The organism is Streptomyces sp. NPDC029216 (assembly GCF_040648015.1).
Taxonomy (GTDB): Bacteria; Actinomycetota; Actinomycetes; order Streptomycetales; family Streptomycetaceae; genus Streptomyces.
Window position 1 is genome coordinate 1 of the sequence record NZ_JBEZWL010000053.1, and the last position, 48,288, is coordinate 48,288.

General features: G+C 74.2%; 38 protein-coding genes and 1 pseudogene. 23 read left to right on the forward strand and 16 right to left on the reverse strand.

Features of this window, described 5'->3' with window-relative positions:
• Both AB0F18_RS20015 and AB0F18_RS20020 read left to right on the forward strand, forming a co-directional pair.
• The coding region (locus AB0F18_RS20015) for a hypothetical protein (protein ID WP_362062427.1) at positions 1–2,807 on the forward strand (2,807 nt) is incomplete at its 5' end.
• Between the two features lie 26 nt (positions 2,808–2,833).
• Entirely contained in the window at positions 2,834–3,757 is a 924-nt protein-coding gene (locus AB0F18_RS20020; protein ID WP_362062523.1) for an ABC transporter ATP-binding protein, read from the forward strand.
• Positions 3,758–3,879: 122 nt separating this feature from the next.
• On the opposite strand, the gene AB0F18_RS20025 is transcribed toward AB0F18_RS20020, so the two are convergent.
• Positions 3,880–4,581, reverse strand: a complete 702-nt coding sequence (locus tag AB0F18_RS20025) for a helix-turn-helix domain-containing protein (RefSeq protein ID WP_362062430.1) — start codon at positions 4,579–4,581, stop codon at positions 3,880–3,882.
• 458 nt (positions 4,582–5,039) lie between these two features.
• Between AB0F18_RS20025 and AB0F18_RS20030 the strand changes: the two genes are divergently transcribed.
• Both AB0F18_RS20030 and AB0F18_RS20035 read left to right on the forward strand, forming a co-directional pair.
• Entirely contained in the window at positions 5,040–6,452 is a 1,413-nt protein-coding gene (locus AB0F18_RS20030; RefSeq protein ID WP_362062433.1) for an AMP-binding protein, read from the forward strand.
• The gene (locus AB0F18_RS20035) at positions 6,449–7,369 is read left to right on the forward strand and encodes a hypothetical protein (protein ID WP_362062435.1); all 921 of its coding nucleotides are present in this window, start codon (positions 6,449–6,451) and stop codon (positions 7,367–7,369) included. Before AB0F18_RS20030 ends, AB0F18_RS20035 begins: the two co-directional genes overlap by 4 nt.
• Before the next feature lie 34 nt (positions 7,370–7,403).
• On the opposite strand, the gene AB0F18_RS20040 is transcribed toward AB0F18_RS20035, so the two are convergent.
• Positions 7,404–8,993, reverse strand: a complete 1,590-nt coding sequence (locus AB0F18_RS20040; RefSeq protein WP_362062438.1) for a protein kinase — start codon at positions 8,991–8,993, stop codon at positions 7,404–7,406.
• A gap of 210 nt (positions 8,994–9,203) precedes the next feature.
• Between AB0F18_RS20040 and AB0F18_RS20045 the strand changes: the two genes are divergently transcribed.
• Together AB0F18_RS20045 and AB0F18_RS20050 are read left to right on the forward strand one after the other, a co-directional pair.
• Positions 9,204–11,036, forward strand: a complete 1,833-nt coding sequence (locus AB0F18_RS20045; RefSeq protein ID WP_362062441.1) for a glycoside hydrolase family 15 protein — start codon at positions 9,204–9,206, stop codon at positions 11,034–11,036.
• Positions 11,037–11,262: 226 nt separating this feature from the next.
• A complete protein-coding gene (locus AB0F18_RS20050; RefSeq protein ID WP_362062443.1) occupies positions 11,263–13,074 on the forward strand; it encodes an ABC transporter ATP-binding protein in 1,812 nt (603 codons plus the stop codon).
• Here the strand turns inward: AB0F18_RS20050 and AB0F18_RS20055 are convergent.
• Both AB0F18_RS20055 and AB0F18_RS20060 read right to left on the reverse strand, forming a co-directional pair.
• The gene (locus tag AB0F18_RS20055) at positions 13,071–14,216 is read right to left on the reverse strand and encodes a permease (protein WP_362062526.1); all 1,146 of its coding nucleotides are present in this window, start codon (positions 14,214–14,216) and stop codon (positions 13,071–13,073) included. The genes AB0F18_RS20050 and AB0F18_RS20055 overlap by 4 nt on opposite strands.
• 132 nt (positions 14,217–14,348) lie before the next feature.
• Positions 14,349–14,942, reverse strand: a complete 594-nt coding sequence (locus AB0F18_RS20060; protein WP_362062446.1) for a TetR/AcrR family transcriptional regulator — start codon at positions 14,940–14,942, stop codon at positions 14,349–14,351.
• A gap of 138 nt (positions 14,943–15,080) precedes the next feature.
• On the opposite strand from AB0F18_RS20060, the gene AB0F18_RS20065 reads away from it, so the two are divergent.
• The 3 genes from AB0F18_RS20065 (at position 15,081) to AB0F18_RS20075 (ending at position 16,984) form a co-directional block, all read left to right on the forward strand.
• Positions 15,081–15,941, forward strand: coding sequence for a methyltransferase domain-containing protein (locus AB0F18_RS20065; protein ID WP_362062530.1), 861 nt, complete (start codon positions 15,081–15,083; stop codon positions 15,939–15,941).
• Positions 15,942–16,012: 71 nt separating this feature from the next.
• On the forward strand, positions 16,013–16,381 hold the full coding sequence (locus tag AB0F18_RS20070; RefSeq protein WP_362062449.1) for an STAS domain-containing protein: 369 nt from the start codon (positions 16,013–16,015) through the stop codon (positions 16,379–16,381).
• Between the two features lie 18 nt (positions 16,382–16,399).
• The gene (locus tag AB0F18_RS20075; RefSeq protein WP_362062452.1) at positions 16,400–16,984 is read left to right on the forward strand and encodes an ATP-binding protein; all 585 of its coding nucleotides are present in this window, start codon (positions 16,400–16,402) and stop codon (positions 16,982–16,984) included.
• Here the strand turns inward: AB0F18_RS20075 and AB0F18_RS20080 are convergent.
• Positions 16,956–17,537, reverse strand: a complete 582-nt coding sequence (locus AB0F18_RS20080; RefSeq protein ID WP_362062455.1) for a hydrolase — start codon at positions 17,535–17,537, stop codon at positions 16,956–16,958. The two genes, AB0F18_RS20075 and AB0F18_RS20080, sit on opposite strands and share 29 nt — an antisense overlap.
• Before the next feature lie 125 nt (positions 17,538–17,662).
• On the opposite strand from AB0F18_RS20080, the pseudogene AB0F18_RS20085 reads away from it, so the two are divergent.
• A pseudogene (locus AB0F18_RS20085) lies at positions 17,663–17,753 on the forward strand (dienelactone hydrolase family protein); the annotation flags it as partial.
• A gap of 185 nt (positions 17,754–17,938) precedes the next feature.
• Positions 17,939–18,988 (forward strand): enoyl-CoA hydratase/isomerase family protein, encoded by a 1,050-nt coding sequence (locus tag AB0F18_RS20090; RefSeq protein ID WP_362062458.1) that lies wholly within the window; start codon positions 17,939–17,941, stop codon positions 18,986–18,988.
• 7 nt (positions 18,989–18,995) lie between these two features.
• Here the strand turns inward: AB0F18_RS20090 and AB0F18_RS20095 are convergent, their stop codons facing one another.
• Positions 18,996–19,739, reverse strand: coding sequence for a TetR/AcrR family transcriptional regulator (locus AB0F18_RS20095; protein WP_362062460.1), 744 nt, complete (start codon positions 19,737–19,739; stop codon positions 18,996–18,998).
• A 282-nt stretch (positions 19,740–20,021) separates the two neighbouring features.
• Here AB0F18_RS20095 and AB0F18_RS20100 point away from each other — a divergent pair, with 282 nt between their 5' ends.
• The 3 genes from AB0F18_RS20100 to AB0F18_RS20110 all read left to right on the forward strand — a co-directional run bounded on the left by AB0F18_RS20100 (position 20,022) and on the right by AB0F18_RS20110 (position 23,028).
• Complete coding sequence (locus AB0F18_RS20100) at positions 20,022–20,765, forward strand: class I SAM-dependent methyltransferase (RefSeq protein WP_362062463.1); 744 nt, start codon at positions 20,022–20,024, stop codon at positions 20,763–20,765.
• A 107-nt stretch (positions 20,766–20,872) separates the two neighbouring features.
• Complete coding sequence (locus AB0F18_RS20105) at positions 20,873–21,673, forward strand: hypothetical protein (protein ID WP_362062466.1); 801 nt, start codon at positions 20,873–20,875, stop codon at positions 21,671–21,673.
• A 104-nt stretch (positions 21,674–21,777) separates the two neighbouring features.
• Positions 21,778–23,028, forward strand: coding sequence for a cytochrome P450 (locus AB0F18_RS20110; RefSeq protein ID WP_362062469.1), 1,251 nt, complete (start codon positions 21,778–21,780; stop codon positions 23,026–23,028).
• A gap of 27 nt (positions 23,029–23,055) precedes the next feature.
• Here the strand turns inward: AB0F18_RS20110 and AB0F18_RS20115 are convergent, their stop codons facing one another.
• The 4 genes from AB0F18_RS20115 to AB0F18_RS20130 form a co-directional block, all read right to left on the reverse strand.
• The gene (locus AB0F18_RS20115; protein WP_362062471.1) at positions 23,056–24,126 is read right to left on the reverse strand and encodes an alpha/beta hydrolase-fold protein; all 1,071 of its coding nucleotides are present in this window, start codon (positions 24,124–24,126) and stop codon (positions 23,056–23,058) included.
• Positions 24,127–24,184: 58 nt separating this feature from the next.
• Positions 24,185–25,768, reverse strand: a complete 1,584-nt coding sequence (locus AB0F18_RS20120) for a molybdopterin-dependent oxidoreductase (protein ID WP_362062474.1) — start codon at positions 25,766–25,768, stop codon at positions 24,185–24,187.
• 117 nt (positions 25,769–25,885) lie between these two features.
• Positions 25,886–26,068 carry a hypothetical protein gene (locus tag AB0F18_RS20125; protein ID WP_362062476.1) on the reverse strand — a complete coding sequence of 61 codons (183 nt, stop codon included), beginning with the start codon at positions 26,066–26,068 and terminating at the stop codon, positions 25,886–25,888.
• Positions 26,069–26,254: 186 nt separating this feature from the next.
• The gene (locus AB0F18_RS20130) at positions 26,255–27,940 is read right to left on the reverse strand and encodes a ricin-type beta-trefoil lectin domain protein (RefSeq protein WP_362062479.1); all 1,686 of its coding nucleotides are present in this window, start codon (positions 27,938–27,940) and stop codon (positions 26,255–26,257) included.
• A 157-nt stretch (positions 27,941–28,097) separates the two neighbouring features.
• On the opposite strand from AB0F18_RS20130, the gene AB0F18_RS20135 reads away from it, so the two are divergent.
• The gene (locus AB0F18_RS20135; RefSeq protein ID WP_362062482.1) at positions 28,098–28,739 is read left to right on the forward strand and encodes a TetR/AcrR family transcriptional regulator; all 642 of its coding nucleotides are present in this window, start codon (positions 28,098–28,100) and stop codon (positions 28,737–28,739) included.
• 46 nt (positions 28,740–28,785) lie between these two features.
• Positions 28,786–29,706: a serine/threonine dehydratase gene (locus AB0F18_RS20140; RefSeq protein WP_362062484.1), complete on the forward strand. Its 921-nt coding sequence runs from the start codon at positions 28,786–28,788 to the stop codon at positions 29,704–29,706.
• A 22-nt stretch (positions 29,707–29,728) separates the two neighbouring features.
• On the opposite strand, the gene AB0F18_RS20145 is transcribed toward AB0F18_RS20140, so the two are convergent.
• From AB0F18_RS20145 to mdlC, 6 genes are read right to left on the reverse strand one after another with little or no spacing between them, the layout of a single operon-like run.
• Complete coding sequence (locus AB0F18_RS20145) at positions 29,729–29,971, reverse strand: hypothetical protein (protein WP_362062487.1); 243 nt, start codon at positions 29,969–29,971, stop codon at positions 29,729–29,731.
• The gene (locus AB0F18_RS20150; RefSeq protein ID WP_362062490.1) at positions 29,968–31,878 is read right to left on the reverse strand and encodes a peroxidase family protein; all 1,911 of its coding nucleotides are present in this window, start codon (positions 31,876–31,878) and stop codon (positions 29,968–29,970) included. Before AB0F18_RS20150 ends, AB0F18_RS20145 begins: the two co-directional genes overlap by 4 nt.
• A 9-nt stretch (positions 31,879–31,887) precedes the next feature.
• Positions 31,888–33,264: a hypothetical protein gene (locus AB0F18_RS20155; RefSeq protein ID WP_362062493.1), complete on the reverse strand. Its 1,377-nt coding sequence runs from the start codon at positions 33,262–33,264 to the stop codon at positions 31,888–31,890.
• Between the two features lie 33 nt (positions 33,265–33,297).
• Complete coding sequence (locus tag AB0F18_RS20160) at positions 33,298–34,650, reverse strand: cytochrome P450 (protein WP_362062495.1); 1,353 nt, start codon at positions 34,648–34,650, stop codon at positions 33,298–33,300.
• Positions 34,647–36,059: an FAD-linked oxidase C-terminal domain-containing protein gene (locus tag AB0F18_RS20165; protein WP_362062497.1), complete on the reverse strand. Its 1,413-nt coding sequence runs from the start codon at positions 36,057–36,059 to the stop codon at positions 34,647–34,649. Before AB0F18_RS20165 ends, AB0F18_RS20160 begins: the two co-directional genes overlap by 4 nt.
• A gap of 45 nt (positions 36,060–36,104) precedes the next feature.
• Positions 36,105–37,715 (reverse strand): benzoylformate decarboxylase, encoded by a 1,611-nt coding sequence (mdlC, locus tag AB0F18_RS20170; RefSeq protein ID WP_362062500.1) that lies wholly within the window; start codon positions 37,713–37,715, stop codon positions 36,105–36,107.
• A 498-nt stretch (positions 37,716–38,213) separates the two neighbouring features.
• Between mdlC and AB0F18_RS20175 the strand changes: the two genes are divergently transcribed.
• From AB0F18_RS20175 to AB0F18_RS20205, 7 genes are all read left to right on the forward strand, one after another.
• On the forward strand, positions 38,214–39,551 hold the full coding sequence (locus tag AB0F18_RS20175) for a sugar ABC transporter substrate-binding protein (RefSeq protein WP_362062503.1): 1,338 nt from the start codon (positions 38,214–38,216) through the stop codon (positions 39,549–39,551).
• The gene (locus tag AB0F18_RS20180; RefSeq protein ID WP_362062506.1) at positions 39,548–40,450 is read left to right on the forward strand and encodes a sugar ABC transporter permease; all 903 of its coding nucleotides are present in this window, start codon (positions 39,548–39,550) and stop codon (positions 40,448–40,450) included. The genes AB0F18_RS20175 and AB0F18_RS20180 overlap by 4 nt, the downstream gene beginning before the upstream one ends.
• Positions 40,447–41,268: a carbohydrate ABC transporter permease gene (locus AB0F18_RS20185; RefSeq protein ID WP_362062508.1), complete on the forward strand. Its 822-nt coding sequence runs from the start codon at positions 40,447–40,449 to the stop codon at positions 41,266–41,268. The genes AB0F18_RS20180 and AB0F18_RS20185 overlap by 4 nt, the downstream gene beginning before the upstream one ends.
• Before the next feature lie 52 nt (positions 41,269–41,320).
• Positions 41,321–44,344 (forward strand): glycoside hydrolase family 38 C-terminal domain-containing protein, encoded by a 3,024-nt coding sequence (locus tag AB0F18_RS20190; protein WP_362062511.1) that lies wholly within the window; start codon positions 41,321–41,323, stop codon positions 44,342–44,344.
• Between the two features lie 165 nt (positions 44,345–44,509).
• Positions 44,510–46,525 carry an NADPH-dependent 2,4-dienoyl-CoA reductase gene (locus AB0F18_RS20195; protein WP_362062514.1) on the forward strand — a complete coding sequence of 672 codons (2,016 nt, stop codon included), beginning with the start codon at positions 44,510–44,512 and terminating at the stop codon, positions 46,523–46,525.
• A 64-nt stretch (positions 46,526–46,589) separates the two neighbouring features.
• Entirely contained in the window at positions 46,590–47,003 is a 414-nt protein-coding gene (locus AB0F18_RS20200) for a PaaI family thioesterase (RefSeq protein WP_362062517.1), read from the forward strand.
• A 4-nt stretch (positions 47,004–47,007) separates the two neighbouring features.
• A partial coding sequence (locus AB0F18_RS20205; protein WP_362062520.1) for an MFS transporter occupies positions 47,008–48,288 on the forward strand: 1,281 nt, incomplete at its 3' end.

Genomic DNA, 48,288 nt, shown 5'->3' on the forward strand with positions numbered 1-48,288 from the left:
CCCGGCTGCGGGCGGCCAGGCTCGGCAGCGTGCTCGCCGCCGTGCTGGCGTTCGTCGCCGTCCTGCTGGCCGCCGCGCTGCCGCGGGCCCAGGACCGGGGCGCCGACCAGGCCCTGCGGTCCTTCCTCCAGCGCGGCGGGCCGGGCTACACCAGCCTGCTGACGACCGCGCCGCCCGCCGGGCCGGGCCAGGGCACCGACCGGCTCGACGCGACGCGCGCAACCCTCCTCGCCCACACCGGAGGCAGCTTCCGCGTCGACCCCGAAGCGGTGGTGTACGGAGACCGGACCGTCAAGGGACGGGCGCTGCTGAACCCCGAACTGTCCGCCCCGTCCGGCCTGCCGCCCGTGATGCGCCTGCTGTACGTACGGCACGCACAGGAGCACGTGCGGCTGGTGGAGGGGCAGTGGCCGAGCGACGCGCCCCCCGCCCCCGACGCCTCCGCCGCCTCCGCCGAAAGCGGGCCTCCGCTGCGGATCGCGCTCTCGCAGCGCGCCGCCCGGACCATCGGCGCCCGCCTCGGATCGGTCCTGACGTCCTCGCCCGTGCCCGGTGGCGGGCCCCGCGTGGAAGTCGTCGGCCTCTACGCGGTCCGGGAGGAGACCGAGGACTTCTGGGTGGACCTGGGATGCCTCGCCTTCGCCTGCGAGTACCACGAGGGGGACAACACCTACTGGGCCGCCGACGCCCTCGTCGGAGCCTCCGACCTGCCCCGCCTGCCCGGCTGGAGCCCCACCGCCGAGGACTTCTGGCGGCTTCCGGTGGACACCGGCCGGCTGCGGGCGGCCCGGCTCGGCGCCACCGAGCAGGACATCGCCTCGTACCTCACCGGGCCCGTCGCCGCCGAGCTCCTCGCGCAGACCGGGCGCGACCTGCTCCGGACCAACTCGCGGCTGCCCGAGCTGTTCACCCAGGCCCGGGCCCGCAGCCAGGCCGCGGCCCCGCTCGCCGCGATCGGACCCGCCGGTGTCGCCGGTGTCGCCCTCGTCGTCCTGTGCCTGGCCGGAGCGCTCGCCGCGGACCGCCGGGAGGCCGAGCTGAGGCTGCTGCTGGCACGGGGCGGCTCGCGCGCCGGCATCGTCGGCCGGCTCCTCGGCGAGGGCGCCGTCACCGTGCTCCCGGCGGCCGCGGCGGCCACCGCCCTCGCCGTCCTGCTGCTGCCCACGCCCCGGCTCGCGGCCTCGCTGCTCTCCGCCGCGGCCGTCGCCCTGCTCGCGCTGCTGGCCTTCCCGCTCCGCGCGGCCGTCCTGCTGTCCCCGCCGCGCCCGGCCGCGCGGTGGCGCAGGCCCGTGGCCGAGCTGCTGGTCCTCGCCGCCACCGGCGCCGCCGTGTCGGAGGTGCGCCGCCGCGGGGTCGCCCCCGCCGGCAGCGACCCGGACCCGCTGCTGATCGCCGCCCCGCTGCTGCTCGCGCTGTGCGGGGGACTGCTGCTGGCCCGGCTCCTGCCGCTGGTGACCGGGTGGCTCGCCCGGGCGGCCGGCCGCCGCCCCGGGCTGGTCGGCTTCCTCGGGCTGGTACGGGCCGCACGGGGCCCGGGGGGCCGGAGCGCCGGTACGCCGGCCCGCGGCCGGACCGGCCCCTCCGTCCTGCCGCTGGTCGCCCTGCTCCTCGCCGTCACGACCGGGGGGTTCGGGGCCGCCGTCCTGGAGTCCGTGGACGCGGCCCGCCTCGACGCGGCGCACCGGACGATCGGCGGTGACGCGGGGATCTCCGCGGTGGGGGCCGGATCGCTGCCCGACGGGCTCGTGAAGGCCGCGGGCGAACTGCCGGGCGTACGGACGTCCGTGCCGCTGTGGACGGACGACGACACCTTCGTGCTCGGCACCGCCCCGGGCCGCACCCGGGTCACCCTGGTCGTCGCCGAGCCCGCCGCCTACGCGGCGCTCTCCCGCGGCCTGGGCTGCGGCGCCTTCGACCCCGCCCTGCTGGCCGGAGGCGGTACGGGTTCCGCCGACGCCCCGGTGCCGGTGCTGTTCACCGCCGGCCTGGCACGGCAGGCCGGCCCGGGCACGTACACGCTGCGGCCGGGACCGGGCGGGGAGCTGCGGGTACGGGCCGCCGGCGTCATCGGATGCACCCCCGCCCCGCCGGGCCCGGCCGGGGAGACCGTCATCCTGCCGGCGGGACCCGCCACGGACCTGATCCGCGGCGGAGTCCACCCCAACCGGTGGCTCGCCCTGGGCTCCGTCGACGCGGAGCGGCTGCGCGCCCTGACCCGGGCCGCCCGCCCGGCGCCGTCGGCGACGCCCCCGGCCGCTCCCGCACCGGCACCCGCCGCCGGACAGGACGCGGACTCCGCGGCGCAGCCGGCCGACGAGCGGTACCTGGTGCGCACCGCCGCCGAGGACGCCGCCGAGCTGGGCGCCGACCCGCTGCAGGGCTCGGCCGAGCGCCTGTTCTGGTCCTGCGTGGCCGCGGCGGCCGGCTTCGCGCTGCTGGCCGTCCTGCTGACGCTGCTGCAGACCGTCCCCGAACGCGCGGCCCTGCTGGCCCGGCTGCGCACCATGGGGCTGCGCCGCCGGCAGGGCGTGGCGCTGATCCTCGCCGAAGCCCTGCCGCAGACGCTGGCGGCGGCCCTGGGCGGCGCCCTGATCGCGGCCGTCGCGGTGGCGGCGCTGGGTCCGGCGATGGACCTGTCCACGCTGGTCGGGGCGAGCGCCCCGACCGGCGTACGGCTCACCGCGGGGGCCGTACTGACCCCGGCCCTGGGCCTGGCCGCCCTGGTCGCCGTGGCCGTGCTCGTCGAGGCGGCGACATCAGGGCGACGGCAGATCACCACCGAGTTGAGAGCGGGAGACCAGCGTTGAACAGCGACCAGCCGACGTACGAGGAGCTGCGCCGCAGGGCGACGGCCGCCGCCCGGCCCCGCACCCGGGCGGCGGACGCGGCGATCGCCTGCGACCGCCTGGTCCGGATCTTCAGCGCGGACGGCATCGAGGTGCAGGCCCTCCAGGGGCTGGAGCTGACGGTCTCCCAGGGCGACCTGGTGGCCCTCGTCGGAGCCTCGGGCAGCGGCAAGTCCACCCTCCTGAACATCCTGGCGGGCCTGGACGTCCCGACGGCGGGCAGCGCGGCCGTCGCCGGGTACGACCTGCTGGAGCTGTCGGCGCGGGACCGGTTGCGCTACCGGCGCGAGGCGGTCGGCTTCGTCTTCCAGCAGACCGCCCGCAACCTGCTGCCGTTCCTGACGGCCGCCCAGAACGTGGCCCTGCCCATGCAGTTGAAGGGCGGCCCGCGCCGCGGTGCGGGCGCCCGCCGCGCCGCCCGGGTCGGGGAGGTCCTGGACGCCCTCGGGATCGGCGACCTGGCGCACCGGCGCCCGGCGGAGCTCTCCGGCGGCCAGCAGCAGCGTGTGGCGATCGCCGTGGCCATGGCGAACGACCCCAAGGTGCTGCTGGCCGACGAGCCCACGGGCGAGCTGGACTCGGAGACGGCCGCGGCGGTCTTCGAGACCTTCCGCACCGTGAACAAGGAGCTCGGCGTGACGGTGGTCATCGTGACGCACGACCCCATGGTGGCGGGCGAGGTCCGGCGCACGGTGGCGATCCGCGACGGCCGCACCAGCAGCGAGGTCCTGCGCCGGCTGGTCACCGACGAGCACGGCGAGGAATCGGTCAGCGAGCGCGAGTACGTGGTCCTCGACCGTTCCGGACGCGTCCAGCTCCCCCCGAAGTTCCTGGAGGCCCTGGGCATGGAGCACCGCCTGGCGGTCGACCTGGCCCCGGACCACATCGAACTCCGCCCGGACCACGGCTAGACGGTCCCCCACGGCGGGGGCCGAGCCCCGCGCCGCGCTGCCGAGGGCCGGGCCTCAGCCCCGTTCGGGGGCCGGGGGCCCGGTTCCCCCTGCGCGCGTACCTCAGGCGCCCTGCGGGGCGCTCACCGGGCGGCGGCCGGCTCCAGCCGGGCCGGTCTGTCCGGCGCGGCCGGCAGGCGGGACAGGTTGGCGCCGATCACCGCCGCCGTGCGGGCCACCGCCCCGCCCAGCGAAGCGATCAGCTCGCGGTCCAAGGCGATCGCCGCCACCGCCGCGACCACACGGCCCGCCGCGGAGAACACCGGTGCCGCCACCCCCGAGAGCGCGCTCACGCACTGCCCGTACTCGAAGACGAAGCCCCGTTCCCGGACCCGCGCGGCCTCCCGGGCCCACGCGGCCCGCGCCCACCCCTCGGGCGCCCCCGCCTCCGGCTCGTACGCCGTGAGGACCAGCTGGGCCGCGCTCCCGGACGGCAGCACCACCCCGGGATGCAGGGGGAACACCTGGTCCGCCTCGCCCCGCACGCCCGCCACGACGATCGTGTGCCCTCCCTCGGGCACCGCCAGACTCAGACTCAACTTCCCGTTGTTCGCCGAGAGTTCACGCAACGGCCGGGCCGCCGCCGCGCGCAGGGCCCGGGCCGGGTGCCAGGCTTGTCCCAGCCGGAACGTGCGCGGGCCGAGCCGGTAGCGGCCCGAACAGCTCTGCACCGCGCCGAGGGCGACCAGCTGCCCCAGCAGCCGGTGCGCGGTGGCCTTCGGCAGCGCCGCGTCCGCCGCCAGACGGGTCAGACCGACCTCGTCCCCGTGTGCGAGCACCTCCATGAGTGCGAACGCACCTTCCAGTACTCCCCGCCCTTCAGTGCCGGATCTGGCCATGAGCGGTTCCCCCTCTCATGCGGGCCCACCGGTCGGATGAGACCGCAAATTCCCCGTTCGTACCGGCCCATCAGCAGAAAAGGTGTTGCCATCCTCCGCTTTTACCGGTCCGTTGAACGGACCCGATCATTGCTCGCCCGGCGCGATAGCGCCACTGTGTTCTCACTCAAGCGGCGAAACGATTCGGTGCCCCAGTGGCCCGGGTCCGGACGCCGGCTCGGTACGACACAAGGAGGATGAAATGAGCGCCATCAAGACCAGCGCCAAGCAGTTCAAGTACGTCATGAGCGCCATGACGGCCGTCTTCTTCAGCTCCTGCTCCGCCAGCTGACGTAGATACCGGGGGGTGGGGGCGGCAAGTCGCCCCCACCCCCTTTCTTTTCATGACGTGCGAGGGAGGCACAGTGCTGGAGACCGGTGTCCGGCAGGTCCGGGTGGCGATGGCCATGGTGTTCGGACGACGGCTGAACGTACGGGCCGTGGAGCGGCTCGTCGCCGACGCCCTCCGCACCCTGGAGGAGTTCGGCTCGCTCGGCGACGACGTCGACGAACTGGCCGAGGGGCCCTTCGCGGACCCGGACGAGCGCCGGGAACTGCAGAACCGCGCGCTCCAGCGGACCGTGCGCCGGCTCGCCGACCGCTCGCCCTTCTACCGGGAGCGCCTCGCCGGAACGGACCTCGACGCGCTGACCACCGAGACGCTCACCGCGATCCCGGTGACCCGCAAGGCCGACCTGATCGAGCGCCCCACCGACTTCCTGTGCAGCTCCCCGTACCTGGTGACCCAGACCACCGGCACCACCGGCCGCCCCGTCCAGATCTGGCTCTCCCGCTACGAGATGGAGCTCTGGCCGGCGCTGATCGCCCTCTCGGTCGTGCTGCGCGGCGACATCCGCCCCGGCGACCGGATGCAGATCAACCTCAGCTCCCGGGCGACGGCGGCCGTCCAGGAGGACGTCGAGGTGTGCCGTCTCGTCAACGCCTCCTGCCACGTCGTGGGCCAGATCCCTCCGGAGGAGTCCGTCGAGCAACTGTTCGGCCGCAACGGCGACAAGCCGACCATCCTCACCGGCAACCCCAGCTACCTCGCCCGCATGGTCACCGCCGCCCGGCGGCTCGGCTGCAAGCCGGACGAGTTCGGGCTGCGGGCGGTCTACGCCGGCGGCGAGGTCATGTCCGGCGCCCTCACCGCGGCCCTGCGCGAGACCTTCGGCGCGCAGACCGTCGGCGACAACTTCGGCATGACCGAGCTGCTGCCGGTCGGCGGCCGCACCTGCGGCCGGCGGCACCTGCACATCGACCCCAACCAGGGCTACGCCGAGGTGCTCGACCTCGACACCGGCGAGCCCGCCGCCCCCGGCCGGCTCGGCGAGCTGACCGTCACCCCGTACTACCCCTACCGCGAGTGCATGCCCGTCCTGCGGTACAACACCGGCGACGTGGTCCGCACCCTGGACGGAGAGCCGGACTGCGAACTCGCGGCCGTGCCCGCCATCTCCCAGATCCTCGGCAAGGCCAGCCAGATCCACCGCACCGCCGACGGGGTCGTCACCCCGCGCGACATCGTCGAGGCCCTCGACGGCACCCCCGGCCTGCCGTTCCCGCTTCGCCACCGGGCCGGCGTCGCCGACGACGGCCGGCTCCACGTGGAGCTCGTCTCCCGGGAGCTCACCACGGCCGAGGTGACCGGGCTGCTGCGCGCCCGGGACATCGACGCGCGCGTCACCGTCCTGCCGCTCGACGACGAGGAGGCGGCGCGCCGCTTCCCCCTCCGCTGTGACCTGTTGGAGCACACCTTCACCCGGAGCCACGCATGACGGTCTTCTTCCAGCTCGCGGTCAGCACCGCCCTGGCGCTCGCCGTGGTGGCCGGCGCGATCACGTACTTCCGCAAGGTGCGCACGCCCAGGCCGCCGCTCGGCGTCTTCAACGGCCGTGACATCTTCATGATGATGGGCTTCGTCCTGGCGCTGCCCTACGTCTACCTCGCCCTGCCCGGCGGCGTCCTCCCGGTCGTGCTCGCCCTGGTCTTCGCGGGCGGGCTCTCCGTCGGCTACACGCCGATCATCGCCAACGGCCGGGTGCGCTGGGCGCTGATCACCGCACTGATCGCCAGCGTCCTCGTCTTCCACCTGGCCTTCGGCGAGACCGCGCCGCCGTACTGGGTGGCGAACAGCATCGTCGTCGGCCTGGTCGTGGTCTCCGCCACCAACCTCAACGTGCAGGGCGGCATGCGGCTGGCGAACGTCGCCTGGTTCCTGGTGGCGCTCGCCGTGTACGACGCCTTCTTCGCCTGGGTCGTCCCGCTGACCGAGGAACTGTCCGACGCCGTCCAGGGCTACCCGTACGCGCCCGCCGCCGGACTGCGCATCGGCGAGGACCTGGGCGCCGTCCTCGGCATGGGCGACCTGCTGGCCTACGCCCTGTTCACCACCGCCGCGTACAAGGCGTACGGGAAGGCCGGCCTGCGCACCGGAGTCGCCCTCGTCGCCCTCTTCGGCGCCCTGGCCCCCGTGGCCGCCCTGCACCTGGCCGCCGCGGTCACCGGACACACCCCGGCCCTGATCCCCGCCCAGGTGTTCTTCGGCCCGGCGGCCTTCATCGGCTACCGGGTACTGCGCCGGCGCGGCCCGGAGCGCCGGATGGCCGACGTGCCGTTCGGCCCGGACCGCGCCGACCGGCCGGAGCGGCAGCCGGCCCCGCTCGGCACCGCACCCACCCGCTCCGCGGCCTGATCCGGCGGCCCGGAGCCGTCCGCCGCCCGACGGCTCACGTCGTACAGGTCCCCACGGACCCCCAGCGCAGGAAGCGGGGGTCGGCGTCGTCGTCGCGATCGACGACGCCGACCGCGTACCGGGCGTAGGGCCACCCCTCGCGGGCGAGGGCTTCGCCACGGAGCGCGTCGCAGGCCACGGCGGCGGCGGTCTGCGCCCACTCCTCCTGCTCGGCCCGGCTCCACTCGGGCTTCGTCGCCCACACGTACATCACACGCTCCCGCGGGGCGAACCCGATGCTGGTGTTCGCGTCGCTGATGTAGCGGGGGTCGTACACGAGGCGGGAGTTGCCGTTCCATTCGCGGAAGAGCCGGTGCACCGTTTCCGTGGCCATCCGGACCTCCTCCCGGTCCGTGCTCGGGATCCGCGCCGCCGCCAGGCCCGTCACGGTGGGCAGCCGGCCGTCCGGAGCCTCGGCGTCTCCTTCGGTACGGCGAGGCGCGGGCCGAGGGGCGGTCGTCTGCCGGCCGGTGTCCACGGACGCCGGCGGCCGGTCGTCCGCACTCGCGGTGGCCGGCGGCGGGGAGACGGAAGCGGCCGGGCGCGCCTTGTCCTCGGCCGGTAACGCGAGCGCCCCGCCCACCAGGCCGCCGACGACGGCCCCCGCTGCCAGGGTGATGCCGATACGGACGCCCGGCCGGCCACCCGGCCGCCAGGGCGGGTCGTACGGGGCGGGCACGTTCCACTCGGCTCCGACGAGACCGCCGACGACGGTCGGCGCCCCGCCGGGCCGGATGACCTGGGTGGCCTGGGCGGCGAGGAGGCCGACGCACATCCGGGCGGTCTCGTGCGCGGCGGGGCGGGCGGCCGGATCCTTGGCGAGGGCGTTCTCCACGATGCCGCGCAGTTCCGCGGGCAGGCCGGTCAGGTCGGGGTCGGCGGACATGACGCGGTAGGCGACCGCGTCCGGTGCGCCCGTGCCGAAGGGGGCGCGGCCGGTGGCGGCGTAGGCGACGAGCGTCCCCCAGGCGAACATGTCGCCAGCCGGCCCGACGGTGCCGGTGCGGTAGTGCTCGGGGCTGATCCAGCCGGGGGTGCCGGTCATGGCGCCGGTCCGGGTCACGGAGGTGCCGTCGGCGGCGTGGGCGATGCCGAAGTCCAGCACCCGGGGGCCGGTGGCGGTGAGGATGACGTTCTGCGGCTTCACGTCCCGGTGGACGACGCCCGCCGCGTGGACGGCCGCGAGGGCCTGGGCGGTACCGGCCGCGAAGGCGTACAACGTGCCCCCGGTGAGGGGGCCGTGGGCGGCGAGGTGCCGGTCGAGGGTGTCGCCCGAGGCGTACGCGGTGGCCAGCCACGGGGTGGCGGCATCGGGGTCGGCCGCGACGAGCGGTATGAGGCACGGGCCCTGGACGCGGGCGGAGAGCTGGACCTCGCGCCGGAAACGGGCCCGGAACTCGGGGTCCTCGGCCAGCGCGGTGTGGACGACCTTGACGGCGACGCGCTGCCCCGCCGGATCGAGGGCGGCGTGGACGGTGCCCATGCCGCCCGAGCCGAGACGGCCGATGACACGGTAGGGGCCGACCCGCTTGGGGTCGCCGGGGCGGGCCGGCCGAACCGGCCCACCGGAGCGGGCAGTGCTCACGGAGCGTCCGTTCCCCTTCCGCGGCCGAGGTGTGCCGGGGCTGGAGGCACCCCACCCGTCGGAAGGGTCCGGCAAGGCCCGGAGGGAGGATCGTACCGGTGGGCCGAGGGGCCCGTGCGCACCTCGTGCCAGGGCGCCCGTACGGCGTGCCCGGTGACGTTCGTGACCGTAGCGTGAGAGGGGGGCGGCCGCGGCTGTGGAGGGAGCGCCATGCGTCGACGCCGATATCCGCCGATCGGGGACCACGGGCTGATCGGGGACCTGCGGACGGCCGCGCTGGTCTCCTCCGAAGGGGTGCTCGACTGGTTCTGCGCCCCGCGCTTCGACTCTCCCAGCCTGTTCGCCTCCCTGCTCGACCACGACCGCGGCGGGTACTTCGCCATCGCGGCCGAGGGGCCGGACCCCGTCACCCGGCAGCTGTACCTGGCCGACACCGCCGTCCTCGTCACCCGGTTCATGACCGAGGACGGCGTCGGGGAGGTCGTCGACTTCATGCCCCTGGGGGAGGCCGAGGCGCCCGCCGACCGGCACCGGATCATCCGGATCATGCGCGTCACCCGGGGCGCGGTCCGGTTCGGGATCGAGTGCCGGCCCGCCTTCGACTACGGCCGCGCCGGACACGGCCTGGAGGTGGACGCGGACACCGCCCGCTTCACCGGGCCGGAGGTCTCGGCGTACCTCCAGGTCAGCGGCCCGGTACGGATCGCGGCAGACGGCGCGGCGGTACGGGGGGAGGCGGAGCTGGGGCAGGGCGGGCTCGCCGCGGCCGTGCTGACGGTATGCCACGACCCCGCCGCCGCACCGCCGGAGCCGATGACCGCGCCGGAACTGCGCCGCGCGTTCCTGGCCACGTACGACCACTGGCACCGCTGGCTGAGCCGCAGCCGCTACCGGGGCCGCTGGCAGCAGATGGTCAACCGGTCGGCGATCACCCTCAAGCTCATGACGTACGCACCCACCGGCGCCCCCGTGGCCGCCGTCACCATGGGCCTGCCCGAGCGGGTCGGCGGGGAGCGCAACTGGGACTACCGCTACACCTGGGTGCGCGACGCGTCGCTGTCGGTGAAGGCCCTGCTCGACCTGGGGCTGGAGGACGAGGCGGAGGCGTTCCGGCGCTGGCTGGGGGCCCGCGTCCACAAGGGCGGCACGGTGACCGGTGAACCGCTGCAGATCATGTACCGGGTCGACGGGGACCCGCACCTGGGCGAGGAGGTGCTGGACCACCTGGAGGGGTACCGGGGATCGGCACCCGTACGGCTCGGCAACGGCGCGGCCGGGCAGCTGCAGCTCGACATCTACGGCGAGGCCGTCTTCGCCCTCAGCCACGCCGCCGACCTGGCCCAGCTGGCCGGGTACGACGGCTGGCAGAACCTGAGCGGCCTCCTCGACTGGCTCGCCGGCTCCTGGGACCGCCCCGACGAGGGCATCTGGGAGACCCGCGGCGGCCGCCGGGACTTCACGTACAGCCGGCTGATGTGCTGGACCGCCTTCGACCGGGGCATCCGGCTGGCCGCCGAACTGGCCCGGCCCGCCGACGTGGCCGGCTGGACCGCCGCGCGGGACGCCGTCTTCCACCAGATCATGGAGCGCGGCTACAGCGACCGCCGCAAGGCGTTCGTCCAGCACTTCGACGGCGACGTGCTCGACGCCTCCCTGCTGCTGATGCCCACCGTCGGCTTCGTCTCCCCGAAGGACCGCCGCTGGCTGTCGACCCTCGACGCGATCGAGTCGGAGCTGGTCTCGGACAGCCTGGTGCACCGCTACGACCCGGGGGAGTCCCCGGACGGCCTGCGCGGCGACGAGGGCACGTTCTCCCTGTGCACCTTCCTGTACGTCGGCGCCCTCGCCCGCGCCGGCCGCCTCGACATGGCCCGCTACGCCTTCGACAAGATGCTCACGTACGCCAACCACGTCGGCCTGTTCGCCGAGGAGATCGGGCCGACCGGGGAGCAACTGGGCAACTTCCCCCAGGCGTTCACGCACCTGGCGCTGATCGCGGCGGCGCTCGCGCTGGACGAGGAACTGGACCGGAGCGGACGCTGAGCCGCATCCGCGCTCCGATCCGCTCACCGCCGGCCCGACTGGACCGACGGCGCCGCGGCGCCGCTGCTCCTGCCGCACGCCTGAGGCACCCTGTCGCGCAGTGCACCCGTTCCCCTACAGTGCGTGATGCCCGTACCGGTCGAAAAATACGTGGACCGGGCGGGCGCCCTTGCGGAACACTGCGGAACCTTGTCTGACGGTCCGACACAGCAGGGTTGGTACGGGAATGCCAGAATCATCCAAGAGTTCGCCGAGCAGGGGCTCGGTGTTCCTCGCCCTTCGTTACTACGGACGGGAGTTGGCCCGGCTGCGGCGGTGGACCGCCCCCGCGATGCTGCTCCCCGCGGTCGGCAACATCGGCATCAACTACGTGGCGCCGCTGGTCGTCGCGAAACTCGTCGGCCGGATCTCCGAGGGCGCCGTCACCCGGACGGGTGCGATGCTCCCGTACGTCGTCGGCTTCGCCTCGGTCCTGCTCCTCTCGGAGGCGATGTGGCGCCTCGGGCTGCACTGCCTCAACCGCGTCGACGCCCTCGGCGTCGAGCGGCTGTACGTCATCGGGCTGGACGAACTCTTCGCCAAGGACGCCGCGTTCTTCCACGACAACTTCGCCGGCTCGCTCACCAAACGCGTCCTGAGCTTCGCCTCCCGCTTCGAGGAGTTCGTCGACGCGCTGACCTTCAACATCGTGGGGCGGCTCGGACCGCTGCTGTTCGGGTCGGTGGTCCTCTGGCACTACGACCCGCTGCTCGTCGTCGGGCTCCTGACGATGATCGTGGTGACCGCGGTGATCGTGGTGCCCCTGATCCGCCGCCGCCAGGCGCTCGTCGACCAGCGGGAGGAGGCGATCGCCCGGGTGTCGGGCCACGTCGCCGACAGCCTGATGAACATGGACACGGTGAGGGCGTTCGCCGCCGAGGGGCGCGAGGCCGCCGAACACCGGTCACGGGTCGCGGAGTCCAGGCGGCTCATGCTCCGCTCCTGGGACTACGGCAACCTGCGCATCGACACCGTGGTCGCGCCCATGTCCGTACTGACCAACGCGCTCGGCCTGCTCCTCGCCGTCGCGCTCGCCGGGAACGGACACGGGGTGGAGGCGGTCGTCGTCGCCTTCACCTACTACGGCAACGCCACCCGCATCATGTTCGAGTTCAACCAGATCTACCGCCGCCTCGAAAGCTCGATGACGGAGGCCGCGCAGTTCACCGAACTGCTCCTCACCCCGCCGAAGGTACTCGACCCGGCCTCCCCGGAACCGCTCAGGAAACAGACCGCCGACGTGTGCTTCGAAGGGGTGCGCTTCACCCACGCGGGCGGATCGGAGCCGCTCTTCGAAGGCCTCGACCTGGCCGTCGCCGGCGGCTCGAAGATCGGACTCGTCGGCCGGTCCGGCGGCGGCAAGACCACACTCACCCGGCTGCTGCTGCGGATGACGGACATCGACGCCGGCCGGATCCTGATCGGCGGCCAGGACATCAGCCGCATGACCCAGGCCGACCTGCGGAGCCTGATCGCCTACGTGCCGCAGGACCCGGCCATGTTCCACCGCACCCTGCGCGAGAACATCGCCTTCGCCCGGCCGGACGCCACCGACGCCCAGATCCGCCGCGCGGCCGAGGCGGCACACGTCACGGAGTTCGCCGACGCCCTCCCGGACGGCTTCGACACCATGGTCGGCGAGCGCGGGGTGAAGCTCTCCGGCGGACAGCGCCAGCGGGTCGCCCTCGCCCGCGCCATCCTGCGCGACGCGCCCGTCCTGCTGCTCGACGAGGCCACCAGCGCCCTGGACTCGGAGAGCGAGATCCTCGTCCAGGACGCGCTGTGGCGGCTCATGGACGGCCGGACGGCCCTCGTGGTGGCGCACCGGCTGAGCACGGTCGCCACCATGGACCGGCTCGTCGTCCTCGACCGCGGACGGATCGTCGAGCAGGGCACGCACCGGGAGCTGCTCGCCGCCGAAGGCGCCTACGCGAAGCTGTGGCAGCACCAGTCGGGCGGATTCCTCGACGACGCCCCGGCGCGGGCGGACCTGCTCTAACGGGGGGAGGACGAGGGGGAGCCGCCCATCATGCGGAGCATGTCCCGACCGCCCGTCCGCAGGAAGCGGACCACGAAGGCGGCCGCCAGGCCCAGGAAGGCGATGTTGAGGAAGGTGGTGTAGTCCCAGCGGACGCCCTCCTCCGGGAGGCGGGCGCCGGCCTGGTCCGGGACCAGCCCGAGCCCGCCGAAGACGAACTCGACGGCGTACCCGGCCACCACCACGGCGACGTAGAAGGTCCCGAGCAGGAACAGGGTCATCCGGGGGCCGTAGTACTTCCGGTAGATGTTCAGGATCGGCAGGATCAGCAGGTCGGCGAAGACGAACGACACGACGCCGCCGAAGCTGATCCCGCCCTTCCACAGCACGACGGCCAGCGGCACGTTGCCGATCGAGCAGACGAACGAGGCGACCGCCACCAACGGGCCGATCACCGGCCCCCACAGCCGGGCGGCCAGCGGGTGCCCCTCGAAGAAGAAGGCCCGCCAGAAGGACTCCGGCACCCAGGCGGCGATGGCGCCGGCGATCAGCAGTCCGACGACCAGGTCCCGCAGGATCGCCGCCCACTCCATGACGAAGACGTGGCTCGTCGCGGTGAACCCCCGCCCCGACAGCAGCCGCCGGGCGAACGAACCCCCGCCGTCCACCGACATGTCCATCGCGGCATGGCCCTCCATGGCCCCCGCCACACCCCGCTCGGCCTGCGCCCGGGCCCGGGCCAGCAGTCCGTCGCGCAGGAACAGCCGGAAGAGCAGGGCCAGTACGAGGATCATGACCGGCCCGCCCGCGAACTCCGCGGCGGTGAACTGCCAGCCCATCAGCAGCGCCAGGATGATCCCCAGCTCGACGACGAGATTGGTCGACGCGATCTCGAAGGCCATGGCGGCGGTGAAGTGCGCGCCCTTCACGAACAGGGAGCGGGCCAGGGCCACGGCGGCGTACGAGCACGAGGACGAGGCCGCGCCCAGACCGGCGGCCACGGCCAGGGTGCGGGCGCGGTCGTCGCCCAGCAGGCTGACCACGGTGGACGTGCGGACCACCGCCTGCACCATCGCCGACAGGGCGAAGCCCAGGATCAGCGCCCAGGTGATCTCCCAGGTCATGGAACCGGCGATCGACAGCGCGTGCGCCACGGCGTGGATCATTCCCGAAGCTTCCCCCGGCCGTGCCGTCACCGGGGGCGCGACACGGCAGGCCGAAGGGGTGGGGGCGCCCCGGATCCGCCGGCCGGTCCGCGGATGCCGCGGGCCCGACCCCCGGCTCCGGCCCGCCGGTCAGGCCGGGGGCGCGGGGACCAGGGCGGCGACCAGGCGGGCGGTGGTCTCGCGGGGGTCCGGGCCCTCGGGGCCGCGTGTCATCAGCAGGTGGTGGACCGTACCGACGAGGGCCAGGGCCACCGCGCCGGAGTCCAGCCCGGCCGGGACCCGGCCCCGCGCGCGTTCCGCGTCCAGGTAGGCCCGTACCGAGTCCTCGATCGCAGTGAACCCAGGTGCCCCCGACCGCAGTGCCTCCCGCGTGTGCAGGGCGGAGGCCGGCCGGGTGAGGGCGAGGCCGACGACGCCCGGGTCCAGGGAGTCCAGCAGGGCGAGCGCCACCCCGGCGAGGTTGCCGGCCACCTCGCCCTGCCCGGCCCGCCCGGGGAGGGCCTGCGCCAGCCGCGCCGTCCGTGCGAACCGGTCCAGCACCAGCTCCGCCACGAACTCGTCCAGCCCGGCGAAATGCGTGTGCAGCACACCCTTGGCACAGTCGGCCTCGGCGGTGACCGCCCGGCTGGTGAGGGCGGCCGCGCCGTCACGGGCCACCACGCGTTCGGCGGCCGCGAACAGGCGCTCGCGCAGGTCCGGGATGGCTACTCCACGGGGTGACATCGGGGCGCTCCGGTTCAAGAGGTGATTGCGGGTATGGGCGTCTGCCCATACTGTAGCGCCAAGGTTTGGGCGTGCGCCCATTCCTGTGCCGAGACACCGGAGGAGACCGACATGCACGAGGACGGCCTGCACGACGACCTGCCCGAGACCGGTATCGCCAACACCGCCCAGGCGGAGGCGTGGAACGGCTACGACGGCACCCACTGGGCCACCCACCAGCAGCGCTGGGACGCCGTGAACGACGGGTTCAACGAGCCCCTGCTCGACGGGGCCGGGATCCGCCCCGGCGACCGCGTCCTCGACATCGGCTGCGGCGCGGGCCGGACGACCCGGCTCGCGGCGCGGCGGGCCGCCGGCGCGGGTACGGGCGGCATGGCGCAGGGGCTGGACCTGTCCGCCCCCCTGCTGGCCAGGGCCCGTGCCTCCGCCCTGGCCGAGGGCGTCGGCAACGTGGTCTTCACCCGGGGGGACGCCCAGGTGCACCCCTTCGAGCCGGCCTCCTTCACCCAGGCCATCAGCCGGTTCGGCGTGATGTTCTTCGCCGACCCCGAGGCCGCCTTCACCAACGTCGCCGGTGCCCTGCGCCCCGGCGGCCGTCTGGCCTTCGTCGCCCCGGCCGAGGCGGGGTCCAACGACTGGATGGGGGCCATCCGGGCCCTGGACGGGATCCTGCCCGTGGGGGAGTTCGCCGCCCCCGGCAGCCCGGGCATGTTCTCCCTGGCCGACCCCGGCCGCACCGGGGAGCTGCTCCGCACGGCCGGCTTCACCGCCGTCGCGGCCGAGCGGACCGAGGCGTACGGGGTGTGGGGGAGCGGCGCCGAGGACGCGGCCGACTTCCTGCTGGGCTCCGGGCCCGGCCACCACCTCCTCGCCCAGGTCGGCCCCGCGGCGCGGGCCGAGGCGCGCCGGGTGCTGACGGAGCACCTGCGTCCGTACGAGCGCGACGGCGCGGTCCGTCTGCTCGGCACGGCATGGCTCGTCACCGCGAACCGGGAGTAGGCGGGGTATGCATGCATAGGGCCCCGCGAGCGGGGCAGGTGCAGGGAAGCGCGCGGGAAGGGTGATGCCCGATGGTGATGCCGGGAACGGAAGACGAACGGTTCAGCGTCGCGGTACGGGCGGTGGACGGGACGGTCCTCCTCACGCTCGGCGGAGAGCTGGACCACGACACGGCCGAACCCCTGCGGCAGGCCCTCGCCGCCGCGGCCGCCGACGGCGGGCGGCTGGTGGTGGACATGGCCGGGCTGCGGTTCTGCGACTCCACCGGGCTGAACGCGCTGCTGCACGGAAGGATCGCCATCGAGGAGGCCGGCGGCTCCCTGGAGCTGGCCGGCCTGGGCGGGCCGGTCGCCCGCATGTTCCGCATCACCGGAGCCGACGCGGTCTTCCCCGTGTACGAGGACGTCACGCAGGCGCTGGGAGTCACACCCGGACGGTGAGGAGAGGGGCGCAGGACCATGGAACGGCGCAGGCCGGTCAACCGGAACTGGCTGCTGGTCCTCGACGGGCTCCCGGATCCCGTCTCGCGCAGCCGCGACTTCACCCGCCGGGCCCTCACGGCCTGGCACTGGCTGCCCGGCGGGACCCCGTCGGAGCGGCAGTCCGCGGAGGACGTCCTGCTGCTGGTGTCGGAGGTGGTGGCCAACGCCTGTCTGCACGGGGGAGGGCCCGGGGCGCTGGTCCTGGACTGTACGGAGGACCGGCTCCGCATCGAGGTGACGGACACCAACCCGGCCCCGCCCGTACCGGCGGGCTCCGCCGGTACCGGCCCGCGTTCCGGCCTTCGCTCCGGTTCCGGTTCCGGTTCCGGTGTGCGGCGAGGGGCGGGCCGGTCGGGGGATCCCGGGTGGCCGGGCGGGTTCGGGCTGCTGATCGTGGACCGGCTGGCCCGGAACTGGGGCTCACGCCCCGGAGCGGCCGGCAAGTGCGTCTGGCTGGAGGTGCCGTGCCCGCCCGAGGTCCGGTGCCCGCCCGAGGTCCGGTGCCCGCCCGCGACGCGGGCCCGGGCGGGGCTCAGCGGGGAGAGTTCAGCGCAGCGATGATCTCGGCGGTGGAGCTGACCCGGCCGAGGCGCGGGAAGATCTTGCCGAAGGTGTGGGCGTGCGAGTCGGCGTCCAGGTCGGCGGTGGCGTCCTCGGCGAACACCAGCCCGTAGCTGTGCTCCCAGGCCGTGCGGGCGGTGGACTCGACCCCGATGCTGGTCGAGATGCCGGCCAGCACGATGCGGTGGACCCCGCGCCGGCGCAGCTGGAGGTCCAGCTCGGTGCCGGTGAACGCACCCCAGTGGCGCTTGGTGACGGTGACGTCCCCGAGGGCCGCGAGTTCGGCCGGGATCTCGGAGAACGCCGCCGGCGGGGCGGTGGCGGGGCCGGGCCGGTCGACATCGGTGGTGGGGAGGTCCCCGCCGTCGGGCGACCAGGCGACGTTGACCAGGACGACCGGGAGCTTGTGGGCCCGGAAGGCCTCGGCGAGCGCGATGCCGTTGGCGAGGACCTCGCCGGAGGGGCGGGCGGTGGGCAGGGCGAGGATGCCCTGCTGGAGGTCGATCAGCACGAGGGCGGTGCCGGGGTCGAGGGTGAGGGGGGAGGACGTCATACCGGTCTCCTCTTGCGGTTGCTGCGGCGGTTGGTGACGAGCCCTCAGTCTGCCGCTCCCCGGCCGCCGACGGGCGGGGCGGGGCCTCGCGCCACACACGGATCGGTGACCCGGGGCTCTTCTGAGCCTTCGTCGCCTTCCCCGACCACAGCGAGCGGCACCCAGGGGTGCTGATGTACGCGGACGGCTTCGGCATCCGGCGTGCTGCGGGAGATGCCCGGAAGGCGAGCTGCTGGGCGTGCTGCTCGACCAGCCGCGGGTCTCCCGGCTCCAGCCGCTGCACCTGCCCGCGCCCGCCGCCCCCCGGCCGGCCGCAAGCCTTTCGGCCCGAAGCCGTCCAGACTTGACGAGATCGTCAGAAACGATCTTCATATGGCGACGGACGCGACATACTGACGCCTGTGAAGACCGAAGACGAAACCGTTCAGATCGGCACCGAAGGCTGTACGGGCCTGATCACCCTCAATCGTCCCGAGGCCCTCAACGCCCTCACCCGTCCCATGGTGCTGAGGATCGGAGAGGCGCTCACGGCCTGGGAGTACGACCCCGCCGTCCGGCAGGTCCTGATCCGCGGGGCCGGCGAGCGGGGCCTGTGTGCGGGCGGTGACATCCGGGCCATCCACGCCGACGCCAAGGCCGGCACCACCGCGTCCCTCGCCTTCTGGCGGGACGAGTACCGGCTGAACGCGCGCATCGCCCGCTACCCCAAGCCGTACGTGGCCCTCATGGACGGGATCGTCATGGGCGGCGGGGTCGGGCTGTCGGCCCACGGCGGCGTGCGGATCGTCACCGAACGCTCCCGGGTCGCCATGCCCGAGACCGGCATCGGCTTCGTCCCCGACGTCGGCGGCACCTACCTGCTCTCGCGCGCCCCCGGCGAACTCGGTACCCACCTGGCCCTGACCGGTACGGCGGTCGGCGCGGGCGACGCGATCCTGTGCGGGCTCGCCGACCGCTACCTCCCGTCGGACTGGCTGGACGAGTTCACCCGGGAGCTCGCCGGCGGCCCCGTGGCCGAGGTGCTGGAGAAGTTCCACGGCGCCACCCCTCCCGCGGCCCCGCTCGCCGCCGAGCGGGAGTGGATCGACCACTGCTACGCCGCCGACACCGTCGAGGAGATCCACCGGCGGCTGCTGGCCTCGGGCCTGCCGGCGGCGCGCGAGGCCTCGCAGACCCTGCACGCCAAGTCCCCGACCTCGCTGAAGGTCACCCTCGCCGCCCTGCGCCGGGCCCGCGGACTGGACTCGCTGGAACGGGTGCTGGAGCAGGAGTACCGGGTGTCCAGCGCCGCCCTGTCGGCCCCCGACCTCGTCGAGGGGATCCGCGCCCAGGTGATCGACAAGGACCGCCGTCCGCGCTGGTCGCCCGCCGCCCTCGTCCAGGTCCGTGCGGCGACCGTGGAACGCTTCTTCGCCCCGCTCGGCGACGGCGCCGAACTGACCTTCCCGTAGGGACGGTTCAGTCCCGGCCGAGCCGGGTCGCCAGGCCGTCGAGGACCCGCTGGAGTCCGTAGTCGAAGTTCTCCTCGCGCATGCGCGCCGGGTCCCGGCCCTGCCAGGCGGAGGCGTGGTCCTTCGTCAGCGGGTGGTCCTCCAGGGCCTGCTGCGAGGCCGGGACCAGGGACTCCAGCCACTCCGTCTCGCTGCGGCCGCTGCGGGCGAGGAGGGAGAGGTAGGAGGCCTCGCTGGTCGTCGCGCCGATGACGTAGGAGATGACGGCCTTCATCGCCAGGTCCGCCTCGGCCTTCGGGAACCCGGCCGCCAGGGCCATCGCCAGCATGCGCTCCGACATGCGCATCAGGTTCGGGCCCAGGTACGCCAGCCCGACCTGGCCGAGGACGGACGCCACCCACGGATGGCGCAGGACCATGCCGCGCAGGCTGTGCCCGCTGTGCGACAGGGCCTCGCGCCATCCGTCCGGGCCGGTGGTCTCGGGCAGTTCGAGCTCGCCGTAGACCTCGTCCACCACGAGTTCGATGAGCTCGTCCTTGTTGGCCACGTGCCGGTAGAGCGACGTGGCGGCGGTTCCCATCTCGGTGCCGAGCTTGCGCATGCTCAGCGCCTCGATGCCTTCGGCGTCCAGCAGCCGCACGGCCGCCGCGACGATCTGCTCCTGGCTCAGCGCGGGCTGCTCCTTCTGCCGGCGGGGCCGGGTCCAGACGGAGGGGACGGGCGCGGAAGTCTGCTGCTCTGATGAGGACATGCCCTCAGCCTACCGCGCTGCGCACACTGTACGCATCCTGCGTACAGCTGAATGGCGGATCCGTCGGAAAGTCGGCCCGGGCGTGCCCGGAACGCGCCCGCGACGGGCTGGGGCGGGGGTGTGGGCGGGCCTGCGGCCCGAGGGCGGAGGGGGTGCGCCCGGGGCCGCCGAACGCCCGGCACGCGACCGTACGCGGGTTCCGTGCGTGGCCTCTGACCTGGGCTTTTGTGTGCAATCTCGATACGATCAACCCCTCGGGAAGCCCTCGGGAAAGGGGAGTTCATGGACCGGAACATTCGCTCGGTGGAAGACGTGCTCAGCCTTCTGGACGGCCTGTTCGCGCCGGGCGCGGACCGCTGGACGGCCGCCGGCGCGGACTGGTGGGACGGCTTCTACGCCGACCGCTCCAAGCCGGTGCCGTTCTTCGTGGCCAAACCGGACGAGAACCTCGCCTCCTATCTCGACCGCGGCCTCGTCACCCCCGGCCGCGCCCTCGACCTGGGCTGCGGCCCGGGCCGCAACGCCCTCCACCTCGCCTCCCTGGGCTTCGAGGTGGACGCCGTCGACCTGTCCCCGACGGCCCTCGCCTGGGCCCGGGACCGCGCCCGGGACGCGGGCGCCGACATCCGCTTCCACCACGGCGACGCCTTCGCGCTCGCCGCCGCCGGTGAACTCGACGGCCCCTACGACCTGATCTACGACTCCGGCTGCTTCCACCACCTGCCGCCCCACCGCCGCGTCAGCTACCTCGCCCTCCTCGAACGGGCCCTCGCCCCCGGCGGCCACCTCGGCCTCACCTGCTTCGCGTCCGGCGCGATGGGCTCCGAGGTCCCCGACGCCGAGCACTACCGGCAGGGCAGTCTCGGCGGCGGCCTCGCCTACACCCCCGAGTCGCTGCGCTGGATCTTCTCCGGCCTGGAGGAGACCGAACTGCGCCGCATGCACGACGAACCGGACAGCTCCCCGCACTTCGGCGAGCCCTTCCTCTGGACGGCCCTCTTCCGCCGCGCACCCCTGGCCGGATAGGCGCTCTTTCCGGCGAGGCCGGCGCACGGCTGGATGGCGGGGGGAGCCCCGGAACACTGCTCCCCCCGGGCATCCCCCCGGTCCCCGATCCCAGGAAGGCACGGCCGATGAGCGCACCCGCCATGACCAGCTTCGGCGAGGTCTACCGACTCCCCGACCCGCGCGGGTACTTCACCCGCCTCCAGCCCTACGCCTACCAGACCCCGGCACACGCCCAGCCGGTCTTCCGCGCCCTGGCCGGAGAGCTCGCGCCCGGCCGGCGCACGGTCCTCGACGTGTGCTGCTCGTACGGCATCAACGCGGCCCTCCTCAACCACGACCTGACCCTCGACGAGCTGTACGCGCACTACACCTCGGAGCCCGCCGCCCGGCTGAGCACCGCCGAACTCATCCGGTACGACCGCGAGTTCTACGCCAAGCGGCGCCGCCCCGACGCCGTACGCGTGATCGGCACCGACGTCTCGCGGCCCGCGGTGGAGTACGCGGTGGCGGTCGGACTGCTCGACGAGGGGCACGACGAGGACCTGGAAACGGCCGAGCCGGCCCCCCGGCTGCGCGCCGCCGCCCCCGGCGTGGGCCTGATCACCATCACCGGCGGGACCAGCTTCCTCACCGGACGCACCTTCGGCCGGCTCCTCACCGCCATCGGCCGCCCGGTGCCGGTGGCCGCCTTCGTCCTGCGCACGCACGACTTCCGGGCCATCGCCGCCTGCCTGGAGTCGTACGGGCTGACCGTCGAACCCGCCGCGGACACCAACCCCCAGCGACGCTTCACCGACCCCCGCGAGCAGGCCGCCGCCGTCGCCGCCGTAACGGCCCTCGGCGAGGACCCGGAAGGCAAGGAAACGGCGGGATACTTCCACACCCGGCTCCACCTGGCCCGCCCGAAGACCGAAGGCCGGACCTGAGGCCCAGCGGGGCCACCCGCACGCGTCCGCCCCGGACTTGTCCAACCCGGCCACCAGGCCGCACTGTTGGCCGGGAATCGTCCGTACGGACCAGGAGAGACGGCTTGTCACCCGAGAACGCACCCGAGCGCGCCCACGTCATCGACCCCGCCGGCGGCTGCCCGCACGCCCTCAACGCCCGGCTGCGCGCCCGGGGACCCGTCGCCGAGGTGGTCCTCCCCGGCGGGATACCCGGCGCGGTCGTCCTCGGGCACGAGGCGCTGAAGGAGTTCCTCGCCCACCCCGACGTGGCCAAGGACGCCCGCCACTTCCCCGGCCTGCACGACGGCACCGTCCCCGCCGACTGGCCGCTGCGGGTCTTCGCCAACGCCCAGGGCATGCACACCGCCGACGGCGCCGACCACCGCCGCCTGCGCTCCCTCGTCGGCAACGCCTTCACCGCCCGCCAGGTGGAGCGGCTGCGCCCGCGCGTCGAAGAGCTGACCGACGAGCTCCTCGACGACCTCGCCCGGGCCGCCGAAGGCTCCGCCGACGGGGTCGCCGACCTGCGCACCCACTTCGCGCTGCCGCTCCCGATGGGGGTCATCTGCGAACTGCTCGGCGTGGACCCCGAGCACCGGGGACGCCTGCACCAGCTCTCCCACACCGTGATCATCTCCACCGACATCCCCCCGGCCGAGGTGATGGCCGCCGTACGGGAACTCGTCGAGCTGATCGCCACCATCGCCGCCGCCCGCCGCGCCGCCCCCGGCGAGGACCTCACCAGCGCCCTGATCGCCGCCCGCGACGGCGACGGCGACCGGCTCAGCGAGGCCGAACTCATCGGCACCATGCGGCTGATGCTCGTCGCCGGCCACGAGACCACCCTCAACCTGATCAGCAACGCCGTCCGCGCCCTGTGCACCCACCGCGACCAGCTCGCCCTGGTCATGGAGGGCAAGGCGACCTGGTCGGACGTGGTGGACGAGACCCTGCGCTGGGACGGGCCGGTCAGCTGGTTCCCCTTCCGCTACCCCACCCGCGACCTCACCCTCGACGGCACCCTGATCCCCCGGGGCACCCCCGTCCTCGCCGGCTACACCGCGGCCGGCCGCGACCAGGCCGTCCACGGCCCGGACGCCGACCGCTTCGACGTCACCCGCCCCGGCGCCGCCCGCAACCTCTCCTTCGGGCACGGAGCGCACTACTGCGTCGGCGCCCCGCTCGCCCGGCTGGAGGCCACCATCGCCCTGGAGCGGCTCTTCACCCGCTTCCCCGGACTCGACCTCGCCGTGCCCGAGCCCGGACTCCCGCACCAGCGCAGCTTCATCGGCAACAGCGTCGAGGCGCTCCCCGTCCGGCTCGGCACGGTGTGACGGCCCGCCCACCGGGGGCCACGACGGCTACGACGGGGCGACGGGCGCGGAGAGCTCCGAGCTCAGCCAGCCCAGCGCGTCCGGGTACATCCCGGTCCACGTCTGGAAGTTGTGGCCCCCGGCCGGGCGGACGAGCGTCTTCACCCGGACCCCGCTGCCCTGCGCCGCCCGGCTGAACGCCGCCAGCTGCCGGGGCGGGCTGTCCTTGTCCTGGGCCGACGTGGCCAGGAACAGCCCGACGTCCTCGCCCTTCGCCTGCCCTACCAGCCACATCGGGCTGTTGTGCTCCCGCAGCACCGGATCGGGCAGCACCTCCGGGTCCCCGGTCAGCGGATCCGGGTCCAGGGCCGCGCCCGCGCGGAACGCCTTCGGGTACTGCAACGGCAGCTTCACCGCGCAGAACGCCCCCGTCGACACGCCCATCAGCCCCCACCCCTTCGGCTCGGGCAGGGTACGGAAGTTCTTCTGCACCAGGTCGGGGACGTCCCGCGCGAGCCAGGTGGCGATCTTGCGCTGAGGGGTGTCGGTGCAGTCGGTGTTCACCCCTCCGGGGTACAGCTCCGGGATGACCAGGATGAAGGGGTGCGCGGCCCCCAGCCGCACCAGCTGCTCCAGCGCGTCCGGCATCGACCCCAGGTCGAGCCAGGAGCGCGGGGTGCCCGGATACCCGTGCAGCAGCGTCAGCACCGGGAAGCGGGTCTTCTGCGCGCCCGGGGCGTCGTACTCGGGCGGCGTCCACACGACCACCTGGCCGGCGAGCTTCGAATGGCTGCCCCGGAAGTACGTGCTGCGCGTGCCGTTCTCCCCCGGGGTGAAGCGGGCGCGGCCCACCGGTGGGCCGGTCATCGCGGAGGCGTCCTGGCCGGCGTCGGGGCCCAGCAGGTCGTCCCAGGAGGCGTAGAGCCCGTACCCGTCGTTGATCCAGGCGGCCACCACCCCGATGGCCGTCAGCTGGCACAGCCCGATCATCAGCACCCGGGCCGCCCAGCGCACCACGCCGGGGCCGGGCACGCGGTTCCACAGCAGCAGGGCCAGCAGCATGGCCAGTGCGGTGACGGCGACCAGCGTGACGAGGAACGACGTGCTGGTCAGCTCCACGGCCTCGGCTCCTGACGTATGCCCCGGTATCCCCCCACAATGTACGGTCCCGGAACGGCTACGCGCGGACGCTCACCGTGACGGAGTGCCAGCCCGTCGCCCCGTCGGGCAGGGTGCCCCGGCGCTCCTGCGGCTGTACGTCCCCGCGCCCGTCGGTGGCGCGGACCTCCAGGGTGTGCTCCCCGGGCGCCGCCTCCCACGGCCACACCCACTGCCGCCAGGTGTCGACGCCGTCCGGGTCGCCGAGCCGGGCCTCCTGCCACGGGCCGCCGTCCGCCCGCACCTCCACCCGCACGATCCCCCGGTGCTGGGCCCACGCCACCCCGGCCACCGCCACCCGTCCCGCGGCGAGCTTCGCGAAGGGGCGCGGGGCGTCGATCCGCGACTGCGTCTTGACGGGGGCCTGCTGCGCCCAGGAGCGGCGCACCCAGTACGCGTCGTACGCGGAGAAGGTGGTCAGCCGCAGCTCGGTCAGCCACTTGCAGGCGGACACGTACCCGTACAGGCCCGGTACGACCATCCGGACCGGGAAGCCGTGCGCGAAGGGGAGGGGCTCGCCGTTCATCCCGACGGCCAGCAGTGCGTCCCGGCCGTCCATCACGGTTTCGACGGGCGTGCCGATCGTCATCCCGTCCACCGAGCGCGCCACCAGCTGGTCGGCCGGGCCGCCCCGGGAGGGCGGCCGCACCCCGGCCTCGCGCAGCAGGTCCGCGAGGCGTACGCCGAGCCAGCGGGCGTTGCCCACGTACGGGCCGCCGACCTCGTTGGACACGCAGCACAGGGTGATGTCGCGCTCGGCCAGCGGCCGGGCGAGCAGGTCCGGCAGGCTCAGGGTGAGGGGGCGGGAGACCCCTTCGCCGTGGATGCGCAGCCGCCAGGTGCCGGCGTCGACGCGGGGTACGACGAGGGCGGTGTCCACCCGGTAGAAGTCCGGGGCCGGGGTGAGGAACGGGCCGACGCCCGGCACCCGCAGGTCCGCCCCCGCGGGCACCGGCGGCGCGGGTGCGGCCGGGGGCGGCAGGACCAGGTCCGCCCGGGAGGCGGTGGCCCCGGCCGAGCCGTGGGCGCCGAGGCGCCGCCCGGCGTATCCGGCGACCGCCGAGGCGGCGAGGGTGGCCGCGAGGAGGCGGCCGAAGCCGCGCCGGTCCATCGGCCAGGTCCCGCCGGGCCGGCCAGGCGCCGGGCGGGGCCTGCGGACGGCCGTGGCCAGCAGGTACAGCGCCCCGGCGGCCACCGCCCCGCCGGCCAGGGAGGGCAGGGCGTCCCGCCACCCGGCCCCGGGCCGGGACAGCGCGGCCGCCGCCCCGAGCACCCCCACCGCGGCCGCGAGCGCGCAGCCGGAGCGCAGGTGCCGGACGGCGAGGATCCCGGCGCAGGCGGCGAGCACGGCCAGGAGGGCGACGGTCCCGAGGGCGAGCACCAGCTTGTCGGAGGTGCCGAAGGAGCGGATGGCCCACTCCTTGACGGCCGCGGGCGTACGGTCCACCACGGCCCCGCCGACCGCGGTGAGCGGGGCGGCCTCGGGCCGTACGAACGCCGCCGCGAGCTCGGCCGCCGCCAGGCCGGCGAACGCGGCGACCACTCCACCGACGGCCCCGGCCACGGCGCGGCGGCGCGCGGGCTCCGCTTGCACAGCTGCCACGACCTCACCTCCAGGCGACCGCCCGGGTCCCTGCCGCCAACATAGCCCCGGCTACGTATGCGCCGCTGCGCGGAGCCGTCTCCCCGGCGGGTGGGGGACCCAGCCCCGCGCAGCGGGTCAGGCGGCCGGCGTGCCCGGGGGTTCCGGCGCGGGCCCGCGGCCGCCACCGTCCGCCGCCGGGGCGGTCCGTTCGGCGGCCGGGCAGCCCACCGCGGAGGGTCTCCGCTTGCGGAGTTCCACCACGCCGTCGGTGATCCCGGCGGCAGGGGTCCGGCTCCGGTCCTGGGTGTTCTCGTACATGGCGGGTGCACTCCTGTCGGCTCTCGTGGCCCGTGGGCGCCGGAAAGGGGCGGCCGCCGGATCGTTCCGGCTGCCGCCCCTCGGCCATTCCGGGCCAGTGAACCCAGCGCCCGTGCCGGGCGGGGCCGCCCGCGAGACGATTCCCCCGGAAGAGTGATCCCCCGGAAGGCCCGGCCCGGCGCCCCCTCACACCGGCAGGGACCACGCCTGGTCGGCCCGGTGGTCACCGCAGTCGGCCAGTCGCAGCCGTTCGGCCGGGGCGTCCGCGGTCGCGGGGGCCGCCGGGGCCGTCAGGCACAGGCCGCCCGCCTCCTCCACCAGGGACCCGTCCCGCCGGTGGCGCCAGCTCTGCCCGGCCCGGCGTCCCGGCGCGCAGTCGGCCAGCTCCACCAGGCCGCCCGGGCCCGCGGTGAGGCACGCGCCGGCCAGCCTCAGCCGGCCGCCGCCGCCCAGGGTCCAGCGCTGGTCGGCCCCGGCGGTGCAGCCGGCCAGGACGACCGCTCCGGCGCCGGTCGTGTTGGCCCCGTCCGCGCACTTCGCCCCGAGGCCGTTGACCTGCCCGGTGGGCACGGCCTCGGCGCAGCCACGGGGGCTGAGCCGCCACACCGCCGTGTCGTGCGCGCCGACCCGGCCCGTCAGCGCGTCGCCGGTCTCCGTACGCTTCCCGCTCCACAGGTCCTCGGCGTCCACCACGCAGGGCGCGGGCAGCCCGACGTCGGCCAGCGGTACGGAGACGTCGCGGTCGGCGCCGGAACGGTTGAGCACCGCCACGGCCCGGTCCCCGTTCGCCAGCGGCCGGACCAGCACCTCGAAGGTGGCGTTGGAGGAGACGACCGCGCCCTGACGGCCCAGCGGGTTCTGGTCCAGGGCGATCAGCCGGGTGTTCCCGAGGGCGGCGAGCCCGCCCGGGCTGAGCGCGGATACATCGGAGGACAGGATGAAGGGGGCCGCCATCATCGCCCACAGCCCCACCTGGCTGCGGCTCTCGGCGTCCGTCAGCCCGGGCGCCCCCGCGATCAGGAAGTCGGGGTCGTTCCAGTTGCCGGGGGCCGCGTACCGGCCGAGCCAGCGGTTGTAGCCGTAGTTCCCCAGCACCGAACCCCAGCGCGAGGTCTGCGGGGCGGACGGCTTGTACACCTTGATGTCCTTGCCCTCGCGCCACAACTGGCCCGTCTCACCGACCCAGTCGAGGACCTTGTGCCAGTCGGAGCCGCCCCACTCGCCCTGCTGGAAGTAGGCGGGGGCGGAGGCGGAGAGCACCATCGCGCGCCCGCTGTCGCGCAGCGCCCGGGCCACGGAGCCGTAGGCGTCCCGGTAGGCCTGCTCCCTCGTCTTCCCGGGCGGCACCCACAGGTTGCAGCCGTCCATCTTCACGTAGTCCACCTGCCACGACGCGAACAGCCGGGCGTCCCGGGCGTAGTGGTCCGCGCCGCCGCCCTCGGGGGAGCCGCTGCCGGGGTAGCGCTCGCAAGTGAGGGAGCCGGCGTCCTCGTAGATCCCGAACTTCAGCCCCTTGGCGTGCAGATGGTCGCCGAGCCAGGCCATGCCGTGCGGGAACTTCACCGGGTCGGCGACCAGGTCCCCCCGCGCGTCACGCTCCTTGAGCATCCAGCAGTCGTCCACCGTGACGGTGTCGTACCCCTTGGCGGCCAGGCCGCTGGAGACGAGCGCCTCGGCGTTGGCGACCACCTTCGCCTCGTCGACGTCGCACATGTAGTGCGCCCAGTTGTTCCAGCCCATGGGCGGGGTGAGGGCGAGCGGGGTGTCCGAGGTCGCGGTCGGCTCCGCCGTCGCGGGGGCGGGACAGAGCGCGAGGGCGAGCAGGGCGGCCGCGGTGAGACAGGGGAGTGAGGCGCGCAGGCGAGGCGGCACGGGGTCTCCTTGGCGTGGTGCGTACCGACAGTGATCGTGCCTCAGTGCAGCGGTACGACTACCCGCTGTCAACACGGGTCGGTGGTTCCGGGCCGACGACCAGCAATATGGCCGTAGGGATACGCTGTATGTGACGCTGGCTGATACGGTGTATCTCATGCCCAGACGATCCGATGCCCTGGACCGCGCGACCCCCGAGGCCATCGCCGTCGCCGCCCTGCGCATCCTCGACGAGGAGGGGCCGGGGGCCCTCAGCTTCCGCGCCCTCGCCGAGCGGCTCGACGTCTCCCACGCCACCGTCCAGCGCCGCTGCACCGACATCGCGGGCCTGATGGACCTGTGCACCGAGCACCTCGCCGCCCGCCTCCCCGTCATCCCCGTCGGCACCGACTGGGCCGAGGCCACCGAACTGCGGTTCGGCGCCCTCTACCGGCTGCTCACCGCCCACCCCGGACTGCTCCTGCTGCGCGGCGGACGGCCCTGGCTGGGCCGCCAGCTGCTGGCCCGCCTCGCCGAACCCGCCCTCGCCGACAGCATCGCCGCCGGAATGAGCCCCGCCGAGGCGATGACCGCCTACCGCCGGATGTACCTCCTGACCCTGGGCAGCGCCGCCTTCGTCGACCACCGCGACCCCGCCGCGGCCACCGCCGCCTCCCGGGCCGCGCTCGCCGCACTCGACCCGGCCGAGTTCCCGGTGCTCGGCGGCGCCCCGGCCGAACTGCTGCCCCCGCTGACCGACCACGAGGTGTACTACGGCGCCCTGCGCCAGCTCATCGCGGCCGCCCGGCCCGCCTCCTGAGCCCTCGGGACCCCGCAGACCAGACCAACGAGAGAGGCAGCCCGCCATGGAACAGCAGCTCGACTACGCCGCCGTCCGCGCCGCCGCGGCCCGCACGGCCGGGGTGATCCGGCCCGTCGCCGTCGCGCCCGCCGCCGAGGGCCTGTGGTTCGCCCTGGAGCACCTCCAGCACACCGGCTCCTTCAAGGCCCGCGGCGCCCACAACTTCCTCGCCGCCCACCGCGAGGCCGGCGCCCTCCCGGAGGCCGGGGTCACCATCGCCTCCGGCGGCAACGCCGGCCTCGCCTGCGCCTGGGCGGCCCGGGCGCAGGGCGTCCCCGCCACCGTCTTCCTCCCCGTCACCGCCCCCCGCGTCAAGGTGGACCGGCTGCGCGGCTACGGCGCCGACGTACGGCTCGTCGGTGACCGCTACGCCGACGCCCTCGAAGCCTGCCACCGGTTCGCGGCGGACAGCGGGGCCCTCGGCAGCCACGCCTACGACCACCCGCTCATCGCGGCGGGCGCCGGAACCCTGCTCGACGAGGTCCGGGCCGCGCTGCCCGGCCTGGACACCGTGGTCGTCGCGGTCGGCGGCGGCGGGCTGTTCGCCGGCGTCGCCGCCGCCGCGCGGGCGCACGGCGTACGGGTGGTCGCGGCCGAACCGGAGCACTGCCGGGCCCTGAACGCCGCCCTGGAGGCGGGCCGCCCCGTCGACGTCCCCGTGGACTCCGTGGCCGCCGACTCCCTCGGCGCCACCCGGGTCTCCGCCGACGCCCTGGACGCCGCCCGGCACGAGGACGTCCTGTCCGTCCTCGTCCCGGACGAGGGCATCACCGCCGCCCGCCGCGCCCTCTGGGAGGAGCACCGGCTCGTCGTCGAGGCCGCGGCCGCGACCGCCCTGGCGGCCGTACGCACCGCCCCGGAGCCGCTGGGCAAGCGGGTCGCCGTCGTCCTCTGCGGGGCCAACACCGACCCCTCGGACCTCTGACCCCGCAGACCCGAGCCGCCTCCTACCCGGCCCGGCCGTCGAGCTCCGCGGCCGAGCGGGCCAGGCCCTCGGCCGCCCGGGTGCAGCGCAGCGCGAGTTCGTCGACCCGGGCGCGGAAGGCGTCGGCCTGCGGGCCCTTCCAGTCCAGGGCCTCGCAGGCGCCGCGCAGCCGCTCCGCCCGCTCGCGCAGCACGGCCGCGTGGGAGCGCAGCCCCTCGGCGGGACCGCGCGGCCGGGCCTGCGCCCCGTACGGCTGCCCGCTCACGCCTGCCCCTTCCACGGGGCGAACGCGTTGGTCACCCCGGCCAGGTGCGGCGCCAGCTCCGGGTGGTGCCGCAGCAGTACCGTCACCATCGAGTTCTCGTCCACCCAGCGCAGCCCTTCGGGCGTGTACACCTCCGGCCGGTAGTCGGTCGTGAAGAAGCGGTCGCTCTTCAGCCGGCGGGTGGCCATCAGCACGAAGATCCTGAAGAGGGTGTCGCTGAACCCGAAGCCCGCCGGGCGCGGTTCGGCGAGGTTGCCGACCAGCGTGTCCACCCGGTCGAGCCGGCCGTCGTACAGCTCCCGCAGCAGCGGGGTGTCGCCCGGGTGGCCGCCGGTGAGCTCCTCGAACGACGTGACCGGGCGCTTGCGGAGCATCCTGCGGTAGGCGTTGTAGCGGGGGATGCCGCGCTCCCGGTCGCGCAGGACGTCCACGGTCCCCAGGTCGACGTGCTCGCCGGACAGCCGGGCGAAGTTGCGCAGCGCGTCCGGGTGGTTGTGCAGGACCAGGGCCCCGGGATGTGAGACGCCGAAGGTGTACAGCAGGTCGCTCATCCCGAACTCGTCCACCGACGTACGGGTGGTGGCGCCCTGCATGTCGTCGAAGCCGATGACCTTGCGGACGGCGCCGCCACGGTGCTCGCGGACCGTGATCTCGTCGGGGACCAGCGGGTGCAGCCGGTACGCCGACACGAACTCCTCCGTCATGGAGAACGGCGCCGCGTGGTGGTCGGTGGCGGAGCCGAGGGTCCCGCTGAGGGCCTCGCCGCCGATCCGCCCGAAGGTCTTCGTGACCCAACGGGGCAGCAGCCCGTACCAGTTGGCGCGCATCGCGTGGTGCAGCACGGGGTGGTCGAGGATGCCAGGGGTCCACTCCACCGTGTGGATCTTCGCCATCAGTGCGGTGTTGACCAGCCGCGCGGTGTGGAAGAGCCGCTCGTCGTCCCAGGTGGGGTGGTGGGAGCGGATCAGGTCGCAGATCGCGTTGTGCTCCTTGGAGAACAGCGTGTGCAGCAGCGACAGGCCGCTCCAGTAGTCGCTGTTCATCCCGGTGGCGTCGAGGCACTCCATCCCGGGTCGCGGATCCCGGGGCAGCCGGCCGTCCCGCAGGATCAGGTGCCCGTGCTCCCCGGTGCGCAGGGAGCGGCAGCGGGCCTCGTCCGACCCGTAGATCTGCGAGCCGTCCCACCAGTGGGTGACCGTGTTCTCGTACGTCGGCGGGACGTCGGGGGTGGTGTGCGCGACCGGGTCGGGACGGGTGCGGTTGACCCGCATCGGGCAGGTGCCGCCCCGCTCGGCCCAGTCGTCGTCGGCGGCGAGCGGGACGGTGAAGGGCTCGGCCTCCTCGTTGTCCCCGTGGTTGGCCCAGCCGTGGTTCTGGAACTGGATCCAGGCGGCGGCCAGCAGGTTGAGGGTGGGCGCCGGGACGAACCCGCGCCGCGCCAGCAGCTGCCGGCTGACCTCGCGCGGGCTCGGCGTCATCAGGGCCTCGTCCTCGTCCGGACGGGCCATGTCCAGCGGGGCGTTGCGGTCCAGGCGGGTGCCGGCCCGGCCCATGTCCACGTCGTACGGGTCGTAGCCCGACCCGTCGTACGAGCGGTACGGCGCCAGGCGCGGGGTGGGGCGCCGGTCGCGCTCGCCGCCCGCGCCGAAGGTGTCGTACAGGTTGTGGCGGCGCAGGTCCTCGCGGATCACGGCCAGGTTCATCAGGCCCAGCGGGCCCGGCAGTTCGTACCACTCGCGGGTCCGGTTGATCCGGGCGAAGGCCGCCGACTCCAGCCGCTCCAGGAGTCCGGGCGGCCCGTACGGCTGGGGGGCCGCCGTCGGCGGGGCGCTGCGGCCCGCCTGTCCGGGCAGCCGCCCGGCGGCCTCCGGGGCCGCCTGCGGGGTGGTGTCGGTGGTGTCGGTCATACGGGGTCCTCAGCGGTCGTGGAGGGTGAACAGGTGCGTACCGGTGACCCGGCCGCGGAAGGCGGCGAGTTCGGAGTCGACGTGGGTCCGGGCGTGGGGGACGTCGTGTTCCAGGTTGTGCGCGTAGCGCTCGGCGGCGTGGCACAGCGGGAAGGCGTGGGTGTCGTCCTTCCAGGTGAACTCGGTGAACTCCGCGGGGAGCGCGTAGGCCGACACCGAGGAGCGGCCCTCCAGGCTGGGCACGATGTCGTGCTCGTTGACGAGCGAGACCACCCGGGTGCGCGGGTCGGCGGCCCGCTTGTGGTCGATGGGCGAACCGACGGCGACCACGTGCGTGACCGTGTACAGGGCGTTGAAGTCCGGGTTCGCCGCCAGGTTCATCGCGGTGAGCCCGCCCTGGCTGTGGCCGACCAGCGCCACCTCCGAACCGGACGGCACGAGCCGGTTCAGCGCCCTGCGCACCGCCCGGGTGTAGGCGGTGTCGGTGGAGCCCATCGCGTTGCAGCTGCCGACCATGTCCTGGGGGCTCTCCTGGTTGAACCTCGCTCCCATGCCCGCCAGTTGCACCACGAAGCGGCGCCGCTCGTCCGGACCGGACACCTGTTGGACGAGGAGCAGGCCGCGGGTGCCGAGGTGGCCGATGTTGCGGACGTAGCCGACGATCGTCCCCGAGGTGTCGATCCGCTCCAGCAGTTCGGCCGAGGGGGTGTGCGGCTCGGCGCGGCCGCGGCCCCGGTCCATGAAGGCCCAGAACGCGGCGTTGAAGCCGAGGAAGAAGTCCGAGGTCAGCGCCCGGTTGGTGGCGATCTGCCAGCCGGCGGTGTCGTTGAAGGGGTTCTCGTCGGTCAGCGCGTTCCAGGCCATGATGTCGGCGAAGGACGGCGCCAGGAGCGCCAGCGCGTACTCGGCGCCCTTCTCGGTCAGCAGCCCCTTGAACACCCGGACCGCCTCGGCCTGCCGGTCCTCGTCGATGGCGCGCAGCACCCGCGAGGTGGTCGGGTTGGCCAGCAGCTCCGGGTGGCGTACGGCGGCCGCCCGGATCCGCGCCTTGAGCCCGGCGACGGCGAGGCTGACCGCCAGGCTCTCCCGGCTGGTGAGCACCCCCGCCAGCCAGACGGCGCCCGCGAGCGGGGTGCGCCCGTGCGGGGCCCAGCCGAAGCCGCGGGGGTCCAGGAGGGTCTTCAGCAGGCCGCGCTGGGCGGCGCGGGCCCGCCGCGGGCCGGCCGCCGCCAGGGGCAGCCGGGGGCCGAGCGCGAGGCGGGAGGCGTAGCGGGCGGCCTCGCGCACGGCGTCGGCGGCCCCGGCCAGTTCGCGGCAGACGTGGTGCAGGGAGTCGATGTCCGGCTGGGTGACGGACGCGGCGGCGCCGGGCACGGCTTCGGGCACGGGGAGCTCCTCTCTGTGGGGGTGCACGGCGCCCTAGGGGCGGCCGAGGCGGAGCCGGATGCCGGCCGTGTCGACGATGCCGGGCAGCGGACGGCCCGTGTCGAGGGCCGGGCGGGCTCCGGTGAGCCGGTTGCCGCGCAGCACCTCGGCGCAGACCAGGGAGGACAGCAGCAGCCCGAGCAGGTCGCCCGGGCAGCGGCCGGCGCCCTGGCTGAAGGGGGCCATCCGGGTGTCCTGGTCGGCTCCCGGGGCCAGCCAGCGGGCCGGTGCGAAGAGGTGCCCGCCGGGCACCCGCTCGGGGTCGCGCTGGTGGAAGCCGATGGGGACCAGGACGGTGGTCCCGGCCGGGTAGCGCACCCCGCGCCATTCGGTCTCGGCGCGGGTGACCCGTACGAGGTCGGGCACGATCGGGTAGAGCCGTACCGACTCCTGCACGCAGGCCCGCAGCCGGGGCAGGCCCCTTGTCCCGGCGACGGCCTCCGCGCGTGCCTCGGCCTGCTCGGCGGGGTGGGCGGCCAGCAGGAGCAGGGTGCGGGCGATGGCGGTCGCGCAGACGTCGGTGGCCAGCAGCCAGTGGGGAATCTGGCCCAGGGGGTCGGTGCCCTCGGGGGAGGGGGCGCTCAGGGCGCGGGCGACCAGGGTGTGCGGGGCGGCGCCGGCGGCGTAACGGGCGAGCCGGGCCTCGACCCGGCCGTAGAGGGCCCGGTTGGCCTGGGGACGGCTCCTGCCCATCCAGTTGGCCTGGCCGAGCAAGGTCATGAGCCAGGACCAGAGCTCCTCGTCCTCGGCCGCGGCGTCCCCGAGGGCGACCCGGCGGGCGATCCGGGCGACGGCGGCGCGCAGCCGGGGGAAGTCGAGGATGGTGCCGGCGGTCAGCGGGCGGCACTCCTCCTCGACGATCCCCTGGTATTCCGCACAGGCGGGGTGCAGGGGCTGACCGGCGGCGAGGGCGCGGTCGTTGACCTCGCGGCGGTCCTCGCGCAGCCGGCCGTGCGAGCAGAGCACACCGGTGGGTTCGAAGACGCCGAGGCTGTCGGCCTTGTCCTTGGCGTCCATGGCCAGGACGTCCATGGGCTCGGCGAAGAACCGCGCGATGTCCTCCTCGTCGAACAGGACGAGCATCTCCCCGGACAGGGCGCGCACCATGACGGGCGCCCCGCGGTGCCGGGTCTTCATCGCCCGCAGTGTGGCGCTCGACCAACCCGGCTGGTTCACCCGGGAGTACAGGGCCACCACCCCGGGCCGCGGGCTGGCCACGCCGCGTACGAAGACGGGCAGGGTGTGGGTGGCCATGAAGCGGACGGTCTCCGCCAGGCCGGCCCGGACCGGCCCGTGCGGTGGCGTCCCGGGGCGGGTGGCCTCCCGGGTCTCGGTGGAGTGCGTCATGCCGAGATCACCTTGCCGGGGTTGAGGAGGTTCTTCGGGTCGAACAGCCGCTTGAGGCCGCGCTGGAGCTCCAGGGAGACGGGGCCCAGCTCGCGCTCCAGCCACTCCCGCTTCAGGGTGCCGATGCCGTGTTCCCCGGTGGTGGTGCCGCCCAGGGCGAGGCCGGCCGCCATGATGTCGTCGTAGGCGGCCCGGGCGCGGTCCAGCTCGTCCGGGTCGGATGCGTCGAAGACGACCGTGGGGTGCAGGTTGCCGTCCCCGGCGTGGCCCAGGGTGAAGATCTGCAGCCGGTGGTGGTCGGCGATGCCCTCGATCAGGCCGACCAGCTTGGGGAGTTCGGTCCGGGGCACCGCCACGTCCTCGATGAAGGCGGTGAGCCCGCCGCCCCGGGAGGCCATGTACGCGCCGAGCGCGGGACTGACCAGGCGGCGTGCCTCGATGATCTCGCGGGCCTCCTCCGCGGTGGCGGAGGTGGCCACGTGGTCCGCGCCGGCCTCCTTGCACAGGAGTTCCACGGCGGTCAGCTCGGCGCAGGGGTCGGCGCCGTCGCTCTCGACGATCAGGGTGGCGGCGCTGCCGGCGTGCATCAGCGGGTGCGCCCCCAGGTCCACGACGGCCTGGGTGGTGGCCCGGTCGAGGAGTTCCAGCGCGGAGGGGGTGTGCCCGGCGGCGATGATCGCGGCGACGGCGTCCCCGGCGGCGGTCAGGGTGGGGAACTGGGCGAGCAGGGACAGCGCCGGGGGCCGCGCGGGCCGCAGGGCGAGGGTGGCGCCGACGACCACCGCGAGGGTGCCCTCCGAGCCGACGACCAGCCGCGTCAGGTCGTAGCCGGCGACGCCCTTGGCGGTGTCCCGGCCGGTGCGCATCCGCCGCCCGTCGGGGAGTACGAGGTCCAGCCCGAGGACGTAGTCGGCCGTGACCCCGTACTTCACGCAGCAGATGCCGCCCGCGCCGGTGGCGATGTTCCCGCCGATGGTGCAGGTCTCCCAGGAGGCCGGGTCCGGCGGGTACGTCAGCCCGTGCTCGGCGACGGCCGCGGCCAGCCGGCGCGTGGTCACCCCGGGCTCGCAGCGCACCAGGCGGTTGGCGGGGTCGACCGACAGGATCCGGTCCATGGCGGTGGTGGACAGGACCACGCAGCCGTCGACGGCGTTGGCGGCGCCCGCCAGTCCGGTGCGGGCGCCCTGCGGGACGACGGGGACGTCCAGCTCGTAGGCGGTCCGCATGATGTGTTCGACCTGCTCGGCGGTGCGGGGGACGGCGACCACGGCGGGGGTTCCGCACTCGGAGAAGGGCGCGGTGTCCCGGGAGTGCGCGGCGAGGTCCGCCGGGTCGGTGAGCAGGACGTCGGCGGGGAGCGCGGAGCGGAGCCTGGCGAGCAGGAGGGGGGTGTCGTGGGTGACGGACATGCCGGCCTTCCGGGACGGTGCGGTGGAGCGGACGGTGCGGGGGGGCTACAGGGTGGGGAGCTCGGTGGTGACGGGTACGTCGATGAGCACTGGGCCGTCCTGCTGGAGGGCCGACTCCCGTACGAGCTTGGCCAGTTCGGCGCAGCCGGACGCCTGGTGGGCGCGCACCCCGTAGCCGGTGGCGATGGCGGTGATGTCCAGGCCGGGGATGTCGAGCCCGGGCGCGCCCTGGGCCCGTTCCACCTGCGCGAACCACTGGAGGATCGCGTAGCGCTGGTTGCTCAGGACCACGAAGGTGACCGGGATCTTGTAGGCGGCGGCGGTCCACAGGGCCTGGACGGCGTAGTGCGTGGAGCCGTCGCCGATGACGCAGACCACGGGCCGGTCCGGGGCCCCGAGCTGGGCGCCGACGGCCGCGGCGAGCCCGAAGCCGAGGCCGCCGCCCGCGGTGAAGAGGAAGGAGCCGGGGTCGTCGATCCGGGTGGCGTCGTGGAACTGGCCCAGGTTGGAGGGGGATTCGTTGATCCAGAGGGTGTTCGCGGGGGCGCCCTGGGCGATGGCCGTCATCGCGGCGAGCGGGGTGAGCGCCCCGTCGACCTCCTCGAAGGACTCGGCCCGCTCGATGCGCGGGGCGGGTGCGGGCACCTCGTGGCCGGGCAGGGCGGCGGTCAACGCCCTGACGGTCAGCGCGGGATCGGCCACCAGGGCGTCGCCGACGGGGGCGCGGGCGGCCTCGTCCGCGTCCCGGGTCAGCTGGACCAGCTCGGCCCCCTCGGGCAGGTAGGCCCCGGGGACGTAGGGGTAGTAGCAGAAGACCGGGGCGCCGATCACCAGGACCAGGTCGTGGCCCTCCAGGCAGCGGGAGAGCGGCCCGATCGCCGGGGGCAGCATCCCCCGGTACTGCGGGTGGGACTTGGGGAAGGCGATCCGGCCCTCGGTGGGCGCCGACCAGACCGGCAGGCCGGTGCGCTCGGCCAGTTCCACGACGGCCTCCCAGGCCCCGGAGGCGTCCACGTCGTTGCCGGCGACGAGGACGGCGCTGCGGGCGGCCGCGATCCGTGCGGCCAGCCGCTCCACCACCTCGGCGGAGGGGACGGCGGCGTGCGTCACGGTCCGCGCCGCGGTCCGCTGGGCGGCCCGGTCCTCGTCCTCGTCGAGCACCACGTCGAAGTCGTCCATCGGGAGCGAGACGAACACCGGCCCCTGCGGCGGGGTTTCGGCGATCTGGACCGCGCGGGCCAGCGCGGGGCCCACGTCCGCGGGGCGCGGCGGCTCGTACGCCCACTTCACCGCGGGCTGCGGCAGCAGCGTGGACTGGGGGTTGGCCAGCAGGGCCTCCATGGTGAGCATGGCGCGGACCTGCTGGCCGGCGGTGACCACCATCGGGGTGCGGTTGGCGCGGGCGTTGAGGATCGCGCCCATCGCGTTGCCCGTGCCCGGCCCGGTGTGCAGGTTGACCAGGCCGGTGGTGCCCGAGGCGAGGGCGAAGCCGTCCGCCATGCCGACGACGACGGCCTCCTGGAGTCCCAGGACGTAGCGGAAGTCCTCCGGGAACTGCTTGAGCATGGGGAGTTCGGTGGAACCCGGGTTCCCGAACACCGTGGTCATCCCGCGGGTTCGCAGGACGTCCAGGACCGACTCTCGGACCGTACGCATGGCAGTTCCTTCGGGGCGAGGGCGGGGATGGCGACAGTGGGTGATCAATCCATCACATTGCGTGCACCAAGGCAAAACCCATGATCCGTTCGGGTCGGTCGCCGGGGAACCCTTGCCCGCCGCCCGCCGCGCGTGCTATCGCCAGGCCCGTCCGGCCCGGCGCCCCGCGTTGCGGTAAACCGCATTAGTGCACGCCCGCCCATTCACCGGCCGGGCCTTGCGGCGCACCGTCGACAAGTGGTCAAACCCCGACGGGGATTCACCGCGGCGGCCTCCGCGGCGGCCCTGGGGCGAGGGCCCGTACTAAAGCGCATCAGTACAGGTGGAAGGCGCGGGGAGGGAATGCTTTCCGGTCGTTCCCGGTTCTGTTTTCCGGCCCCGGAAGAGGGCCGCGTCGGCCATCGGGATTCCGGCCGCATTGACGCGCCCGGCGCTTGCGTACAGCCTGGGGCACCGCCCTCCGGCGCCGGAGCCGGAACTCCCACGAAGGCGGCGACGATGACCCGTTCCCACCTGACCCGTACGGCCGTCGCCACCGCGGTGGCCGCCGGACTCCTTACCCTCTCCGCCTGCGGTCTCGGCGGCAGCGGCCAGAGCGGGGGCGAGACGCGCAGGACCGGGAAGGCGGCCGGGGAGATCACCTTCCGGACCCTCCAGCTGAAGCCCGTGTACACCGCCTACGTCCAGGGGGTCATCGACTCCTTCGAGCGCAAGTACCCGGAGGTGAAGGTGAAGTGGGAGGACGTGCCCGGCGACGGCTACAACGAGAAGCTCGTCGCCGACGCCCAGGCCGGGGCCCTGCCCGACGTGGTCAACCTCTCCACCGACTCCTTCCAGCTCCTCGCCGACCGCGGCCTGCTCGCCGACGTCGCGGCACTCGGCGGGGCGGACGCCAAGGAGTACGTCCCCGGCGCCTGGGAGCAGTTCAAGCTGCCCGGCAGGGGCGACGGGGTCTACGCCTACCCCTGGTACGTGACCCCCGAGATCCTCACCTACAACAAGGACCTCTTCGCCGAGTCCGGCCTCGACCCGGACCGGCCGCCCACCACCGTCGAGCAGTTCTTCGACTACGCGGACCGGATCGCCGCCCGCTCCGGCGGCCGGTACGCGGCCTTCATGGCCGACCCCAAGGGGCGGCTGCCCGGGGACTGGCAGAAGATGGGCGTCCCCCTCCTGAACGAGGCCAAGGACCGGTTCACCTTCGACACCGACAAGGCCGTCGCCTGGGCCGAACGCATGAAGGACCTGTACGCCAAGGGGGCCATGCCCAAGGAGTCCCTCCTGAAGGCCGACGACATCAACCAGCTCTACGGAGGCGGCAGACTCGTCTTCGGGCCCGGCTCCCCGGGCTTCGTCAAGGACATCAAGGCGAACGCCCCGCAGGTCTACCAGCGCACCCGGGTGGCCGGCGCCGTCACCGGCACCCTCGGCCACATCGGCATCTACGCCCAGTCCCTCGGGATCCGGAAGGACACCGCGCACCCGGACGCGGCCGCCGAGTTCGCCACATGGGTCACCAACGGCCCCAACCAGGTGGAGTTCTCCCGGCGGGCCACCATCTATCCCTCCAACGCCCAGGGCCTGGCCGACCCGCGCTTCGCCGACCGGGGCGACGGCAAGGACGCCGAGACCCTGGCCCGCGCGATCGGCGCCGAGCAGCTGAAGACGGCCGCGCTCGACGCCAACACCCCCGTCCAGTGGACCAGTCAGGTCGGCGACGCGGTGGCGCGCGAGATGCAGAAGGCCATCAAGGGCGAGGAGGACCCCCGGACGGCCGTGCGCAGGGCCCAGGAGGAGGCCAACCGGCTGCTGGCCGCATCAGCGGGCAAGAGGTGACGTTCCCGGAGGCCGGAGGGGGGCTGCCGCACCGCAGGTGGTGGAGCCCGTACCTGTTCCTCGCCCCCGGCCTGGCCGCGGTCCTGCTCTTCAGCCTCTGGCCGTTCGTCAACACCGTCGTCCTGTCCCTCACCGACGCCCGGATCCTCGACGGCGGGAGCTTCACCGGTCTCGCGAACTACCGCCGGGCCCTGGCCGACCCCGACTTCTGGCTGGCGGCCGCCAACAGCGTCCTGTACCTGCTGGTCGTCGTGCCCTGCCTGGTCGTGCTGCCGCTGGCGCTGGCCGTCCTGGTCCGGCGGGAGGTACCCGGCATCGGCCTCTTCCGGTCCGCCTTCTACACGCCGGTGATCGCCTCCGCCGTGGTCGTCGGCCTGATCTGGCAGTGGCTGCTGCGCAGCGACGGAGCGGTGAACGCGGTCCTGGTGCGGCTGCGCCTGGTCGCCGAGCCGGTGCCCTTCCTCACCGACAGCACGATGTTGCTGGTCTCCGCGATGATCGTCACGGTGTGGAAGGGCCTGGGCTACTACATGGTCTTCTACCTGGCCGCCCTGGGGAACGTGCCGGCCGCGCTGTACGAGGCCGCCGCCCTCGACGGGGCCGGGCCGCTGCGCCGGTTCGTGAGCATCACCGTCCCGTCCGTGAAGCCGATGATGCTGTTGGTCGGGACGCTGTCGGCGATCTCGGCCCTGCGGGTGTTCACCGAGATCTACATCCTCGGCGGGGAGAGCGGCGGCCCCGGCGGCGGCGCCCGCACCCTGCCGTTCCTGATCCGGCAGGTGGGACTGGGCTTCGCCGGCGAGACCGGCTACGCCTCCGCCCTCTCCCTGCTGCTGTTCCTGGTGACGCTGGCCTTCAGCCTGCTGGGCCGGCGGCTGGCGAAGGGCGACGGGGCGTGAGGGGGCGCCGGGCCGGGCTCGCCGCCCGCTACCTGACGCTGTGCCTGGTCCTCGTGGTGACGACCGGCCCGATCGTCTGGCAGTTCCTGACCTCGCTGCGCGGGCGCGACGAGAACGTGTACGAGGGCGTCCTGCCCGCCCGTCCCACCCTGGACAACTACGCCCGGGTCGCCGAGTCCTTCCCGCTCCTGCCGTACGTGGCCAACACCCTCGTCGTCGCGGCCCTCGCCGTCGCCTCCAACCTGCTGTTCGCGGCGATGGGCGGGTACGCCCTGTCCCGGGAGGGCTGGAAGGGCCGCAGGACGGTGTTCACCGTGCTGACCGCCACCCTGATGTTCCCCTTCGAGTCCGTGATGATCTCGATGTTCCTCACGGTCCGCGGGATGGGCCTGGTCGACACCCTCGTCGGCGTGTGGCTGCCCGGGGCGGTCTCCGTCCTCAACATCATGATCATGCGGGCGGCGTTCCTCGCCGTCCCCAGGGAGCTGGAGGAGGCCGCGGTGCTCGACGGGGCGAACGAGTGGAAGCGTTTCACCCGCGTCTTCGTCCCGTCGGCCCGGGGTGCCCTGGCCGTGGTGTGCATCACCAGCTTCATGGGAGCCTGGGACGACTTCCTGTGGCCCCTGATCGTCCTGACCGACAGCGAGCACTACACCCTCCAGCTCGGCCTCAAGAGCCTGGCCGGCGCCACCACCGTCAACGACCAGCGGCTGATCGCGGCCGGGGCGATGGCCGCCCTGCTGCCGATGATGCTGCTCTTCCTCGCCCTCCAGCGCTTCTTCTTCCGGGGCGTGGGCGAGGGAGCCGTCAAGGTCTGACCCGCCCCCACCCGCTCTGCCCCGCATCGACCCCTCCCCTGGAGCCGCCGTCATGCACGACGACCGCAGCATCACCGAGCACCGCCTCCGCCGGGTCCTGGGCGAACGCATCAGGCCCGCCGTCCGCTCGCGTCCGGTCCCGCTCACCGTCGAACGCTGGGACGCCCCCGGCGAACCCGTCCCCGTCGCCGAGGCACTGGCCGCCCCCTACACGCCCTGCGCGCCCGGCGACGCCTGGGGACCGGCCTGGGGCACCACCTGGTTCCGCGTCACCGGCGCCGTACCCGCCGACTGGGCGGGCCGCACCGTCGAGGCCGTCCTCGACCTCGGTTTCGACCGGATGATGCCCGGCTTCCAGTGCGAGGGCCTGGTCCACCGGGCCGACGGGTCCGAGATCAAGGCCCTCAACCCGTTCAACGACTGGGTACGGGTGGCCGACCGGGCGGCCGGCGGCGAGACGGTCGAGTGGTACGTGGAGGCCGCCGCCAACCCCGTCCTGGTCGAGCACCGCCCCACCACCGAGGGGGACCGGCTGACCAGCGGCGACCGGCCCCTCTACCGGCTGGCCAGGATGGAGCTGACCGTCTTCGAGACCGAGGTCTGGGAACTCGTACAGGACCTCGACGTCCTCGAAGGACTGATGGACCAGCTCGCCGAGGACGACGCCCGCCGCCACACGATCCTGCACGCCGTGAGCTCCGCCCTCGACGAGGTGGACCTCGACGACGTCGCCGGCACGGCCGCCGCCGCCCGCGCCCGCCTCACCGGCGTGCTCGCCGCCCCCGCGCACGCCTCCGCACACCGGATCAGCGCCGTCGGGCACGCCCACATCGACTCGGCCTGGCTCTGGCCGCTGCGCGAGACGGTCCGCAAGGTGTCCCGGACCGCCTCCAACATGGTCGCCCTGATGGACGAGCACCCCGAGTTCGTCTTCGCCATGTCCCAGGCGCAGCAGCTCGACTGGATCAAGACCCACCGCCCGGAGCTCTTCGAACGGGTCAAGAAGAAGATCGCGGACGGGCAGTTCGTTCCGGTCGGCGGCATGTGGGTGGAGTCCGACACCAACATGGTCGGCGGCGAGGCCATGGTCCGCCAGTTCCTCTACGGCAAGAAGTTCTTCCTCGACGAGTTCGGCATCGACACCAAGGGGGTGTGGCTGCCCGACTCCTTCGGCTACACCGCCGCGCTGCCGCAGATCGTCCGCCTCGCGGGCAACCAGTGGTTCCTCACCCAGAAGATCTGCTGGTCCCAGACCAACCGGTTCCCGCACCACACCTTCTGGTGGGAGGGCATCGACGGCACCCGCGTGTTCACCCACTTCCCGCCCGTCGACACCTACAACAGCGACCTCGGCGGCGCCCAGCTGGCGCACGCGGCCCGCAACTACCGTGAGAAGGGCCGGGGTTCGCGCTCCCTGGTGCCCTTCGGCTGGGGCGACGGCGGCGGCGGACCCACCCGCGAACAGCTGGCCCGGGCCCGCCGGCAGCGGGACCTCGAAGGCTCCCCGCGCGTGGAGATCGAGCGCCCCGACGCCTTCTTCGACAAGGCCCGCGCCGAGTACGAGGACGCCCCCGTCTGGGCCGGCGAGCTGTACCTCGAACTGCACCGCGGCACCTACACCTCCCAGGCCAAGACCAAACAGGGAAACCGCCGCAGCGAGTCGCTGCTGCGCGAGGCCGAGCTGTGGGCGGCGACGGCCGCCGTCCGCGTCCCCGGCTTCGCCTACCCGTACGAGGACCTGGAGCGCCTCTGGAAGACCGTCCTGCTCCACCAGTTCCACGACATCCTGCCCGGCTCCTCCATCGCCTGGGTGCACCGCGAGGCCCGCGAGACGTACGCGCGGGTACGGGCGGAGCTGCGCGCCCTCACCCTGGCCGCGCAGACCGCCCTGGCGGGGGAGGGCGCGGAGGAACTCGTCTTCAACTGCGCCCCGCACGCCCGGCGCGGGATCCCGGCCGGCGGGGCGGACCGCCCGGCCCCGGCCGAGCAGCCCGTCACGGTGGAGGAACGGCACGGCGGCGGGCACGTCCTGGCCAACGGGCGGCTGCTGGTGGAGGTCGACGGGCGCGGCCTGATCGTCTCCGCCTACGACCTGGAGCACGGCCGGGAGGCCCTCGCCCCGGGCGCCGCCGCCAACCTGCTCCAGATCCACCCCGACTTCCCGAACATGTGGGACGCCTGGGACGTCGAGGCCTTCTACCGCAACAAGGTCACCGACCTCACCGGCCTGGACGCCCTGGAGGTCACCGCGAGCGGGCCCGAGGCCTGCACCGTCACCGTCACCCGCTCCTTCGGCTCCTCCGCCGTCTCCCAGGCGATCACCCTGCGGGCCGGGGCCAAGACCGTGGACCTCGTCACCGAGGTGGACTGGCACGAGACGGAGAAGTTCCTCAAGGCCGCCTTCCCCCTCGACGTGAAGGCCGAACGGACCGCCTCCGAGACCCAGTTCGGCCACGTCCACCGCGCCACCCACACCAACACCTCCTGGGAGGCCGCTCAGTTCGAGATCTGTGCCCACCGCTGGATCCACGCGGAAGAGCCCGGCTGGGGCGTGGCCCTCCTCAACGACTCCACCTACGGGCACGACGTCACCCGCGACGTCCGCCCCGACGGCGGCCAGACCACCACCGTCCGGCTCTCCCTGCTGCGCGCCCCGCGCTATCCGGACCCGGAGACCGACCAGGGCCGCCACACCCTGCGCTGCGCGCTCGCCCCCGGCGCGACGGTCGGGGACGCGGTCCGCGAGGGCCACGCCCTGAACCTGCCCGAGCGCCTCCTGCGCGGCGCGGGCCCGGTCGCTCCGCTGCTGGCCGTCGACAACGACGCGGTCGTCGTCGAGTCGGTCAAACTCGCCGAGGACCGTGGCGGCGACGTGGTCGTCCGGATCTACGAATCCCGCGGTGGCCGCGCCCGGGCCATCCTCACCCCCGGCTTCCCCGTCCAGGCGGCCACCGAGACCGACCTCCTGGAGCGCCCCCTGCCCCCCACGGCCGTCGGGGCACCGACCCCGTCGGGGGCGGTCCCGCTCAACCTCCGCCCGTTCCAGATCCTCACCGTCCGCCTCCGCCGCCCCTGACGGGCGCCGCCGGCCCCGTTCGCGACTGCCCGTCCCGCCCTCCGGTACGCGCCGGAGGGCGGTGCGGGCCGTGACAGTCGCCACAGCTGTTTTGCACCTAGTTGCAAAACCGTCTCCCGCTCCCTTACAACAGGGACAGGACACCGCGCGAGGAGACACGCACCCATGAGCCCGTACCCGCACCTGCTGAGCCCCCTGGACCTCGGCTTCACCAGCCTGCCGAACCGCGTGATCATGGGCTCGATGCACACCGGCCTGGAGGAGCACCAGGGCGGCTTCGAGCGCCTCGCCGCCTTCTACGCCGAGCGCGCCAAGGGCGGCGCCGGCCTGATCGTCACCGGCGGCATCGCCCCCAACGACGCCGGGCGCCCCTTCGAGGGCGGCTCCCGCCTCACCACCGAGGAGGAGGCCGCCGAGCACCGGGTGATCACCGACGCGGTGCACGCCGAGGGCGGGAAGATCGCGATGCAGATCCTCCACTTCGGCCGCTACGCCTACCACAAGGACCTCGTCGCCCCCAGCGCGATCCAGGCCCCCATCAGCCCCTTCGTCCCGAACGAGCTCAGCGACGCCGAGGTCGAGAGCACCGTCGAGGACTTCGTCCGCGCCGCCCGCCTCGCCAAGCTCGCCGGCTACGACGGCGTCGAGATCATGGGCTCCGAGGGCTACCTGATCAACGAGTTCATCGCCGCCGCCACCAACCGGCGCACCGACCGCTGGGGCGGCGCGTACGAGAACCGCGTGCGCTTCCCGCTGGAGATCGTCCGCCGCACCCGCGCCGCCGTCGGTGAGGACTTCATCCTGATCTACCGGCTGTCCATGCTGGACCTGATCCCCGGCGGCTCCACCCTCGACGAGGTCGTCCACCTCGCCAAGGAGATCGAGGCCGCCGGCGCCACCATCATCAACACCGGCATCGGCTGGCACGAGGCCCGCATCCCCACCATCGCCACCTCCGTCCCGCGCGGCGCCTACACCTGGGTCACGCAGAAGCTCATGGGCGCGGTCTCCGTCCCGCTCGTCACCAGCAACCGCATCAACACCCCCGAGAAGGCCGAGGAGATCCTCGCCGACGGCCGCGCCGACCTGGTCTCGCTCGCCCGCCCCTTCCTCGCGGACGCCGAGTTCGTCGCCAAGGCCGCCGCCGGCCGCCCGGAGACCGTCAACACCTGCATCGGCTGCAACCAGGCCTGCCTCGACCACACCTTCAGCGGCAAGATCACCAGCTGCCTGGTCAACCCGCGCGCCTGCCACGAGACCGAACTCGTCCTGTCCCCGACCCGGACGAAGAAGCGCGTCGCCGTCGTCGGCGCCGGCCCGGCCGGTCTGGCCTGCGCGGTCTCCGCCGCCGAACGGGGCCACGCCGTCACCCTCTTCGAGGCCTCCGGGCACATCGGCGGCCAGCTCGACATCGCCCGTCGCATCCCCGGCAAGGAGGAGTTCGAGGAGACGATCCGCTACTTCGGCACCCAGCTCGAAGCCCGCGGCGTCGACCTGCGCCTGAACACCCCCGCCGACGTGGACACCCTGCGCGGCTACGACGAGGTCGTCGTCGCCACCGGCGTCACCCCGCGCACCCCCGCCATCGAGGGCGTGGACCGGGACAACGTCGTCAGCTACCTCGACGTGCTGCGCGACGGCGCCCCCGTCGGCGAGCGCGTCGCCGTCGTCGGCGCCGGCGGCATCGGCTTCGACGTCGCCGAGTTCCTCACCGACAGCGGCGAGGGCGCCTCCCAGGACCCGGCCGTCTACTTCCGGCACTGGGGCGTCGACACCGCGTACGCCGGCCCCGGCGGCCTCACCGCCCCCGAGCGGCCCGCGACCCCGCGCCGGGTCACCCTCCTCCAGCGCAAGACCACCAAGGTCGGCGCCGGCCTCGGCACCACCACCGGCTGGATCCACCGCGCGGAACTCAAGCACCGCGGGGTCGTCTCCGTCGCCGGCGCCACCTACGAGCGGATCGACGACGAGGGCCTGCACATCACCGTCGACGGCGAACCGCGCCTGGTCCCCGCCGACACGGTCGTCCTGTGCACCGGCCAGGAGCCCCGCCGCGACCTGTACGAGGCGCTGCGCGCCGAGGGCATCGAGGCGCACCTGATCGGCGGGGCCGACGTGGCCGCCGAACTCGACGCCAAGCGCGCCATCCGCCAGGGCACGGAGATCGCCGCCACCCTCTGAGCCCCTGCGTCCTGCGGTGGAAAGGGAGTTGTGGCGGCCCGGCCGGGGCCGCCACAATCTCCGGGTGACGCTGACACCCGCAGACGCCGGCAAGATCCTCACCGACAACTTCGCCCCCTGGGTGCTCGCCCTCGGCCTCACCGTCGAGGAGACCGGCGAGCGGCACGCCGTCCTGCGGCTGCCCTGGTCCGAGTCCCTGGCCCGCGACGGCGGCGGCCTGTCCGGCCAGGCCCTGATGGCCGCCGCCGACACAGCCACCGTCATCGCGATCTCCGCCGCGCGCGGGGCGTACGGCCCGATGACCACCGTCCAGCAGTCGACGAGCTTCCAGCGGCCGGTGCTCGGCACGGACGTGCTGATCGCGGTCCGGGTCACCAAACTGGGCAAGCGGATGGCCTTCGCCGACGTCACCATGACCCCGGACGGCGCCCAGGAGCCCGCCGCGACGGCCTCCACCGTGTACGCCCTGCTGGGCTGAACGGGTGCGGGCCGCCTCACCCTCCCTCTGGCGCAACCGGGACTTCACCGTCTTCTGGCTGGGGCAGGCCCTGTCGGTCGTGGGCGGCTCGCTCTCGCTGGTGGCGCTGCCCCTGCTCGTCCTCGCCGCCACCGGTTCCCTCGTCCGGATGGGCCTGATCACCGTCGTCTCCGGGGTCACCGGCATCCTCACCGGGCTGTTCGCCGGCCATGTGGTGGACCGCTCGGACCGGCGGCGGCTGATGGTCGCCTGCGATCTGCTGCGGGCCGTGCTGCTCGGTGCCGTCCCGCTGGTCTGGCTGACGGCCGGGCCGCGGATGTGGGTGCTGTACGTGCTGACCGCGCTGGTCACCGTCCTGAAGACGGTCTTCGACGTGGCGTACGTGACCGCCGTGCCGCAGCTGGTGGGGCCCGGGGAACTCACCGCCGCCAACGGGCGGCTGATGGGCACCTTCGCCCTCGGGACCCTGGCCGGGCCGGTGGCCGCCGGGTTCATCACCGCCGGGCCGGGCGGCGAATGGGCCCTGGGGGTGGACGGGGCGACCTTCCTGGTCTCGGCGGTGAGCCTGCGCTGGGTGACCTTCGGACGCCATGCGCCGCCGGACGCGGTCCCCGCGCCGGCGCCCGCCTCCGCCCCCGGGGCCGGACGGCTGCGCGAGGTCTTCGTCGTGGGTTTCCGCTTCCTGTGGGGGCACGCGCTGCTGCGCCCCCTGACCGTCCTGCTCACCCTGCTGACCTTCGTCACCATGGGGGCCACCGACCTGCTGATCTACCGGGTCCGGGAGGACCTCGGGCAGGACGCCGCCACCCTCGGCTATGTGATCGCCGTCAGCGGCGCGGGCGTCGTCGCCGCGGCCCTCGCGGCCGGCCGGCTGCGGCGGGCCCTCGGCTTCGGGGCCTGCTGGCTGGGCTCCGTCGGGCTGGTCGGGGTGGCGGTGGCGGGCATCGGCCTCAGCCGCAGCGTGCCCGTGATCGCCGTGCTGGCCGCCGTGTTCATGTTCGGGCTGACCCTCGGCGGGGTCACCTCGATGACCCTGCGCCAGGAGGTGACCCCGGACGCGCTGCTCGGCCGGGTCACCTCCGCGTTCTGGACGGTCCACAACGCCGCGGGCCCCGTGGGCGCCGCCGTCCTGACCGTGCTGGGCGCCCGGTACGGGGTGCCGGCGGCCAGCGTGGCGGGCGGGGCACTGTGCCTGCTGATCCTGCTGGCGGGCCTGGCGACCCCGCTGCGCGGCGCCCGTCAGCCGGCCGCGGCGGGAGCGCGGAGCGCGGCCCCGCCCCGGCGC

Excerpts from the sequence above, each read along its gene's own strand:
- AB0F18_RS20025 (WP_362062430.1), bottom strand. The coding sequence starts at position 4,581 with ATGGAGGTGCTCGCACACGGGGACGAGGTCGGTCTGACCCGTCTGGCG.
- AB0F18_RS20035 (WP_362062435.1), top strand. The coding sequence starts at position 6,449 with ATGACGGTCTTCTTCCAGCTCGCGGTCAGCACCGCCCTGGCGCTCGCC.
- AB0F18_RS20045 (WP_362062441.1), top strand. The coding sequence starts at position 9,204 with ATGCGTCGACGCCGATATCCGCCGATCGGGGACCACGGGCTGATCGGG.
- AB0F18_RS20050 (WP_362062443.1), top strand. The coding sequence starts at position 11,263 with ATGCCAGAATCATCCAAGAGTTCGCCGAGCAGGGGCTCGGTGTTCCTC.
- AB0F18_RS20060 (WP_362062446.1), bottom strand. The coding sequence starts at position 14,942 with ATGTCACCCCGTGGAGTAGCCATCCCGGACCTGCGCGAGCGCCTGTTC.
- AB0F18_RS20070 (WP_362062449.1), top strand. The coding sequence starts at position 16,013 with ATGGTGATGCCGGGAACGGAAGACGAACGGTTCAGCGTCGCGGTACGG.
- AB0F18_RS20075 (WP_362062452.1), top strand. The coding sequence starts at position 16,400 with ATGGAACGGCGCAGGCCGGTCAACCGGAACTGGCTGCTGGTCCTCGAC.
- AB0F18_RS20080 (WP_362062455.1), bottom strand. The coding sequence starts at position 17,537 with ATGACGTCCTCCCCCCTCACCCTCGACCCCGGCACCGCCCTCGTGCTG.
- AB0F18_RS20095 (WP_362062460.1), bottom strand. The coding sequence starts at position 19,739 with ATGTCCTCATCAGAGCAGCAGACTTCCGCGCCCGTCCCCTCCGTCTGG.
- AB0F18_RS20100 (WP_362062463.1), top strand. The coding sequence starts at position 20,022 with ATGGACCGGAACATTCGCTCGGTGGAAGACGTGCTCAGCCTTCTGGAC.
- AB0F18_RS20105 (WP_362062466.1), top strand. The coding sequence starts at position 20,873 with ATGAGCGCACCCGCCATGACCAGCTTCGGCGAGGTCTACCGACTCCCC.
- AB0F18_RS20125 (WP_362062476.1), bottom strand. The coding sequence starts at position 26,068 with ATGTACGAGAACACCCAGGACCGGAGCCGGACCCCTGCCGCCGGGATC.
- AB0F18_RS20135 (WP_362062482.1), top strand. The coding sequence starts at position 28,098 with ATGCCCAGACGATCCGATGCCCTGGACCGCGCGACCCCCGAGGCCATC.
- AB0F18_RS20140 (WP_362062484.1), top strand. The coding sequence starts at position 28,786 with ATGGAACAGCAGCTCGACTACGCCGCCGTCCGCGCCGCCGCGGCCCGC.
- AB0F18_RS20150 (WP_362062490.1), bottom strand. The coding sequence starts at position 31,878 with ATGACCGACACCACCGACACCACCCCGCAGGCGGCCCCGGAGGCCGCC.
- AB0F18_RS20160 (WP_362062495.1), bottom strand. The coding sequence starts at position 34,650 with ATGACGCACTCCACCGAGACCCGGGAGGCCACCCGCCCCGGGACGCCA.
- AB0F18_RS20165 (WP_362062497.1), bottom strand. The coding sequence starts at position 36,059 with ATGTCCGTCACCCACGACACCCCCCTCCTGCTCGCCAGGCTCCGCTCC.
- mdlC (WP_362062500.1), bottom strand. The coding sequence starts at position 37,715 with ATGCGTACGGTCCGAGAGTCGGTCCTGGACGTCCTGCGAACCCGCGGG.
- AB0F18_RS20175 (WP_362062503.1), top strand. The coding sequence starts at position 38,214 with ATGACCCGTTCCCACCTGACCCGTACGGCCGTCGCCACCGCGGTGGCC.
- AB0F18_RS20190 (WP_362062511.1), top strand. The coding sequence starts at position 41,321 with ATGCACGACGACCGCAGCATCACCGAGCACCGCCTCCGCCGGGTCCTG.
- AB0F18_RS20195 (WP_362062514.1), top strand. The coding sequence starts at position 44,510 with ATGAGCCCGTACCCGCACCTGCTGAGCCCCCTGGACCTCGGCTTCACC.